Below are 57671 nucleotides of genomic sequence, written 5' to 3'. Positions count from 1 at the left end.
TGGGAAATGATGCCTAAACCGATCCAGACATGGAACTTGGCATGACTGGATGTCCTGGTGCGTCATTTGAGGCGTCTGGATGTGGAGACGCGGCATTTGGAACGCTTGGAAAGAACCGATCAGTCGTGCGCAGGATGGGCTCTGGCCCATGCCTCTGAATAGGCGGCGCACACCTTGCGGGCAATGGCGAGTTCGCCTTCACGAATGTGTTTGGCGCTGAAGCGGAGGTTGACAATCCCGGCGTGTACCAATGCCTCTCCGCGTTCGGCGTCGCGAGCGTATTGGTAATTATCCAACCGATGATGCTGGCCATCGTACTCGAAGCCTAGCCGCAGGCCCGGATAGTAGAGGTCGAGCCGAGCAACGAGCTCACCCGAGTTCGTCATAATCTCGAAGTTCAGCTCTGGCTCGGGCAGCCCAGCACGAAGCACGATCATCCTGAGCTTGGTCTCGCGTGCAGACTGAGATCTTGTGCGTATCAGCTCGGCCGCTTCACGAAGACGTTGCGCACCCCGACAACGCTGCTCAGCCGCAACACTCTGAAGTTCGGTCGGCTGGCAACTCGGCGCCCGGCGGTCTGAGCGCAGTGGCTGCGACAGTACGATGGCATCGCCAAGCGTGACCAAATCATCGAGGCTGAACTCCTTCATCTGCGTCACCGTGCAGAACGTCATTGATTCGGACAGCACCGCCACACCATGGCGCCAGACAGTCGCCCCCATCAGCTTTGCGTTGAGCTGGTGTCCGGTGACGCCGCGACCCCGAGGGCGATTACGTCGATTTGGCACTGAGACATGCAGATTGAGCGCTTCGGGTGCGCCCTGAATGGTCAGATAGTGGTCAGGGATTGGAAGTCCGTGAAGAATCGCCGCGGTGAGGTGGCTGAAGACTGCGTCCTTGCGCTCACGGCTGACATAGGCCTTGCACAGCGCAATGAGGCGTCTGCGAATCGTTGCGTATCGATCTTTCGCGTCAGCGATCGGCTGTGGACGGTCGGCGGGCATACGCACGCCATGGAACGGAGCCAGCAGGTCCACTGCGTCGACAACGGATCTTCGCACGCCGAGATTGATCGCCTCTGTTGTGCTGAACGCGCGGTTTCGAAGTTCCATCGGTAGCTTTGTGCCGCCGTGAGGTGTGTGAGCAGCTGCTCCGTCGTCGCTTCGCTTGGGTGGCCATGTCGACATACGCCCAGTCTCCGCCGAGATGGTCGTATGTGAACAGGGCAGCGAGCGCATTGTGCACGCACTTGGAGCATTCCGAGCGATGTGGACAGCCAAAAGCTCACGCAACGGGGCTCCGGCTTGATCCAGACATGGCAAATGCCCTGCCTAGGTATCGAGACATGGAACTTGGCATGTCTGGATGTCTTGGTGCGTCATTTGGGACGTCTGGATGTCTTGGTGCGTCATTTGGGACGTCTGGATGCCGTGGTGCGTCATTTGGCATGTCTGGATGCCGTGGTGCGTCATTTGGGACGACTGGATGTGGAGTGGGGTGGGACGGTCGCCACCATAATGCGACTGAATGCTGCCGAACACTACTGAATGCTGCTGTTCGGAGCAGCGACAGAGCTCAGCCGCCGAACCGATGCGAGTCGATGACTCGCTGAGCGCGCTCGGCGTCGTCGAAGCTCGTGAACACGACTGTGTAGAGCCGCTGATCGAAGGTCTGCATCTGCAGCGCGGCCACACCGCCGAGATTGAGCCGCACTCCGCGTGGATCGCGAGGCCGACCCATCACCACCCAGTCGAAGCCGGAGCGGCCGAGCGTCGCGTCGTCCACGACCGCCGTCTGTGCGATGTCGGCGATGTGCACCGACGCACGGTAGAACGGGGCTGCGAGCCGCACCTCATGCGGCTGGACGCGCACGCGGATCACCGTCCACCGCATCCACCACCAGGTGACCAGCCCCAGAGCGACGACGACCGCGACCGAGACCACGACGCCGATCACGCCGCCGTCGAGCGTCATGGCGATGATGACAAGCACTGCGGCCACGAAGATCAGGGGCGCGACTGCGATCCATCGGGCCCATGTCGGCGGCCGGATGGCGAACTCTGCGAGATGCTCACCGGTCGTGCTCATGCCTCCACCATAGGCGCATGCCGGCCGGCGGGGCAGCGATGCAATACGACGCGCGCCCACGGAGCCGTGACTCCGTGTCGGCGGCCAGCGGGTCAAAGACTGACGGCGGGTGCGCCCCGCAGCAGAGCGGCGACCGACGTCACTCCGGAATCTCGGTGACGAAGTCGATCAGCTGCTCGACCCGACCGGTGAGCGAGGGCTCGAGATCGCGGTAGCTGCGCACCGTACCGAGAATGCGCGACCATGCTTTGCCGACGTCGGCCCCCGTCTCGCCGGGCCAGCCGAGCGCTCGGCACATGCCCGACTTCCAGTCGATGCCGCGGGGGATGCTGGGCCAGGCCCGTATGCCGAGTCGCTCGGGCTTGACGGCCTGCCAGATGTCGATGAACGGATGCCCCACGACGAGCACGGCGTCTCGCGCCGGCCCGGCGGGCAGCGCGTCGACGATGTGGGACTCCTTCGAGCCCTTGACGAGGTGATCGACGAGCACCCCCATGCGACGGGTGGGGCCGGGCTCGAACTCGGCCATGACCTCGGCGAGATGGTCGACGCCGAGCAGCTGTTCGACGACCACGCCCGTCGCCTTCAGATCGTCGCCCCAGACCTTCACCACCAGCTCGGCGTCGTGCTTGCCCTCGACGAAGAGCCGACTGGCCCGAGCCACCCGGGCCCGCTGATTCGGATCGACCCGCATGCCGGAGGCCCCGATGCGCAGCGATTCCGCAGCGCGACCGGCCGATCCTGCCGCTCCGCGCGCCGCGGGCGACCCCGCCGTACCAGCGCGACCTGCGCCGCGCACACCGCGTGCGGCATCCCCCGGATGCACCAGATCGATCGGCTTGCCCTCAAGCAGCAGGCCGGGCCCCCACTGAAACGCGCGCACCGCACCATGCCGGTCTTCGAGCTCGACCACCTGCCGGTCGAAGCGCACCAGTGCTCCGCAGAATCCGCTGGCGACGTCTTCATAGACCTCGCCGAGCTGTGCGGCGACTCTCTTCGGTCCCACCGTGCGCCGCCACGACTGGTCGGCGAGCGGATCGATGTCATAGCGATCGTCAAACATGTGTTCTCTTTGGCTCCTACTTCGGCAGCTTCGCGAGCAGCTTCTTGAGTCGGGGAACGCTCGCCGCGCTGGCCGTGCCGAGCTCCTGCGCCCAGAGCCCGACCTGCAGCTCTTCGAGCATCCAGCGGGCTTCGTCGAGCACGCGGCTGCGCTCGTCGATCACCCCCAGCCACCAGTCGGGCGAGGGAATGCTGCCTCCTGCGCCCTCGAAGAGCCGCAGCGCAGTGTCGGCCTCGGCACGCCACGTGTTGTCGCGGCCGGGCTGCGCCTCGAGCTTGTGCAGCCGCAGCGCGAGGCCCTCGAGATAGCGGGCGATGTGCGGCAGGCGCGCGGTGCCGCAGGTGCGGATGAACCCTTCGTAGACGAGCTGTTCGATGTGCGCACGGATGCCGCTGGTCGCCCCAAGCAGCGCCATCGAGGTGACCTGCTTCAGCGCGCGCTCGGTGTCGCGCTGGGCTCCGAGCACCTTCGCCACCTGCGAGGTCGCCGCGAACAGGGCGTCGACGAGGTCGGCGCTGACTCGGTCGCAGAACTGTTCGAAGGCCTGCGGGTCGCGGGGCAGCGCCTCGGCGAGGTGCAGCAGCCGGGCGCGCTCACGGCTTCCTGCGGATGCCCCGCTCGCCCCCGCCTGCGGGTCTGCCTCCGACGTGTGGCCGGCGGCGTTCGGCAGCACCAGTTCGGCGAGGTGAGCGTCGATCACCGCCAGCGCCGCGTCCTCGATCGCGGCCCGCGGCGAGCGGTACGGCGATGAAGCCAGCGCGAGCTTCTCGGGGCCGGTCAGGTGTTTCAGCACGTACTCGGTCGGCATGGGCACGTTGAGCGCGACGAGGCGACGCACGCCGGCCCAGTGGCTGCGCAGCGCATCGCCCGGGGCGGCGAAGAGTCGCACCGCCACACTCCTGCCCTCGTCGACGAGGGCAGGGTAGCTGCGCACGACGTTGCCGCCGAGATCTTCGACGGTCTCGACGGGCAGCGCGCCGATGCCGCCGTCGGCGGCATCGGCGCCTGGCTTCGACGCCCACGAGGTGAGCCCGGTGCGCTCGCTGGCCGAGCTGCGCGCCGCCACGGCGACTCGTGCGCTGTCATGGTGCTCTCGCTGCAGGTCGAGCAGGTCGGTCGACTCGCTGATCGCGCGGCCCCGTTCGTCGAGCACGCGGAACGTGGCCCGCAGATGCGCGGGCACGCGCTCGACCTCCCACGCGTCGTCGGGAATCGGCACGCCGCTGAGCGAGCGCAGGGCTGCGCCCAAAGCGACGGCGAAGGGGCGGCCGTCAGGATGCTGCGGCAGCGTCTCGAGCGCGCGCCGCGCCCAGTCGGCTGCAGGCACCACGTTGCGACGGTGCACTTTCGGCAGCGAACGGATGAGAGCGACCGCAAGATCCTCACGCAGCCCGGGCACCAGCCAGTCGAAGCCCTCGGGTCGCAGCTGGGCCAGCAGGGCGAGCGGAACATCCACATTCACGCCGTCGGAGTCGCTGCCGGGGTCGAACCGGTAGCTCACGGCCAGCGTCAGGTCGCCCTGCCGCCAGGTGTTGGGGTAGTCGGTCTCGTCGACCGACTGGGCGCGATCGTCGGTCACGTCGTCGATGCTGAGCGTCAGCAGATCGGGCGTCTCGCGGCGCTGCTGCTTCCACCAGCGGTCGAAGGCGCGGCCGGTGTTGATCTCAGCGGGAATGCGGTGGTCGTAGAAGGCGAAGAGCGCCTCGTCGTCGATCGCGATGTCTCGTCGTCGACTGCGGTTCTCGAGGTCTTCGACGTGCGCGCGCAGACGCTGGTTCTCAGCGAAGAAGGCGTGCCGAGTGTGCCAGTCGCCCTCGACGAGCGCCTGCCGAATGAACAGCTCGCGGGCGACCTCTGCATCGACCCGGCCGTAGTTCGCGCGCCGGCCGGCCACGATGGGCACGCCGTAGAGCGTCACCCGCTCGGTCGCGACGACCTGTTCGCGCTTCGCCGACCAGCGCGGCTCGGCATAGCTGTGTTTGGCGAGGTCGCCGGCGAGCTCCTCGGCCCAGCCCAGATCGACTTTGGCGTTCACGCGCGCCCAGAGCCGCTCGGTCTCGACCAGCTCGGCGGTCATCACCTCGGTCGGCGGCTTCTTGAACAGCCCCGAACCGGGGAACACCCAGAAGCGCGTGCCACGGCTGCCCAGATAGTTGCGCTTCTTCTCGTCGTAGACGCCCAGCTGCGAGAGCAGTCCCGCCATGAGTGCGCGATGGATGCCGTCGGCAGCCTCGGTGGTCGCGTCATCGCCGCGTCGACGCCCGCTGCGCTGGTTGGAGCCGTGTCTGCTCTTCGTGTGACCGCGGTCGTTCGCGCGCTCGCCGACTGCTGCGGCACGCGTGGTGTCGTTCGCTGCGGCCGTGCTCTCAATGCGGAACGACGACGGGTCATCGGGCTGCATGCGCTCAAGCTGGCGCACCAGATCGATCCACTCGCGCACCCGCACATAGTTGATGAACTCTTTGTGGCACAGCCGACGGAATGCGCTCGACGAGAGATCGTGGCGCTGCTGCTCGAGGTACTTCCAGAGTTTGAGCGTGCCCAAGAAGTCGCTCGACGGGTCGACGAACCGCGCATGCTGCTGGTCGGCGGCCTGCTGCCGGTCGCGCGGGCGCTCGCGGGGATCCTGCACCGTGAGCGCTGCCACGATGACGGTCACCTCGTGTGCCACACCCAGACGCTGTGCTTCGACGATCATGCGCCCGAGCCTGGGGTCGATCGGCACCCTGGCCAGTCGCCGCCCGATGTCGGTGATGTGCATCTCGCCGTCACGACTGGCCTTGGGCGACTCGATCGCGCGCAGCTCGACCAAGGTGTCGATGCCGCTGGCGACCGCTCGTGAATCGGGCGGCTGCAGAAAGGGGAAGTCGTCGATGGCACCGACCTTGAGCGTGGCCATCTGCAGAATGACGCTGGCGAGATTGGTGCGCAGGATCTCGGGATCCGTATATTCCGGTCGAGACATATAGTCGTCTTCGCTGTACAGCCGGATACAGATGCCCTCGGCGACACGGCCGCATCGCCCTGCGCGCTGATTCGCACTCGCCTGCGAGATGGCCTCGATCGGAAGGCGCTGCACGCGCGACCGAGTCGAATACCGGGAGATGCGGGCGGTGCCGGTGTCGATCACGTAGCGGATGCCGGGCACGGTCAGCGAGGTCTCGGCGACGTTGGTCGACAGCACGATGCGTCGACGGATGCCCGGGTTGCGGCCCGTCTCGAAGACCTTGTGCTGGTCGGCGGCGCTGAGTCGGCCGAAGAGGGTGAGCACCTCGGTGAAACGGTGGCGACCGGCGAGTGCCTTGGCCGCTTCGCGGATGTCGGCCTCGGTGGGGAAGAACACCAGGATGTCACCGTCGGGCTCGAGCATGAGCTCGTCGGTGGCCGACAGCATCGCATCGAGGGTCTCTTCGTCCTTCTCTGGCGGACGATACCGAATCTCGACGGGAAAGGTGCGGCCGGACACCTCGATCACTGGAGCCTCGTCGAAGTGCTTCGAGAAGCGGTCGACGTCGATGGTCGCCGAGGTGATGATCAGTTTGAGGTCGCGGCGCTTCGGCAGCAGGCGTTTGAGGTAGCCGAGCAGAAAGTCGATGTTCAGGCTGCGCTCGTGCGCCTCGTCGATGATGATCGTGTCGTAGTTCATCAGGCGGCGGTCGCGGCGAATCTCGGCGAGCAGAATGCCGTCGGTCATCACCTTCACACGCGTCGAGGTGTCGGTGTGATCGGTGAATCGCACCTGATAGCCGATCTGCTCGCCAAGCTTGGTGTTCGTCTCGACTGCGAGGCGTTCGGCGATGGTTCGTGCCGCCAGACGGCGCGGCTGGGTGTGACCGATCTGTCGCGTGTAGGTGCGTTTTCTGCCGTCTTTCCCGGTTCGTTCGACGGGCAGGCCGCGACCGAGCTCCAGACACATCTTGGGAATCTGCGTGGTCTTGCCCGAGCCGGTCTCACCCGCGATGATGACGACCTGGTTCGCCTCGATCGCCGCCATGATCTCGTCGTGGCGATCGCTGACCGGCAGCTGCGGGGGATAGGTCAGGGTCAGATCGGTCATCTCATCCACTGTACTTCGTACCTGAACGGAGTCTGATCGTCTGTGCGCGTTTTCGCACGTCGACTCAGCGCGGGAGTGGCCGTTCAGCACACAGCGTCACAGCCAGCTGTGCGGGAGCCACGCGTGCAACGACCAGAACGTGCGCGAGACGTCCATCCCCGTCCAGAGCGGATAGAAGAATGCCGAGACGGCGACGACGAGAACGACGAACCCCGCCACGACGGGTCGTGCCCAGACCCGACGCGCCACTGCGGCGCCGGAGTCGTCCTGCGGGGGCGGCACCAGCATCCGCACGACGGCGACCACCGCGAGAATCAGGAACGGCTGCCACGCCACCGCATAGAAGAAGAACACCGTGCGGTGCAGGTACATCAGCCAGGGCAGGTAGCCTCCGGCGAAGCCGAACAGAATCGCGACGGCCTGCCAGGTGACATCGCTCGCGGGCGACATCACACGCCACCGCCGCCGCGCAGTGGAGCGACGCAGCACCCGAACGATCACGAAGACGATCAGCGTGAGCACTGCGAGGTGCGCGACCCACCAGAGCAGTGGGTTGGCGACCGATGAGATCGTGCTCACACACCCGGAGTCATGCAGGCAGCCGTTCTCACCCGGATCGTCGATGGTGCGCCAGAACAGCGTGGGCTTGAGCATGATCGGCCAGCTCAGCGGACTCGACGCCCAGGGGTGTGGGCTGTCGAGCCCCGTGTGGAATCGGTAGGCGACCGCGTGATATTGCCCGAACGACCGCAGCGCGTCGGGTACGACCGCGAGCCACCCCTCAGCCGGATTCGACTCGGCCCAGTGGCGTCCCCAGCCGTTTGAGGTGACGAACCAGCCCGTCCACGAGGCGAGATACACCAGTAAGACGGTGGGCAGCACGGTGACGAGGCCGACCCCGGCCTGAGCCAGCGACTGCAGCGGCCAGGCCCGCGCCCAGAATGTCTGCCGGTGCGCGTGATGCCCTGAGGTCGCCCTCATGGGGATGCTGCCCGCGGCCCGAGCGAGCCGCCGCCTGGCGAGCAGGTCGTCGACGACGGTGTAGAGGCCGAAGGCGACGGCGAAGTAGACGCCCGACCACTTCACGCTGGTCGCGCAGCCGAGGAACACTGCGGCTGCGAACAGCCAGGGGCGCCACCAGACCACCCCCATCGACCCGCGTTCGTGCAGCCGTTCGGCGAGCATCCGACGGTGCCGGCTGCGGTCGATGAGCAGCATCCAGAACGCGGCGAGCACGAACAGCCCGATGAACACATCGAGCAGTCCCGTGCGGCTCATCGTGATGGCGAGGCCGTCGATCGCGAGCAGGCCGCCAGCGAAGGTCGACAGTGCGGCGCTGTGGAACATCCGCTGAGCCACGACGCAGACCAGCAGCACCGTGAGGATGCCGGCGATCGCCGTCGACAGCCGCCATGCCCAGGCATGTTCGGGCCCCGCCAGCATGCCCAGCCACATCATCCACTTGCCGAGAGGCGGGTGCACCACGAAGGCGCCGTCGCCGCTGAGAAACGAGTTGACATCGCCTGATTCGAAAGCCGGATTCGGCGACTCAGGCCAACGCGCCTCATTGCCGCGCGCGCCGAGCGTCCAGGCGTCTTTGACGTAGTAGGTCTCGTCGAAGACGAGTGTGTTCGGCCAGCCGAGATTCCAGAGGCGCAGCACCGCGGCGAGCAGGGTGACTGCGGCCGGACCGAGCACTTTGAGACTCAGCCAGGTCGGCAGTGGGCTCTGTGTGCCGAACCAGTGGGCCACCGGCTCGTGCCAGGTGGCGTGACGCAGGGTGTGCTGCTGCCCTCGCTGAGCGTCGTGAGCAGGAGTGGTGGAGGGCACCACGCCATTCTACGTTCGGGACGGGACGGGGCGGGGTGGTCGGGACGGGGCGGGGTGGTCGAGACGGGGCGGGGTGGTCGAGACGGGGCGGGCAGAGCTGGTCAGGATGGCCGACCGTGATCGGGCTGGTCGGGACGGCTTCGAACGAGGCATGGCAAATGTCGTTCCAAACCATCGAGGCATGGAACTTGGCATGTCTGGATGGGGTTGGGCTGCATTTGGCATGTCTGGATGTCTGGATGTCTGGATGGGGGATGGAAGATGCCTCAAGTTCCGGAGGGCTGACACTCGGCACGGGGCATTTGGGGTTGGGCGCTGGGCACGGGGCACTTGGGGGTGGGTACTGGGTACTGGTTACTGGTTACTGAGCACTGAGCACTGAGCACTGGTCGCCAGGAGTCCGGAGGCTGTGGAGGCGCAGACCTCGGCGACGTCAGCCGATCAGTCGGCGAAGTAGATGTCGTGGTGGCGCGAGCACCGCGGGTTGAACGCCGCGCCGCAGACCGGGCAGCACGGCTCGATCGTCTCCATCGTCGCGAGGTAGGCCGAGGCGTTGAACTGGGAGCCGCATCCGCCGCAGCGCACGGCAGGCTGCGCGCGATCGACCGGCCACGGCAACGCCGCGTGATCGGCGAGCTGGGCGTGGCACTCTGTACACGCCCAGTAAGTGTCGCAGCAGGCGAAGCGCAGTGCCACGATGTCAAGTTCGGTGTGCCAGTGTGCGCAGCGCGACGCGGGGTCGAGGTCGACTCCGCGCACGGGCAGGCAGGCGTCAGACTCCAGAGCAGGCGCATGCCGTTCGCTCATTCGACGCCTCGTGCGGTCAGCGCGTCGGCGAGGTCGTCCGAGTATTTCAGCGTCATCACGAGCAGCGGCAGCACGTAGGCGCGGATGCTCGGCGGAGTGCCGCGTGCGATCTGGGCTTCGCGGATGCTGTGCGAGAGCCCCGAGACGACCGGTACGGCGCTGATCGCCAGCGAGAGCGTGAGCGCCACCCGCTCTGGGGCGATGCCGACGAACCGCAGCGGGCCCATGGCCCGAGTCAGCGCGTCGAGCATCGCGGTGGTCGTCGTGGTCAGGGTGATGAGTCCGGCGAGCACGATGAGCGTGACGAAGCGCGTGGTCTGCACCAGCGCGGGCATCGGCCCCTGAAAGATCAGAATCAGCAGGCCGAAGAGCACGATGACCCACTTGGTCATCCAGAACTGCCGCGGCAGCTCGCGCAGCGCCGGCCCGGCCAGCGCATAGAGCGCCGCAGTCACGACCAGCAGCCCGGCAGGCACCCACCACACTGCGGGCAGCAGCGACACGACGAGGGCGATCGCCATGAGCAGCAGCAGCTTGAGCCCGGCGGGCAGGCGGTGCATCGGGCTGTCGCCGGGAACGTACTGCGAGATCACGCGAACGCCCGCTCGTATTCGTCGACGACCTCGGCGGGGTCTCCCACACGGATGATGTGGCCGGCCTCAAAACGGATCGCCAGGTCGCAGCGGCGTGCGAGATCGAGATCGTGTGTGGCGATGACCACGGAGCCGGGCAGCTCGTCGACGAGCAGACGGCTGATGCGCCGGGCGTTGCCCAGGTCGAGCATCGTGGTCGGTTCGTCGGCGAGCACGAGATCAGGTTCGCGAATGAGCACGGCGGCGATCGCCAAGGTCTGCTTCTGCCCGCCCGAGAGGCTGTGCGCCGGCACGTCTGCGCGATCGAGCAGGCCGTAGCGGTCGAGCCAGGAGTCGACTCGTGCACGTACCTCGTCGCGCGGCAGTCTGAGCCCACGTAGTGAGAAGGCGAGGTCTTCGCGCACAGTGGGCATCACGATCTGCGTGTCGGGGTTGGTGAACACGAAGCCGACCCGACGTCGCAGCGCCTTCGCCTCGCGCACCGGGTCGAGGCCGAGCACGCGCACTGCGCCCGCGCTGGGGCGCATCAGCCCGTCGAGCACGCGCAGCAGCGTCGACTTGCCCGAGCCGTTGGCTCCGATCACCGCAAGCCGACGCGCTGCGACGTCGAGGCTCACCTCGTCGATGATGCGGGTGCCACCTGCGTCGACGCACAGCGCGTCGAGCCGAATCTCGGCAGCATCCATCAGTTCACCTCGGAGGTCATGGGTTCGAGCCTACTGGCCGGCCAGCTGCATACGCGCCGGGAAGGCCTGTGGGTAGGCCTTCCAGAGCCCCGCGGTGATCAGCGTGGCCAGTACGGCTTTGATCGCATCGCCCGGCAAAAACGCGAACGACGAGACAAGCGCCTGAGAGAGCGGCAGGCCGGCGACCATCGAAGTCACCGGAACGCCGAAGAGGTAGACGACGAGGATGCCTCCGACGACGGCACCGAGCAGGGTGCGCCACCAGACGATGCGACCGCCGGCATGGGTGATCGCGCCGGCGACGAAGGCCCCGGCGATCCACCCGAAGAGATAGCCGGCCGAGGGGCCCACGAACACCGCAGGGCCGCCGCGCCCGCCACTCAGCAGCGGCAGGCCGATCAGCACGAGCAACAGCAGTACGATCACGGCCAGCGCGCCGCGTCGGCCGCCCAGTACCGTGCCGGCGAGCATCACCCCCAGAGTCTGTGCAGTGATCGGCACCAACCCGGGCACCGGGATGGGCCCCATCAGCCCGAGGGCGGCGATGAGGGCCGCGAAGACCGCGATGCGGGCGATGTCGCGGTTGTCGAAGCCTCGGTGCGGCGTCGGGGTCTTCGTGGATGTGTCGCTGACGGCCGACGTGGTGCGCGTCGGCTGGGTGGGCGATGTGGACATCGTGTCTGCTCCTTCACTGAAACGACCCCGCCGAGTGTGGCAGAGCCAGCCGGCACACAGGTGACGACCGCACATCAGACTACCTGAACGCCGTTCACCTGAACACTGTTCGGTTGGTACGACGCCGCTACACTCGTTTTGTGGATGTCGACAACGAGGGCACAGGCGCCGAGCAGCGGGAGCGTCGTGGCGCACGTCACAGCCGTGACGACGTCATCGCTGCGGCAGTGCAGCTGCTCGATCACAGCGGGCTGCCCGATCTGACCATGCGACGACTGGCCACCACTCTGGGCGTGCAGCCCAGTGCCCTGTACTGGCACTTCGAGAACAAGCAGAGTCTGCTGGCCGCCGTCAGCGACTGGATCACTCGCGATCGCCCCGAACGCGACCAGCTGCGCACGGCGTTCGTGCAGGCTCGCCCCGGGTGGACGAGCGCCCTGCGCGCCGAGGCTCTCTGGCTGCGCTGCGCACTGCTCGATCACCGAGACGGCGCTGAGATCGTCGCGAGCACCGTCGCGCTGGGTCTCGGCCATGGCATCCCTATGCGCCACCTCGAGAAGAGCGTTCGCGACGGCGGCTTCGACGATCAGACCGCCCAGGCCAGCGCCGCGGCTCTGCTGCACTTCGTGCTCGGTTCGACCCAGCACGAACAGCAGCGCGATCAGGCAGGCGAGCTGGGCCTCGATGTGCCCGCAGCACCGCGTGTCGACCATCGCATCGGCGACGGCGCGTTCGCCGCAGCCGACCTGGACGCCTTCGGCGCGATGGTGGTCGACAGCGTGCCCGGCGACTTCGCGTTCGGCGTCGACCTGCTCGTCGACGGCCTCGCGGCTCGCCGCAGCGGTGCAGACCAAGAGTCGAGGCGCATCCGATGAGCTCTGTGCTGCAGCCGGGCCTCGCCGTGCTCGCCGTCGTGCTCGGCACGCTGGTCGCATTCGTGCTCTTCGTGCCCTTCGTCATCGTCAGCTACCGTCGTCGCGGCAGCGCTGACGGCTGGTGGGTCGGCGGGTGGCTGATCACCGCGGTGTACCTGGCCGCTCTGGTCTGTTACACGCTGCTGCCGCTGCCGTCGAGCGGGCAGTACGTGTGCCGCGGCGTGCAGCTGAGCCTCGGCCACGACCTGCGCCATCTGCTGGCGAGCGGGCCGTCGGTCGGCGGGCTGATGCGCAGCATGGTCGTCTGGCAGCTCGCCCTCAATGTGGCGCTCTTCGTGCCGCTCGGCGTGCTGCTGCGTGTGCGTCACCGTGCGGGCGTCGTCGTCGCAGCCATCGGCGGGCTCGGCGTCTCGCTGCTCATCGAACTCACCCAGCTCACGGGGGTCTGGGGGCTCTATCCGTGCGCCTATCGGGTCTTCGACGTCGACGACCTGACCACGAACACGCTGGGTGCGATCATCGGGTCGCTGGCGGCCATCCCCTTCATCAGTCGCGGAGCACAGTCAGACCGCACTGCGCCGACGCCGGTCACCGCACTTCGCCGCCTGACCGGCATGCTCTGCGATGCGACCCTGGTGTTTCTGGCGCCGCAGGGCCTGTCGCTGATGTTCTTCATGGTCGTCGCCGGCCTGTGGCCGGGCAGCGGTCGCGCCGAGGCGCTTGCGGCCGACCCACGTGTGACCTGGCTGATCTGGGGCGTTCCGTTGGCCGTGCAGCTCGTGTTCGTGCTCTGGCGCGGTCGCACGTTCGGCGAGTGGGCTGTGCTGTTACGCAGCCGACCGGCGGATGCGCGACCTGCATGGCTCGCGCGCAGCCTGCGATTTGTGGTGGGATCGGGCGGGTTCGGGCTGCTCGCCATGCTCGATGCGGCTTCGGTGTCGGGCACGATCAGCGGAGCGGCCGGTGAGAGCGCCGATGGCTGGAGGGCGTGGCTGCTGCCCGCGGCCTGGGTCTTTGCGATCGCGAGCCTGATCGGCGTCTGGGCGACGCGCGACCGCCGCGGTCTCGCCGCTGCCGTGGCGGGTCTGCGCATCGAAGACCAGCGTGCGTCGGTCACTGGCGAGCACGCCTCACGCCAGGGGGGCGACGCATCCGCATCCCGCGAACACACTGAGGAGACACGATGATCATCTTGGCCGGAACACCCATCGGCAACGCGGGCGACGCCTCGCCTCGACTCGTCGAGCTGCTCGAGAACGCCGAGATCGTCGCGGCCGAAGACACCCGGAACACGCTGCACCTCTTCGACGTGCTGGGCATCGAGAACCGTCCGCGCATGATCAGCATGCACGAGTACAACGAACGCGAGCGCATCGACGAGCTGCTCGACCTCGCCCGCGACCACGACGTGGTCGTGGTGACCGATGCCGGCATGCCGACGATCAGCGACCCCGGCTTTCAGCTGGGCGCCGCGGCCCGCGAGGCCGGTGTCACCGTGACGTCGGTGCCCGGGCCGACGGCGGTGCTCACAGCGCTCGCCGTCTCGGGGCTGCCCACCGATCGGTTCAGCTTCGAAGGCTTCGTGCCGCGTCGACCGGGCGAGCGCACCAGGCTGTGGCGGGCGCTCGCCGATGAGCAGCGCACCATGATCTTCTACGAGTCGCCGCACCGTGTGGCGGAGGCGCTGGCGAGCATGATCGAGGTCTTCGGCGCCGATCGGGCCGCGAGCGTGAGCCGCGAGCTGACCAAGCGCTTCGAGCACACCGAGCGCGGCTCGCTCGGGCATCTGGCCGAGTGGGCTGCCGAAGGCGTGCGCGGTGAGGTGGTCATCGTGATCGCCGGTGCGCCCGCTCGCATCGAGTCGCCCGACGATCATGTGGATGCCGTGCTCGCGCTGGTCGCCGCAGGGCGCCGGCTGAAAGAGGCGTCGGCCGAGGTGGCCGAACGCACCGGAGTGAGCCGCAAGGCTCTCTACGATCTCGCGCTGCAGCGCCGTGCCGAGCGCTGACGCTGGCGAGTTTGCGGGCTCTGGGACTCTGCACAGACTGAGCTGTGCACAGACTTATCCACAGGCATGCCGACGCCGTCGTCGGTGAGCTGAGACCCTCGTAACGTGCTGATCACGAACGACGTCACCCGGCGTCGGCACTGATCATCAGGAGGGTCATCATGGCAGGTTCGAGCATCTCGGTCTCATACGACGAGCTGCAGGGCGCGGCAGCGCGGCTGGAGTCGCAGAAGCAGACGATCATCGGCGAGCTCGACCGGGCACGGTCGCAGATCGCCGAGCTGGTCAGCGGAGGCTTCGTCACGCAGCATGCATCCGGCAAGTTCAACACGGCGACCGAGCAGTTCGTGACCGGGTCGCAGCGTGCGATGGAAGGTCTCGCCGATCTCGGCCAGTATCTGCGGCAGACGGCCTCAGCGCTGCAGCAGGTCGACCAAGAACTCGCCTCGCGCATCGGCTGAGCGACACAGGCGAGCGGCGAGGGGCGGGAGCGAGCATGTCGATGACACTCGAACTGAGTCATGAAGTGCTGCACGACGTCGGCAGCACGCTGAGCGGCGCGCAGGCGACGACTGCGCTCGAGAGCCTGAGCCGAGTGCAGACGGCAGAAGGGCTCGACTACGGCGATGCCGGTGTGCAGGCGGCCATGTCGCAGGTGGGCTGTGCTCTCGCAGCCGCGGCTCGGGTGCTCGTCGAGGGGTGCGAGCTCGGTGCTGCCGCGGCTCGCGCCATCTCGACATCGGTCACTGCAGCCGATCAGCAGCTCGGTCTCTCAGCCGATGCGCTGCGCGCCGGAGCGGGGGAGTGATGGCGAGCGTCGAGAGCGTGCTCACCGGCGATCATCCCGGACGAGGCGAGCCCGAGTCGATCCACGGACTCGGAACCCACCTCGCCCGGCAGACCGACGGCGTGCTGCAGGTGCATGCCGCGATCGTCCAGTCGCGCTCGGCTTTCGCAGGGCAGCAGGCGACGGCCTGCGAGCGAGCCGAGCAGCTGCTGGCACGACCTCAGCAGTTGGCGGTATCGCTCAGTGAGACGGCACAGCAGAGTTCCACCCAGCTGTACTGGTACGCCGGTGAGGTCTCTGAGCTCGATCTGCAGGCCGAGCGAGTACGCAGTGAGGCGGCAGATCTGCTGCAGCAGATTACACGGTGCCGCCGAGAGCTCATCGCGAGCGGCGGGTTCACCCAGATGGTGACGACCGACTGGCGGGCTCCTTCGGCGGCCGGCGTCGACCGACTGGCGCAGCCGGGCGCAGAGATGGCCGATGCGGAGCTGCAGCGTCGGGCGGGTCGGGCCGCAGAGGCCGAGCGAGTGCTGAGCCGCTGGCGAGCGCTGGAGGGCGAGGTCGACCGTCTGATCGCGGCGTGGCAGCGGCTGCAGAGCCGACGCAGCGAGGTGAACACCGAGATGTGCGCCCGAGCGAAGGGGCTGTCGCTGCCAGCGCAGTGCTCCGGCACCGGCTATGACGGTGCGCTGGTCGCCATGCGAGGTCTGCACGGCTGGGCGGCTGACCCGGCCTCGGCCCAGGCCTATCTGCAGCAGGTGCAGCACGACCCGGCCGCAGTCGGCGCGTTCTGGGTGCAGCTCGATGAGAGCACGCGTGCCGAGCTGATCACCGGTGCGTCGTGGTTCGTCGGCGGTCTGGCCGGCGTGCCGTTCGTCGATCGGATCGCGGCCAACCGCCGCAGTGCCGAAGACGTGCTGCACGATGCAGAGGAGTCGCACAGGCAGTGGGAACAGCGCTGCCCACAGGGCGAAGCGACCAATGGCGACTGCGCGATGATGCTGCCGCGCTCGCAGGAACAGCTCGACTATCTGCGCGGAATCGTCGCTGGGGAACGACAGTTGGTTGTCTTCGATCCGCGCAACGACAGGCTTGTCGAGGTCATCGGCGACATCAGCCGACCGGCCACTCACGTCATGACCTACCTGCCTGGCACCGGGGCCGATCTGCACGGCTTCTACCGCAACGAGACTCAGCAGGTGGCGAACTACCTCGTTCGAGATCTGAACGAGACGTCGGGCGGCAACGCCGTGGCGTTCGTGTACAAAGACGGTCCGTGGCCCAGCTGGGCAGGGGAGCGTGCCAATACCAATGAGCGCTATCTCTCAGATCTCGGCAGTCGGGTGGCGGAATTCGAACGGCAGATCGGTGCTCAGCCGAACCTCGCAGACGCCAGACGGGTGGGCATCGGTCACAGCGCTGGGCACACCATACAGCTGGCCGCCGAGACGCATGGGGCTCATCGCCATACCGTGTTGGGCATCGGCGGGGCCTACGCGCCGCAGTCGTGGACGGCGGCAGACGAGACGTTGTATTTCAGCTACAACTACGAGGGCGATGCGATCATGGTCATCGACCGAGTCAGCGACGCGAGCGAAAGCCTCTCGCCAAGCGGAGCGAGGCTGCCCTACCAGACGGCCAGTGCCTCGGATTTCTTCGCGCACCGGTTCTTCCCCGAGGTCGAGGGTGACTCAGCGATCGAACAGCACAATCGCATTGCCAAGGGGCCAGACGAGAACGAGAGGGCGCTGGGCGCGATGCGTGACGACATTCTCGGAAGAAGACCACAATGATGCGTGTATCGACGACGCCGAGCAATTTCGGAGGCAAACGGCGCCACGTGACGAGGCAGGTCCTGCCGAGGATGCTTCTGACGATGATGCTGACAGCCGGGCTGCTGCTGAGCGCCTGTGTCACCCCGAAGAAGCCCGCCGTTGAGGCGTTTCCCAATCTCGAAGCTGCGAAGACCAGTTTGTTCGATCACCGCAATGAGATTCTTGCGCTGCTTCCGGAGGGCTCGATCGTGGAGCACACCGGGTCGCCGGATCGTAAGCGAACGGTCTTCAAATGCAACGAAGAAGAGACCCTGTTCAGCTGGCCGAGCACGAGTGATACGAAGGTCACGCTAGAGACCGATCTGTGGGCACATGCGCACCAGGTCGAGCAGGAGTGGGGTGCGCGCCCCGAGTGGAGGCTGGAATGGGACGAGACTGCTGGCGGCACGACGAACCTTTACATGAAGCACGAGAATGGCATGTCGCTCAACATGTTCATCCACAATGACACTCATTGGCTGAGCATTGCAGGGTTCACCGCCTGCTTTCCGATCCCGGACTACAACCGATTCTCGGAGTACTGAGTTCGCTGGCGAAACCCGGCTGGCTCGACGACCTGCTCAGATCAGCGAGCCGTGCACCTGCTCGCCGTCGATGAGCGTGGCCACCACCTGGTAGCCGAATGTCACGCCCTGGAACGGAGTGTTGAGTCCCTTGGTGTGCTGCGAGGCACCGTCGACGGTCTGCTCCTGCTGCTCGTCGACGAACACCAGGGTTGCTGGGTCTCCGGCGCGCACAGCGCTGTTCGCAACCTCGGGCAGGCTGCCGATCGCAGCAGGCCGATCGTGCATGATGTGGGTGATCATGCGCCAGTCGACCACGCCGTCGACCGCGGTCACACTGGCCACCACGGGCAGCGCCGTCTCGAGCCCGGTCATGCCGAACGCCGCCTGCGACCATCCGCACGACTTGCTCGCCACCGTGTGCGGGGCATGGTCAGTGCCGATCGTCTCGATCACGCCGTCGGTCAGCGCCGCGCGCAGTGCGTGTACGTCGTCGGCCGAGCGCAGCGGCGGGTTCACCTTGAACGTCGGAGAAGCCAGTGCCGAGAGCTCGTCGGTCAGCAGCAGATGATGCGGAGTCACCTCGGTCGACACCGGCCAGCCGTTCGCCTTGGCCGCACGAACGACCTCGACCGTGCGTCGCGTCGACACATGGCACACATGCAGGTGGCCGCCGGTCTCAGCGGCGAGCACCGAATCGCGGGCGACGATCGCAGCCTCGCCGCTCACCGGCCACGGAGCGAGTCCGGTGCGCTCGGCGGCGAAGCCTGCGTTGAGCTGCCCTGAGCCGGCGAGAGCATGCGACTGCGCATGCTGCGCGACGGTCAGGCCCAAGGCACCCGTGCGCTGCAGAGCGTCCTGCATGAGACCGGCGTCGTCGACGCACTTGCCGTCGTCAGAGAACAGGGTGACCCCGGCATCCGCCAGCTCTTCAATGGGTGAGACGCGCTCGCCGGCCAGCCCGATCGTGATCGAGCCCACCGGATGCGCACGCACGCGCGACGTCTGCTCGGCTTGCTCGCGCATCCACTGCACCCGCTCGGGAGTGTCGGTGACGGGGTTGGTGTTCGCCATCGCGAAGACATCCGAGAACCCGCCGGCGGCAGCCGCAGCCAGACCGGTCGCGATCGTCTCTTGATCGCTGCCGCCCGGCTCACGCAGGTGCACATGCAGGTCGACGAACGCGGGCACCACGACGAGGCCGTGCCCCGCGATGACCCTTGCCGGCTGCGCATGCTGCAGCACGAGCGGGCGCAGGCGGGGGTCGAAGACGCCGGCGATGACCGGCCCGTCGATGAGCAGGTCACGCGGCTGCTCGCCGTACGGGCGCACGTCGGTGATCAGCACCGCAGGCGTGGTGCGGGGGATGCCCTGGTGCGACTCTGTGGAATCCTGCGTCATCGGGTGGTCTCTTCTCTATCTCGGGGTGCAGCGTCAGCTGTGGGTGACGAGTTCGTGTCTCGGGCGGTCAGTGCGTGCGCACGAGCGGCATCGAGCAGCAGGCGCACCGCGAAGACGATCACGACGATCAGGGCGGCGACCTGCAGGCACTCGAGTACGACGTAGGCGCTGTGCAGCAGGGAGGGGCCGGGATCGCCGCCGGCGACGATGACGTCGCTGCGGGCGTTGAGCAGTGGGCGCACCCAGACCACTTTGAGCAGGAGCACGCCTACGGTGGCGACCAGCGACCAGGTGAGCCCTCCGGCACGCGACTCATGGACCGCCGACGTGCGGCGGGCAATCAGCAGCGTGACGACCGTCGCGAGGGCGAGGGCGATCTCGACGATGTTCAGCGCGGTGAACACCAGACGCCCGATGCCCAGACCGAGCGGGATCGTGATACCCGGTGCCTGGAACTTCAGCGGAGCCTCGACGAACGAGATCGCCAAGATCATGCCGAGCCACAGCGTGGGGAGCCATGGCAGTACGGCCACCGCACGCAGGCCCGCGTGGCTGCGCACAACTTCCACCGAGACGGCGTCGGGCGAGTTGGTCATGCCTCCAGTCTACGAAACAGGGTGTCAAGCATGGTTCGCATGCGCGCACGTAGAATGGAGGTCATGGCCAAGCGCGACTCCTTCTTCATCACCACCCCCATCTTCTATGTGAACGACGTGCCCCACATCGGGCACGGCTACACCGAGGTGGTCTCAGACGTGCTGGCGCGCTGGCACCGGCAGCGTGGTGACGACACCTTTCTGCTGACCGGCACCGACGAGCACGGGCAGAAGATTCTGCGCACCGCCACGGCCAACGAGGTGACCCCGAAACAGTGGGCCGATCGCCTCGTGGAGTCTGCCTGGAAGCCGCTGCTGAAGACGCTCGACATCTCGAACGACGATTTCATCCGCACCACCGACCAGCGCCACGAAGACAACGTGAAGGTCTTCCTGCAGCGCCTCTACGACCGCGGATTCATCTACACCGGCGAGTTCGAGGGCTACTACTGCGTGGGCTGCGAAGAGTACAAGCAGGAGAGCGACCTGGTCGACGGCGTGGGGCAGTTCGCCGGTCAGAAAGTCTGCGCGATTCACTCGAAGCCGGTCGAGCTGCTCAAAGAGAAGAACTACTTCTTCAAGATGAGCGAGTTCACGAAGCCGCTGCTCGACCTCTACGAGCAGCATCCTGACTTCATCCAGCCGGCCAGTGCGCGCAACGAGGTCGTCTCGTTCGTGAAGCAGGGGCTGACCGATCTGTCGATCTCGCGTTCGAGCTTCGACTGGGGCATCAAACTGCCGTGGGACGAATCGCATGTGCTCTACGTGTGGATCGACGCGCTGCTGAACTATGCGACCGCGGTCGGCTATGGGCAGGACGACGAGGCGTTCGAGCGTCGCTGGCCTCCGCAGGTGCACATCGTCGGCAAAGACATCCTGCGCTTCCACGCCGTGATCTGGCCGGCGCTGCTGCTCGCGGCCGGGCTCGACCTGCCGCAGCACGTCTTCGGTCACGGCTGGCTGCTGGTCGGCGGCGAGAAGATGAGCAAGTCGAAGCTCACCGGCATCGCACCCACGCAGATCACCGACGTGTTCGGCTCAGACGCGTTCCGCTACTACTTCCTGCGCGCGATCACCTTCGGCCACGACGGATCGTTCTCGTGGGAGGACATCGCCGCGCGCTACGAGGCCGAGCTTGCCAACGGCTTCGGCAACCTGGCCTCGCGCACACTGGCGATGATCGCGAAGTACTTCGACGGCACCGTTCCCGAGGCCGGCGAGCTCACCGAGGCAGACCAGGCGATCGTCGATCTGGTTGCCGAGGTTCCGGCAAAGGCTGACACCGCAATCGCAGAGTTCCGCACCAACGATGCGATCAGCGAGATCTGGCGTCTGGTCGACGCACTCAACGGCTACATCACCGAGCAGACGCCGTGGGCCGTCGCCAAGCGCGGCGAGACCGAGCGGCTCGGCACGATTCTGCACACCGTGTGGTTCGGGTTGGGCGCGCTCGACGTGCTGCTCTCACCGGTGATCCCCGACGCCGCGGCGAAGCTCTGGGAGGTGCTCGGCACCGGTGCGATCACCGACGTGACCATCACCGAGGCCGACCAGTGGCAGCAGCATGCCGCACCGACGGTGCACGCGATCGAGGCGCTCTTCCCGCGCGTCGACTCGTCCGAGGTGCCCGAGACCCCCGTGCCCCAGCACCAGGCGTAGTCGATGGGCCACAAACACCGCGACCACAGCTACCCGCCGGCTCCCGAGCCGCTGCCCGCTCCCGTCTACGACAACCACACGCATACCGAACCGTGGCTCGAGGATGCGATCCTCACGCCCGCCCGAGAGGCTGCGGCCGCCGCGGCGCGCGACGCGAACGGTGATGCGGATGCCATCGCGGGCAACGCCGATCGCACCGACTTTCCGGGCACGGACGTCGAGAACGCGCCCGCCGACTGGGTCGAGCAGCTCGACAGGGCCCAGGCCGTCGGGGTGGCCGGCATCGTGCAGGCGGGCACGACCATGGCATCCTCACAATGGGCGGCCGAGCATGCGGCACAGGATCGCCGCATGCTCGCAGGCGTTGCGATTCACCCCAACGAGGTGCCAGCCTACGTTGACGCGGGCGTGCTCGACGATGCGCTCGTCGCGCTCGATCGTCTCGCGGCCGAAGACCGGGTGCGCGTCGTCGGAGAGACCGGGCTCGACTTCCACTACACCGAGCCAGAGCGCTTCGCCGACCAGATCGGGTCGTTCGAGCGTCACATCGAGCTTGCGAAGTCGCACGGGCTGGCGATGCAGATTCACGATCGTGACGCGCATCGCGAGGTCGTCGAGACGCTGCTGCGGGTCGGTGCGCCCGAGCGCACGGTCTTCCACTGCTTCAGCGGTGACGCCGAGCTGGCCGAGATCTGCGCCGAACACGGCTGGTACGCGTCGTTCTCGGGCACGGTGACCTTCAAGAACGCTGAGAACCTGCGCGACGGCCTGCGGCGCATGCCCCGCGATCACATCCTGGTCGAGACCGACGCGCCGTATCTGACGCCGATGCCGTACCGTGGCCGGCCGAATGCGCCGTATCTGCTGCCGAACACGCTGCGGTTCATGGCCGAGACGCTCGAGACGCCGGTCGCCGAGCTCGCCGAGCAGATCGCCGCGACCACGGTGCGCGTCTATGGGGAGTGGTGACGATGACGGTGCAGCTGTTGGGGCCCGCGCAGGTGCGCGCGCTCGCCGAGCGGCACGAGGTGACCCCGACGAAGCGGCTGGGGCAGAACTTCGTGATCGACGCCAACACGATTCGGCGCATCGTGGCCGCGGCCGGCGTGCGTGGCGACGACCGAGTGCTCGAGGTCGGGCCGGGGCTCGGGTCGCTGACGCTGGGGCTTCTTGAAGTCGCCGACGACGTGACGGTCGTCGAACTCGATCCCGGGCTGGCTGCGGCACTGCCGGGCACGATCGCCGAGCAGGCGCCCGGTCGCAGCGTGCGCGTGATTCAGGGCGACGCCGTCAAAGTCACCGCCGCCGACTGGGCCGCAGCTCGGGGCGGCGCATCCGGTGCGCCGGGCATGGACGCAGTCGCTCATGCCGCCGATTCTGCAGCGCTCACTGCCGTCGATGACGGGCCCACTGCGGTCGTCGCGAACCTGCCGTACAACGTCGCCGTGCCCATCATGCTGCATCTGCTCGAAACTTTTCCGAGCATCCGCCGCGTGCTGGTGATGGTGCAGTCCGAGGTGGCCGATCGCGTCGCGGCGGCACCAGGCAGCAAGATCTACGGCGTGCCAAGCGTGAAGGCGGCCTGGTACGGCCCGTGGCGGCTCGCCGGATCCGTCGGCAAACACGTATTCTGGCCCGCGCCGAACGTGACGTCCGGGCTGCTCGCCGGCGACATCCGTCCGGTCGCCGACCGCGCGGGTGACGAGGCGCTGCGGCTGTCGACCTTCCGCGCGGTGGATGCCGCCTTCGCGCAGCGTCGAAAGACCTTGCGTCAGTCTCTGGGCGCCATTGCCGGAGGGCCGAAATCGGCCGAGACCCTGCTGCGTGCGGCCGAGGTGGAGCCCGGTCTGCGCGCCGAGCAGCTGGGACTCGACGAGTTCGTCGCGATCGGTCGCGCGCTTGCGGCGCCAGAACGGCGCTGACCGCTTCTGGACGACTTTCACAAGGAGTGAACAGATGACTGTTCTGCAGGCTGTGCTCGGATTCGGCGCGATCGCCGCGGTACTGACGGTCATTCCCGGGCTCGACACGATGCTCGTGCTGCGCAGTTCGCTGGTGAACGGTCGCAGTCACGGCTTCGCGGCTGCGGTCGGGGTGAATCTCGGTGCGCTCACCTGGGGTGCCGCGGCCGCGCTCGGTGCGGCCGCCCTGGTCGCCGCTTCGAAGATCGCGTACTCGATCGTGACCTATGTCGGTGTCGCGTACATGGTCTATCTGGGCGCCTCGATGATCTGGAAGAGTTGTCGCAAGGTTCCGCAGCGCGCTGACGTGCTGATCGATGCGGCGCCGGCCCCGCTGTGGCGCAGCTTTGTCAACGGGTTCACCACGAATCTGCTGAACCCCAAGATCGGCATTTTCTACATCGCGACGATTCCTCAGTTCATTCCGTCTGGCGTGCCGAATCTGCCGATGGGACTGCTGCTCGCTGGTGTGCATGTCGTACTGGGCATGCTCTGGCTGGGTCTAGTGACCATGGGCGCGTCGATGGCGCGTCGATGGCTGTCGACTCCGTTCGCTCAGCGCATCGTCGACCGCGTGGCCGGTGTGGTGCTGATCGGCTTCGGGGCCGAGATCGCCTGGCGAACTGCTCGTGCCTGAGCTGCTGCCGCTCGTCCGGTCGCAGCCGGGCGCTTTGTATGGCGCCCGGCTCTGGGGCAGCCACTGAACTCACCGTGAACCGCTGTCTGGGGTCGCGTTTCCCCCAAATCGTACATGTATTGCGAGGGGTTATCAGTACGTGTACGATGAACAGTCGTCGGCAAACCTCAAAAGGTATTGCTTGTGATCGTCTGATGATGTGTGAATCTGGCTGCAGTCGACCACTCATGGTCCGAGCCGGGCAGTCCTCGCCAGTCGACACTGACATCCGAACACTGAAAGACGAGGCGTCATGCACGCGACCACATCCACCCCCCAGGCGAAATCGGCATCCGGTGCCGCAGCTCGAAAGCGGGGGCTCACCCCTCGTTCGCTGATCAACGTCGGCATCTATGCGGCGCTGTACTTCGTGATCGTCTTCGCCTGCGGCGTGATCGGCATGGTCAGCCCGCTGTTCAGCGTGGTCGGCTACGTGGTCGGCATTCTGGTAAACGGCACGGTCGTCATGCTCTTCATGGTCAAGACGCCGAACTTCGGCGCGATGACGCTGCTCTCCCTGATCACCTCATTGCTCATGGTGGCGACCGGTCACTTCTGGGGCACCATTCCGATCGCGGTCGCGTGCGGTCTGATCGCTGACTCTCTCATAAAGTCGGGAGGCTACCGGTCGAAGGGCCGCAACATCCTGGCCTACGGCATATTCCAGCTGTGGCTGATCGGCCCGTTCCTGCCGATGTTCTACGATCGCGCCGGCTATGCCGAGTACGTGGGGTCGTCAATGGGCGCCGAGTACGCAGAGGCCTGGATGCAGCTGTTCACCCCGCTGAACCTCGTGCTCATCCTGGCGCTGCTCTTCGTGGTCTCGCTGGTCGCCGCATGGATCGGTTCGCGCATTCTTGAGCGCAGCTTCGCGAAAGCCGGCATCCTGTGACCCAGCAGACGCTGTCTGCTGCGACCGTGCAGGTGCCGTCGGTCATGAGGTCGACGGCCCTGCTCGATCCACGTACCAAACTGCTTGCGCTGTTCCTGATCAACACGATCGCCTACGGCACGGGCTCACTGCTCGCACAGTTTCTCGCCGCTGTCGCTGTGGCGCTGTTGCTCGCCACCCTGCGCGACCGCAAGCCCTTGGCGATCTATGCGATCACCTATGCGGTGTCGACTGCGCTGTATCTTGCCCTGCCCCACCTGATCACGGGCTGGCTGCCTGCACTGCTGGTCGCCGTCGGCTTCTGGGTGGCCCGGTTTGCGATCACCATCGGCTACTTCGCCTACTTTCTGCTGTCGACGGGCCCCAGCGAGCTGACCGCCGCGCTGGCCACGCTGCGTGTGCCGCGACTGATCTCTGTGCCGCTCGCCGTCGTGCTGCGCTTCGTGCCGACCGTCATCGATGAGCTTCGCGCCATCGTGGATGCCATGCGGCTTCGAGGCCTCGCCTCGAGTGCCAGCGCGCTCGCGTTGCATCCGATCAGCACTACACAACATGTGCTGTTGCCACTGCTCGCCTCGACGTCGCGCATTGCCGACGAACTCAGCGCCTCGGCTCTGATTCGCGGGCTCGGCCGACCGGAGCGTCCCACCACGGTGGTGCGTCTGCGCTTCGGTCTTGCCGATGCCGGCATGCTGGTGTTCCTGGGCGTGCTGGTCGCCGTCTCTGTGATGAACGTAGGGGTCTCATGGTCGTTCCGATGATCCGCGTCGAAGATGTGCGCTTCAGCTACGCGCAGGGGCATGCCGACGCCTCGCCCTACGGACCGACGCTCGACGCAGATGCGGTCTCGAGTGCACCGGCTGTTCTCGTGCTTGACGATCTGTCGTTCGAAGTGCCAGCGGGCACACTGACCGTGCTGTGCGGCGCGAGCGGTTCGGGCAAGTCGTCGGCATTGCGTCTGCTGAACGGACTCGTGCCGAACTTTCATCACGGTGATCTGACCGGTGTGGTCGAGGTCGCCGGCGTCGATGTGCCCGCAACCGATCTGTTGGAGGCCGGCCGCACCACAGCGACCGTGTTCCAGAACCCGCGCACACAGTTCTTCACTGCTGATGTGCGCAGCGAGCTCGCTTTCCGAGACGAGAACTACGGGCTTGACCCGGCAGAGATCCAACGTCGCAGCGTGGCCGCGGCACGCCAGGTGGGCATCGAGAACCTGCTCGACCGTGGGCTGCGCCAGCTCTCTGGCGGAGAACTGCAGAAAGTGGCCTGTGCACAGGCGATCGCAGCCGGAACGAGCGTGCTGCTCTTCGACGAGCCCACCTCGAACCTTTCACCAGCCGCCATCGCCGAATTCGCCCAGCTGCTGGGCCGCCTCAAAGCTCAGGGCCACGCGATCGTGGTCGCCGAACATCGTCTCTACTTTCTGCGCGACCTCGCCGACCAGGTGCTGCAGCTCGACCACGGTCGGGTGCATGATCGCTGGTCTGGTGACGAGTTTCGCGCACTGAGCGAGAGCTCCGCGGTTGCGCTCGGGCTGCGCACGCTGCGTGCGCCGGCTGCGCTTGCGGCCCTGCTGGTCGCCGAGCATGCGGATGCCGTGGTCGCCGACCATGCCGGCTCAGGTCCGTCACGGCTCGCCGACGAACGAGGCGAACTCCCCCGTGAGATCGCGAGCCGAAGCAATCGAGCACAGGAGGAGCCTCGACAGCCAGGTGCGTCCACGCCCGAACACGGACTCGTGCTCGATACGGTGCGGTTTCGCTACGGAAGACACGGCGTGCTCGACATCCCGCACCTCGAGTTTCCCCGCGGGCAGGTCAGCGTGATCGTCGGGGCCAACGGCGTTGGCAAGACCACGCTCGCCCGTGTGATCTGCGGGCTGGCCGCCGAAGACCGAGGCAGCAGCGTGCGTCTCGACGGTGTGCGTGTCTTCCCGAAGGCTCGTATGGCTCGCAGCGGCATGGTCATGCAGGATGTGCACCGACAGCTCTTCTGCGACAGCGTGGCCGACGAGGTGCGGCTCGGGCTCGATGCGCAGGCACGAGACGAGGTCGACATCGATGCGCTGCTCCAGCGCTTCGATCTGGCTGACCTCGCCGAGCGACATCCGCTGTCGCTTTCCGGCGGGCAGAAGCAGCGCGTGGTCATCGCGGCGGCAGTGGCCAGACAACCGCAGATCTGCGTCTTTGACGAGCCGACCAGCGGAGTCGACCGTCGGCACCTGCGAGCCATCGCCGAGTGCCTGCGCGAGCTGGCCGAGGCTGGCACAGTCGTGATCGTGATCACTCATGACCCCGAACTCATCGACGCATGCGCCGATCGCATCGTCACCATCAGCCGTCTCGGTGACGAGCACCCAGACGGCCAGAGCATCCACATCACAGAAGTCTCGAGAAGCAGGTCAGAGCATGCAGGCTGAGCAGAGTGAACGGTCGCGACCACAGGGGCAGGAGGCGCCGAACCTCGCTGACCCCAGGCAGAAAGACAAGGCCGGCCGGGCCGCGCTGAAAGACATGATGAGGCCGGTCGCCGGGCGGCTACTGGTCGCGCGTGTGCTGGCGGGGCTCTCGGCGGTGCTCGCGATCTTCCCGTACATCTCGTTGGTGTGGCTGGGCGGGCTGCTGCTCGAAGGGTGGGCGCAGGGGCGGGCCCCGGATGCGCAGGCAGTGGGCGTCGCCCTCAATGTGCTGATCGGCACGTTCGTCGGGCGGCTCGTGCTCTACTTCGTCGCACTCGCAGTGACCCACTTCGCTGACATGAAACTCGGCGGGCTGTTGCGCGGGCGCATCATCGGCACTCTGGGGCGTGCGCCGCTGGCCTGGTTCACCTCGGCGACCTCGGGTCGCATCCGCAAGGCAGTGCAGGACGACACGCACACGCTGCACACGCTCGTCGCGCACGCGCCGGTCGAGACGACGTCGGCGATCGTAATGCCGATCGCGATGTTCGTCTATGCGCTCATCGTCGACTGGCGGCTCGGGCTGCTGACCATCGCGATCTTCCCCATCTACCTGGCACTGCAGCTGCTTGGCTACCGTGACATGGGCAAGAAGACCGCCGAGATGGACACGAAGCTGGGCAAGGTCTCGGCCACAATGGTCGAGTTCGTCAGCGGCATCACCGTGGTGAAGGCGTTCGGACAGGTCGGCCGTGCACACCGTAACTACGCACAGGCAGCAGATGAATTCAGCGAGTTCTATCTCAACTGGGTGCGTCCGATGCTCAAGACCTCGTCGCTGTCGATGGCGGTCGTCTCGCCAGCGGTGCTGCTGCTGATCAACCTCGGCGGAGGCGCTGCGATGGTCGGCGCCGGCTGGGTGACCCCGGTGCAGGTGCTCACCACGACGCTGATCGCTCTGGTGCTGCCCGCGTCGATCACGACGATCGGTACCAGCCAGTGGGCCTACCAGCTCGCTGGTGGGGCCGCGCTGCGCATCGAAGAGGTGCTGCACGTCGACGCGCTCGTCGACAGCGCCACGCCACAGCATCCGCAGGGGCACGCCGTGCGCTTGGACCACGTCAGCTACGGATACGGCGACCTGCTGGCCGTCGACGACGTCACGCTCGACCTCGCCGAGGGCAGCACCACCGCGCTGATCGGGCCGAGCGGGTCGGGCAAGTCGACGCTCGCGACTCTGGTGGCGCGATTCGACGACCCGTGCTCGGGCACGGTCACGATTGGTGGCGCCGACGTGCGGCACATTCCGCGTGACGAGCTCTATCGCACTGTCGCGTTCGTGCTGCAGGATCCGCAGCTGCTGCGCATGAGCGTGCGCGACAACATCGCGTTGGCTCGGCCGGATGCTTCGCTTGAGCGGGTACGAACGGCTGCCCGTGACGCACAGATCGATGACTTCATCATGACGTTGCCGAACGGCTACGACACGGTGCTCGGCGACGACACCGCACTGTCGGGCGGGCAGCAGCAGCGCATCGCGATCGCTCGGGCGCTCATCACCGATGCGCCGGTGCTGCTGCTCGACGAGGCCACCGCGTTCACCGACCCCGAGTCTGAGGCCGAGATTCAGAAGGCGTTGAACCGGCTCGTGCAGGGGCGCACCGTGCTGGTGATCGCGCATCGGCCGGCCTCGGTCGCCGGAGCCGATCGCATCGTGGTGCTCGACCGCGGCCGTGTGCTCGCACAGGGCACCCACGAAGAACTGGTCGACGAACCGCACTACGCAGCTCTTCGGCGGGCGACCGGCGAGCAGATGGCAGAGCTGGCGCACACCGCGACAGACGACTCAGCAGCTCAGCGACAGGAGGGCCAGGCATGAACATTTCAGCACAGCGTCCCAGCACACGTGGCGGCGCAGAGGTCGGCACGATTCCCGAAGACGAAATCGTGCACGCTCCCGAGATGATCGCGCGGTTCGCACGGCTGGTGTCGAAACCCGCCCGCGGTCAGCTGACGCTCACCCTCGTGCTTGCCATCGCATCCGGCGTGCTGCGCGGCATCGCGCTCGTCGCCCTGCTGCCTGCGGCTGTCGCGCTCGCGGCAGGGGGCACGATCTGGGGCCTGACCTTCACCGGATGGATGTGGGCCTTCGTCGCCCTGGCCGTGATCGGCATGATCGCCGAGTACTGGCTGGCGATCACGAACTACACAGTCGCCCTCGACCTGGTCAAGAACGTGCACCGTCGCATCGGTGATCGGTTGGCGCGTCTGCCGCTCGGGTGGTTCCGTGATTCGGCGGCCGGGCGCATGTCGCGACTGGTGTCGCGTGAGGTGCTGATGCTCGGTGAGTCGCTGGCGCACATGCTCGCCTCGATGGCGGCCAACGCGGCCACCGCCGTGGTGATGGTCATCGGCAGCTGGATCTGGGACTGGCGCCTCGGCCTGGTGCTGACCGTCGCGGTGCCGATCTATCTCGTGGCCCTCTGGCTCGGCCGCAGGGCGATCACTCGCGGCAAGCGCATCAGCGAACCGGCCGAAGAGGAACTCGGCGACCGCATCGTCGAATATGCGCGCTGCCAGGGCGCGCTGCGCTCGACCGGTCGTTCGGGCGACTTCGAGCCGTTGCGTGCAGCGAACGAGCGTTCGGTGGTCGCCGGTCGCATCGACCTCTGGTGGGGAACCCTCGCCAACATGCTGCACGGCCTCGTCGGTCAGCTCATCGTCGTCGCGATGATCACCATCGCGGTGCGTCTGGCGCTCGGCGAGGTGATGGGGCCGATCGAGACGATTGCGTTCATCGGGCTATCGCTGCGGTTCGTTCAGACGCTCGAAGACCTCGGCGGCATGGTGGTCGCCAACGAAGAACGCCACGTCATGGTCGAGCACGTCAATGAGATTCTGACGACGCAGGGGCTGCCCGAACCCGAGACCTCTGCGGTTTCGACTGTGCCCGGTCGCATCGAGATCGACCACGTCGACTTCGGCTACGACGCCGAGCATCCGGTGCTGCACGACGTCAGCTTCGAGGTGCCCGCGGGTACGATGTGTGCGCTGGTCGGGCCGTCGGGGTGTGGCAAGACGACCGTCGCGAAGCTCGTCGCGCGCTTCTACGACGTCGACCGCGGAGTCGTCCGTGTGGGAGGCGCAGACGTGCGCGACCAGACGACGGCCGATCTGATGGCTCAGCTTTCGATGGTGTTTCAAGACGTCTATCTCTTCGACGACACGCTCGAGGCGAACATCCGAGTGGGCGACGGCTCGGCGACGGATGCTGAGATCCATGCCGCCGGAGACCTCGCGGGCGTGACCGAGATCGTTCGTCGTCTGCCAGACGGCTGGCAGACCCGCGTCGGTGAGGGCGGGCACGCGCTGTCAGGTGGTGAGCGTCAGCGCGTGTCGATCGCTCGTGCACTGCTCAAACACGCTCCGATCGTGCTGCTTGACGAGGCGACCAGCGCACTCGACCCGGAGAACGAGGCGCATGTGATGGCGTCGATGCAGCACCTGCGAAAAGAGGCCACGCTGCTGGTCATCGCGCACAAACTCGACACGATTCGGTCGGCCGATCAGATCGTGGTGCTCGGAAACAACGGGTATGTCGTACAGCGTGGCACACACGATGAGCTGATCGCACAGCCCGGTCAGTACCGTTCGTTCTGTGAAGCTCGCGCTGCGGCCTCCGGCTGGCGGCTGGTCTGACTCGTCACTCCTGCGCAGCAGTGCTGCTGGTGGGCGCGCCGGCAGCGCGGTGCTGCAGCACCGTTCCGGTCACCAGCGCTCGTACGGACGTCTGCAGCGAGTACCCGGCAGAGAGCTCTCGCCAGTGCGGCAGCAGCCTGCTGACCTGTGTCAGGCCCTGCACACACTCGCTGTCGGTCGTCTCATACCAGGCACGTTCGTCGCTGCTGCGTTCGGCAGCCGCCGCCTGCATCTGCAGGTCGGCCGAGATGAGGTACCAGACTCCTCGCCAGAGGGCGAGCATCGCGGCGTCGTCGAGGCCGGCGTCAGCTGCGGCGGCGAAGAAGTGCTCAGTCGAGGCCAGTGCAGAAAGACCGATATTGGTGCCGCGCGACAGAATCGGCACGACCCAGGGCAGCCTGCTGAGGTTCTCATGCACCTCGACGCCCACTTCGACCATGCGCTCGACCGGTGTTCCGCTGGGAATGGCCCAGTCGATCTCTGCGGCGGCGTCAGACAGCGCGAGCGTGAGCAGCTCCGACTTATTGCGCACGTAGTGATAGAGACTCATCGGCCGTGAGCTGAGGCGTGCAGCGAGGGCACGCATCGTCAATGCGGAGTAGCCTCCGGTCTCGAGCAGCGCGCGGGCCTCCGTGACGATGCGCTCCAAAGTGAGCTGCTGAGCCGGATCAGCGCCATGAGCGTCATCAAGTCGGGCCATAGAGCCAGCCTAACGGCTGTCCATGTGTCCGAGACCGCGACTGGGCCGCGTGGTATCGTTATGAGAATGGCTCGCAATAATAGTCGCTCGCTGTCGCGCAGTGGAGACCCGCGCAAACGTGCGCAGCACCGTCGGCAGAATCAGCCTGTTGCGGTCACTGTGCTGAACGGCTTTCTCGGTGCGGGAAAGACCACTCTGCTGCAGAGCCTGCTGGTACAGGCCTGGCAGCGCACGCCGCACCTGCGGCCCGCGGTGATCGTCAATGACATGAGCTCGCTCGACGTTGACGGTCTGGTGGTCGAAGACACTGAAGTGGTCAGCCACGAGATGGGCAACTTCGCCAGCATCAAGGGCGGCAGCGTGCACAGCGCCGAGCTGCTGCCCAAGCTGATCGCCACTGCCGAGCAGATGCTCGACGGCTATCAGCCTGAGCACATCTTCATCGAGACCTCAGGCAGCACGCGACCTTGGCCGCTCGTGAAAGCCCTCACCCGGCATCCGCGCCTGCAGCTGCACGGGTTTCTCTCGCTCGTCGACGCGGCGATGCTGCGCGACGACTTCGCCTGCGGAGAGCTGATCGCCGATCAGGTGGCCCGTCAGCTCGGCGCTGGCACGCTCGGGGTCGAGTCGCTGATCGCCGAGCAGGTGATGTTCGCCTCAGAGGTCTATCTGACCAAGCTCGACAAGCTCGAGCCCGAGCAGGTCACACGCACCGCTGCCGCCCTGCACCGGCTCAACCCCTATGCGGGCATCACCGGTCTGCGCTTCGGCAACCTGCGGCTCGACGCAGTGCTCGCACAGCCGCGTCATCCTCGTGACCGAGTGGCGCAGCTGGGTCGCGAGACCGAGCAGCGTGACACAGAGCATCCAGAGACCGGTCGGCTGGTGTCGCTGGTGCTTGACGATGCGCGTCCGTTTCATCCTCGCAGGCTCTGGGAGGCATACACGACCGCACTGCCGCAGACGCTCTACCGCAGCAAGGGCATGACCTGGATTCCCACGCGCGACGACAAAGTGCTGCTCTGGAACCAGGCGGCCGGGGGCGTGAACCTTGAGTTCTTCGGCTACTGGAAGTCGGGTGTGCTCGACCGCGAGCAGCGCGCGGTCGCCGACGCGCAGACCTCCTCTCGCGAGGCAGAGCGGCGCAGACTGCTGCCGCGCGAAATCGAGCAGCTGCAGCGTGAGGTCGACGAGATCGACCCGGTCTTCGGCGACCGGCGCACGAGCATCACCCTCCTCGGCGAAGACTCCGACACCCGCGCGTTTCTCGCTCGGCTTGAGCAGTGCCTGTGCACTCCGGAAGAGGTCATGGCATGGCGCAGCGGCGAGGAGTTCGACGACCCATGGCCGCAGCAGACGGTGACGGTCGACCAGTTCGCCCGTACTACCGGTCTCGGCCGTCGGCGCATCTGAGCTTCGCCTCGTGCCGCAGCTGCGTTCGGCCCTCAGCGACGGCGGCTGCCCCACGACGTCCGTGCACTATCGGTGCAGAGTCGTCACCGCAGTGCCCACATCGCCACGGCACTCGATGCCGCGACGTTGAGCGAGTCGATGCCGTGAGCCATCGGAATCTCGACCAGTGTGTCTGCCGTGCGCAGACAGGCGTCTGAGACGCCGTAGCCCTCAGACCCGAGCACGAGCGCGAGGCGGGCGAAACGATAGGGCATCGAGCGCACCTGCTCGGCGAACTCGTCAAGTGTGACCGATCGCTCGTCGAGTGCGAGTGTCGCCACGTGATAGCCGGCGTCATGCAGCTGCGGGCCGAGTTCGCGCCATCCGCCGACATGCGCCCACGGCACCTGCAGCACCGTGCCCATGCTCATGCGCACCGCCCGGCGATACAGCGGGTCTGCAGTGCGGGGCGTGAGCAGAATGCCGTCGGCTCCGAGCGCTCCGGCCGACCGAAAGATCAGCCCCACATTCGTGGGATCGACCACGCCCTCGATCACGACGAGACGCCGTCTGTCGGTTCCGCCTGCAGCATCCGCCGCCGTGCGCCCGGCGATCACATCAGCCGCATCGAGCGGGGCGGGCCGATTCATGCACCCGATCACGCCATGATGCAGTTCGAAGCCGGTCAGTCGTTCGAGCACGGCGGCCTCGCCGGTGAACACCGGAACCGGCGGCAGCCCCACCTGCTCGCGTGCGGCATCCCCGAAACCGGCAGCGGTCAGCAGAAACCCGACCTCGGGCAGTGCGCTGCGCTCGGCCAGCACTGAACGCGGTTCGTGCCCGGCGGCCAGCGCGCGCTCGAACACGAACTTCGACTCGGCCAGGTAGAGCCCGCGCTCACTGTCGATGCGACGCCGCAGCGCCGAGTCGGTCAGCCGCGCGAAGTCGCTCAGGCGTGGGTCGTCGAGGTCATGCAGTTCGATGGTGGGCACGCAGTCAGGGTACCGTGCGCGGTGGTGCGATCGTCGAGCCCGCCGCGGCTAGACTTGGGGCCATGCATCCCGCATCGCCGCCGATCGTGACCCGCACGCCGGGCAAGATCAACCTGCTGCTTGCCGTGGGCGGGCAGTATGACGACGGGTACCACAAGATCGTCAACGTGTTTCAGGCGGTCGATCTCTATGAAGACATCTCAGTGCGCTGGGCCCCGGAATGGTCGCTGCACTTCACCGGCAGTCACTCTCTGCTCGTCGACGACGACAACCTCGTGCTGCGTGCCGGTCGGCTGCTTGCCTCGCGCGCCGCAGATCTGCGCACCGCATCGTCACCCGAGAACCTGGCCGCTGCGTGCATGGTGCGCAAGCGGGTGCCGATCGCGGGCGGCATGGCCGGCGGTTCGGCGGATGCCGCAGGCACGCTGGTCGCACTCGCCAAGCTGTGGCGGCTCGAGGTCGCGCGCGAGCAGCTCAGCGAGATGGCGGCGGAACTCGGTGCTGACGTGCCGTTCAGTCTGGTCGGTGGTACGGCGATCGGCACAGGGCGGGGCGACCGTCTGACGGCTGTGATCACGCGCGAGTCCTACCACTGGGTGCTGGTGACGCAGGCCGAGGGGCTGAGCACGGTCGACGTCTATCGCCGGTTTGACGAGCTGGTCGACGACGGCGAGATCGATGCGACGGGCAAGGCTCGGGCGCTCTCGGAGGCTGAATCCGTGGTCACTGCGCTGGCAACGGGTGATCCGGAGCAGCTGGGCAGGCACCTGCGCAATGACCTGCAGGCTGCGGCGATCAGTCTGCGCCCGAGCCTGCACCGCACGCTTGACGAGGCGCGTGACCTCGGTGCCGTCGCAGGCATCGTGTCAGGGTCGGGGCCGACGATCGCGCTCCTGGCCGGTGATGCGCATCATGCTGCGGCGCTCGCGCAGTCGCTGCTGGCTCGCGGACATCAGGCCAGTGTGGTCTCGAGCCCTGCGCGCGGTTCGCACGTGCTGTGAGGCTGCGGTCTCGCGCAGGCCCGCCTTTCCTGCGTTGGCCCAGACTCGGATGTGGTCAGATCAGCCCGAGTTCGAGAGCCTTGGTCACCGCGCGGGTGCGGTCGTTGACCTCCAGCTTCTGGTACGTGCGCAGCAGATGCGTCTTCACAGTGGGCTCAGAGATGTAGAGGCGCTCGGCGATCTGCGCATTGCGCATCCCCTGTGCGACCAGCCGCAGCACTTCGGTCTCTCGCGGAGACAAAGGGCTGATCCGTCGGGCATGAGTCCACCTGAGCGCATCCGCCGCGACTTCCACCACCTCATCGACTTCAGAAGCCTCTGGGAAATCGGCACCTGCGGTATCCGGCACAGCGCTGCGCTGCAGCCGTGACACCAGTGCAGTCGCCACCTGTGGAGACAGAGCGACCTCGCCCGCGACCACGGCACGCACTCCTGCGATGAGCTCATCCGCAGGTGCGGCCTTGATCAGGTAGCCTTTGGCCCCCGCAGCGATAGCTGCCACGATTGCCGCGTCATCCTCATACGTCGTCAGGATGATCACCCGTGTCTCTGGGGCCTGCTCTGAGACGACCCGCGTGACCTCGACCCCGTCACGTCCGGGCATGCGCAGATCGCACAGCAGCACATCGGGGTGCTCAGCCGTGACCAGCGCCACCGCCTCGTTGCCGTCGCTCGCCTCGCCGATCAGGTCGATGCCGGTCAGGTCGCCGAGCAGCGCGACGAGTCCGCTGCGCACGATGGGGTGGTCGTCGGCGATCGCCAGTCGAATCGTGCTCACAGGGTCGCCTCCAGAATCGTGCCGTGCGGCTGCCGAGAACGCAGGGTCAGGGCGCCGCCGGCCTGAGCGATGCGCTGTTCGAGACCGGGCAGACCGAACCCGTGGCTGCTCGCCACAGTGAACCCGGGCGGCAGGCCACGCCCGTCATCCGTCACGGTGAGAGTGACCGCATCGCCGGCGGATGCCCTGCGCAGCACCACCTGCACCACACCAGCACCAGCGTGCTTGCGTGCGTTCGCGAGCCCCTCCTGCGCAGCGCGGACGAGCAGCGTCTGTCGTCTTTGTGTCATCGACTGATCATCCACAGTGATGAAGTCGGTGCGCACATCGATGCCGGTCTCACGCGCGAAGCGCTCACAGGCCTGCGCGAGCGCGGGCGCCAGGCCGGTTGCCGAGCTGAGCCCCACAGTGCTGGTAGCGGCTACCAACGACCGGGCCTCGGTGAGCGCCTGATTGGCGCTCGACTCGATGACTGCGAACAGCTGGGCTGACCGCTCGGGGCTCTGCTCTCGTGCACCCTGCTGCGCGAGCATGACGATGCCGGCGATGCTCTGCGAGACGGTGTCGTGTAGATCGGCCGCCATGCGAGCGCGCTCGCGTTCGGCAGCCAGATCGGCTCGCTCTGCTGAGAGCTCTGCCTCCTGCCGGCGCAGCTGGTTGAGCAGCACCTCGCGCTCGTGTCCGCGAGTGAACGCCATCGTCAGCCAGACGCCCATCGCGGTGCTGAACAGCCAGGAGACGACGCCGATCGATCCGGCTCGCAGCAGCTCGGTCGGCAACGTGCCGTCGCCGGCATCGCTTGACGACAGGCCGGTCCAGCCGCTGTCACCCCATGCGCCGAGCAGAAGCCCCGCGGTGACGCTGACTGCGGTGATCAGATTCCAGATCAGCCCGCGTCGAAGCCCGCGCGCGAGCATCCACAGGCTCGGATAGAACACCGCCTGCAGCGTCGCCATCTGCGGGTCGCCGGTCAGGGCGAGCATCAGCCCGGGGATCGCGACGGCGAAGTACCGCATCACCTGTGCGGCGTGGCTGCGCATCGCGCGTGGCGGCACCGTGCGGCCGGCGACGAGCTGCCGATCGAGTCGTGCCGTCGAAGCCATCGCCCTGCGGCCGAAGACCAGCCAGGCGAACAGAAAGACGGCTGAGCCCGTCAATGACATCACCAAGGCGAGCGGCGAGGCTCGAAAGTCGTTGGCCCACTGCGAATCGGCGCCGACGCCAGTGCCTGTACCGCTTTCGGCGTACCACGACAGCACGGTCGAGGTGGCGAGAGCCACGGTCACCGCAATGAAGAGCAGGGACCACACCCAACGCCACGAGCGCTGGGCGTGCTCGTCGGTGGATGCCCGCGTGCGCCCGTCGACGGATGCGTCAGCGATGAGGTCGGGCATGTCCATCAGCCTAGCCGCACGTGTCCGCGGCCTGGCCTCTCGGGAGAGCTCGCCGGATTCGGCATCCGCAGACAGGGATCATCGGCGGTCACCGGGCACCCATCTGAACGTGAGCAGGGTCACGACCAAGCCAGAGACGAACCACACGGCCAAGACCGTCGCGACGAGACCCAGGTGCCAGGCCTCGCCACGCTCGAGCACCGCGAACTGGTCAGGCAGCAGGGCTGCGCGAAAGCCCTGGGCGATCCACTTGAGCGGAAACACCGAGGCGACATTCTGCAACCACTCGGGCAGTTGCGAGAACTGCAGGTAGACGCCCGAGACGAACTGCAGAATGAGCACCGGTGGCAGGATGACGGCTGTGGCACTCTTTGCGCTGCGCGGCAGATACGAGACGAGAAAGCCCAACACGACCGACGTGCCGAGCCCGAGCAGAAAGACCCAGATCAAGGTCGTCCAGGCTGACCAGGAATCGGGCAGAGGCACATCGAAGGCGAAACGGGCCACGGCGATGAGCAGCACCGCCTGCACCAAAGCGGTGATCAGCACGAGGCCGAGTTTGCCGAGCAGATAGGCGGCGACGGGCAGGGGAGTCAGGGCGAGGCGCCTGCGCGTGCCGTCATATCGTTCGACGGCGAGGTCGGAGCCGAGATTCTGAAAACCGCTGAGCAGCACACCGCTGGCGAGCATCGCGGGCAGGTAGTAGCCGGCGGCGGTCAGCCCGAGGTCGTCTGGGCCGAATGACAGGTTCGAGAAGGCCGTCGCGAAGATGCAGAGCATCATCACCGGGAACAGAAACGTGAAGAACACGGTGTCAGGCTGACGGCGGTAGCTGCGCAGCTCCACGCCGATGCGCGCAAGCGCCAGTGCTGCAAGAGACGGGCGGTGCGGTCGTCTGGCTTTCGGCGGCCGTGCCTTCCCCTGCTGCGGAGAGCGCTGCTGGATCATCGTCTGTGTGCTCATGCTGCGGGCCTTTCATCGGTGCTGCTTCTGGAGTTTTCGCCGATCAGGGCGAGGTAGGCGTCGGCCAGGGTGGGCCGGCGCACTTCGAGGTGCTCGGGCTCGCCCTGAAGCCGGGCAGTGAGCGAAACGATCAGTGCACCCGGCGTCGCGGTGGTCTCGGAGCGGTCTCGGCCGTCCTCGTGCCACTGCACAGTCGGCAAGTGCAGCTCGGGCCGATCGGCGAGGGTCGGCGTCTGGGCCAGGTCGCTGCCCAGCGCGACCAGACGGCCGTTGACCATGACGGCGACGCGGTCAGCGAGATGCGCGGCCTCTTCGAGGTAGTGCGTGGTGAGCACGATGGTGGTGCCACTGGCTTTGATCGAGTCGATCAGGTGCCAGAATGCGGTGCGCGCCTGCGGATCGAAGCCGGTGGTCGGCTCGTCGAGAAAGAGCACCTCGGGGTGTCCGACGACTCCCTGGGCGACGTCGAGACGTCGGCGCTGCCCACCTGACAGTGCTCGCACGCGTCGGTCGGCTGCGGCAGTGAGGCCGACGCTCGCAATCAGGTCGTCGACCGGCCACGGATCGTCGTACATACCGGCGAAGTGCGTGAGCTGCTCGCGAACGGTGAGCACGCCTGACTCCTGAGTCTCTTGCAGCACGACCCCGACGCGATTGCGCATGTCTCGGGTTGAGTGTCGCGGGTCGGATCCCACCAGTCGCACACTGCCTTGGTCGGGACGGCGAAAGCCGACGATCGTCTCGACCAAGGTGGTCTTGCCGGCGCCATTTGGCCCGAGCAGCGCGAGCGTCTCTCCGCTGCGCACCTCGAGGGTGATGTCGTCGAGCACCTTTCGGCCGCGATACGACTTTGAGAGACCGCGCACCGCGATCGGTGCGGGTGTGGGGGCTGCAGCTCGTGCAGGTTCAGGTGCGAGGGCCGGCATTGGCGCGAGTGCTGGTTCGCCTGCATGAACCGAGTTTGCGGGGTGTGTGGGATCGTCTGTTTGAGCCATGACCCAATATTCGCCGGATGCAGTGCTCGAGCACATCGACCGGCTGACTGAATGTGCGGGGGCTGGGGGCATCGCCGGTGTCATCCATTCGGTTGACACGTGCGGGATGCCGGTGCAGCTCATTACCCGACCCAGCATCCTCGTCTCGCCGAACCCCGCCGCACCGGCACACCGCCGCACCGCTGCACCGGCGCGGTACCCTTGTCGAATGGCACATCTTCTCGGCGCCGAACACATCAGCCTCAGTTACCCCACCAAAGACGTCTTCGACGACCTCTCGCTCGGCCTCGCCGAAGGGCAGCGCATTGGCATCGTCGGCCGCAATGGTGACGGCAAGACCACGCTGCTGCGACTGCTCGCCGGCGAGATGCAGCCCGACACCGGCCGGGTCACCCGTCGCGGCGGCATCACCGTCGGAGTGCTCGCCCAGACACCAGACCTCGACCCCGACGAGACGGTCGGCCACGCAGTGGTGGGCGATCTGCCTGAACACGAGTGGGCGTCGCAGCCGCGGGTGCGAGACGTGCTGCAGGGTCTGCTCGGCGACCTCGACTGGCACGCTACGACCGGTGCGCTCAGCGGAGGCCAGCGTCGTCGCGTCGCGCTCGCGGCCCTGCTGCGGCAAGACTGGGATGTGCTCTTTCTCGACGAGCCCACCAACCACCTCGATGTCGAGGGCATCACCTGGCTTGCTCGGCACCTCAAGCAGCGCTGGCCGAAGAACGCCGGCGGCCTCGTCATGGTTACGCACGATCGGTGGTTCCTCGACGCGGTCTGCACCGACACTTGGGAGGTGCACGACGGCACTGTCGAGCCCTTTGAAGGCGGGTACGCGGCCTACATTCTGCAGCGCGTCGAGCGCGACCGGCAGGCAGCGGCGGTCGAGGCCAAGCGTCAGAACCTGATGCGCAAAGAGCTGGCCTGGCTCGGCCGCGGTGCGCCGGCGCGCAGCTCGAAGCCGAAGTTCCGCATCGAGGCGGCCAACGAGCTGATCGCCGACGTGCCGCCCGTTCGCGACCGCGTGCGGCTGCAGTCGATGGCGACCTCTCGTCTGGGCAAAGACGTCATCGACGTGCTGGGCGTGACGGTGCAGTACGACGAGCATGTGCTCATGCACGACGTCGAGTGGCGAATCGGCCCCGGCGATCGACTCGGGCTGCTCGGTGCGAACGGCGCCGGCAAGTCGACACTGCTGAGCCTGATCAAAGAGGCCTCGGCCAAGGCCGGATCGACCCAGGCCGCCCAGCTCGACGCAGGCGACGGCACCGCGGTCACGGCCGGCCGCATCAAGGTCGGCAAGACCGTCAAGCTCACCGAGCTCACCCAGGAGCTGCACGAACTCGACGCGGTGAACGACGACCGCGTGCGCGAGGTCATCGGCCGAGTGCGCACGACCTACAAGGTCGGCGACGAAGACCTCAGCCCGTCGCAGATGCTCGAACGGCTCGGCTTCTCGAGCGTGCAGCTGTCGACCCCCGTGCGCGATCTCAGCGGAGGCCAGCGCCGCCGCCTGCAGCTGCTGCTCACCCTGCTCGACGAGCCGAACGTGCTCGTGCTCGACGAACCCACCAACGACCTCGACACCGACATGCTCGCCGCCATGGAAGACGTGCTCGACGCCTGGCCCGGCACGCTGATCGTCGTGTCGCACGATCGCTACTTCCTGGAGCGCGTGACCGACGACCAGTACGCCCTGATCGGCGGAACACTGCGGCACCTGCCCGGCGGGGTCGACGAATTCCTGCGGCTCGACGCTGCTGCGCATGAGGGCTCTTCGGCGGATGCCGACAAGACCCCGTCCTCATCTCGCGCCGCGAGCGGGGCCGGTCACGCAGCGGGCGCGGCTTCGGGGGCGGGGGCGAGCGGTGCATCCGCCGCGGGGCTGAGTGGTGCCGAGCGTCGGGCCGCCGAAAAGCGGCTTCAGGCGCTCGAGCGCAAGCTGGCCAAGGCGCGCGATGCGCTGACGAAGGTCGATGCCGATCTCGCCGCGGCCGACCAGAGCGACTTCGAGGGGCTCTCGAAGATCGATGCGCTGCGCAGGTCGACCAGCGGCGAAATCGATGAGCTTGAGGCCGAGTGGCTCGACCTCGCGGAGCAGCTCGAGGGATAGTCGCACGTTCTGCACTCTCGCTGGGCCCTGCTCTCTGGGCCCTGCTCTCTGGAACCCGCAGGTTCTGCGCTCGCTCAGGCCCTGCCTCTGAACCGGGCAGGTTCTGCGCTCGCTCAGGCCCTGCACCTGAACCGGGCAGATTCTGCGCTCTCGCCAAGGCCTGACCGCAGAAAAACACAGGTTCTGTGCTTTCGTTGGTTCAGACTGGTGCTTTTACTCGTTGAGTGTGCAGAATCCGTCATATGCGCGTCGAGAGTGTAGAAGGTGCGGGCTTCATCGGCTGATGCCCGCAGGTTCTGCACTTTCGCCGAGGTCTTGTCCGTGGAACCCGCAGATTCTGCGCTTGCACCTACGCCGCAGCCGCAGCGACCTCCCACTGCATGAGCGCGGCATTGACGGTGGCTTCGACGGTGGCATCAACCGTGGCTCCACTGCCTATTGAGACGGTATGTCGGCACGTTCGCGGCCGGATGCTCACGTTCTCGGCGGTCCACAGCAGCGGGCGGCTCGTGCGCCCATGGCGTCGGTCTGCAGAAGCGATCTCAACCCGAACGGTGCGTCGACATGGTCGAGTTTGATATCGGCGACGCACGCGTCCAGCGGATGCACGCGCGACTACACGAACAGGGCGTCGAACTCGAGCACTGACCCCACCGTTCGTCTCGAAGCCCCCGCGTTCACTCAGTCGGTGGTACAGCTCCCTGAGCTCACCGTCGCAGTGAGCCCGGGGGCTTTCTGCACCACGGGCTTGAGATCGCTGAGCGGAATCGCATAGCCCACGTTCGGCACCGACCTTTCTTTGGCGAAGACCATACCGGCAATCTCGCCGTCTGTGGTGATCAACGGGCCGCCCGAGTTGCCCGGCTGCACGTTCGCCGCCAAGGTGAGCACGTCGCGCGGGCCTGAGCCGCTGAAGTCAACAGTGCCGGCAGCCATGACGCTTGCCGGGCCCGAGGTGAACGGGCCGCCACCGGGGTAGCCCTGCACCGCGCCCTGTGTGCCGCGACCGATGGCTGCGGCGGATGCCAGCGGCAGCACGGGGGCCCCGAGCCCGTCGACGTCGATGACGGCGAGATCGGCCTTCGGGTCGAAATACGTGATGCGGCCGCTCTTCGCGGGCTTGCCGGGCACCTCGACGACCGGCTCTGAGACGCCGCTCACCACATGGGCGTTCGTGACGACTCGATCATCGCTGACCACGAACCCCGAGCCGGTCTGCTCCTGCCCGCATGCGTATGCGGGGCCGCTGATGCGCACGACCGACTTCGCCGCCTGGGTGAGCTGGGGTGTCTCCAGATCGACTTGAGGTAGCGATGGCTCTTGCGACACACCGCCCAGCGCCTCGACGACCCAAGGCAGGCCTTCGTCGATGGCGTTCTGGCCCCAAAGTGTGGCAGTCGATCGCAGGCTGCTCGGCATCAGTCCGTCGATCACGGTGACGACGCGAGACGAACTCAGCGCCTGAGTGAGCCACGGGGCACCGATTCCCGAGACCGCCGAAGAGACCAGCCCGATCATCAGGCTGCTTGCGAGCAGCCCGGCCACGGCGCCCAACAGCCTGTTCACGGCACCGAGCCGCACGCGTTCGAGCACACCGCCGATCGATCGGCCGATCGCTCCGCCGATGCTGCCGCCGATGACGACGAGCCCCAACCCCACGATCATGACCATCGCGATGCGGGTCGCACCGTTGCCTCCCAAAGTCACGACCCAAGGGATGGTGAGCCAGGCGGCGAAACCGCCCACCACCATGCCGGCAAGACGCAGCGCGACTCGCGCGAGACCGCGCCGCGCACCGCTGACGGTCTGCCACGTGATGATGCCCAGCAGCACGAGGTCGAGAGGCAGCGCGCCGAGTGTCAGATCCATGAATGACATCGTATGCACTGCCTGCGACATTGCGCAGAAGAAGCCGACGTGGAACCGGTCGGCAAGGTGCTGCGAAGCAGCTGGAGAGTGCGGGGTCTTCTGCAGCGAGGTGGCAGCAGACGATCAGCCACGAGTAAAGTGGTCTGCGGCAGTCTCGCTGCCGGTCCGCCTTGGTGTAACGGCAGCACGACAGCCTTTGGAGCTGTGAAGACCAGGTTCGAATCCTGGAGGCGGAGCGCAGTCGAACCGATGGGAGCTCAGGCAAATGGCTGACAGCAACTTGGCAGTGATCATTCTGGCGGCAGGGCAGGGAACCCGCATGAAGTCTGCGACGCCCAAAGTGCTGCACGCGCTTGCCGGTCGGCCGCTCATCGGGCACGTGCTCGCCGCAGCCGATGCGCTCGAACCAGAGCGTGTGGTTCTCGTCGTCCGTCATCAGCGTCAGCGCGTCGAAGAGGCCGCCCGCACACTGCTGCGCCGCGTCGAGATCGCCGAGCAGGGAGAGATCCCCGGCACCGGTGCCGCTGCCGAAGCGGGTCTCGACGTGCTCGACGAGGGGTTCGTCGGCGATGTGCTGATCACGAGCGGTGACGTGCCGTTGCTGGGCGAGGATGCCTTGGCCGAGTTCATCACCGCGCACCGTGCCAGCGGGGCGGCTGCAAGCGTGCTGACTGCACGAATCGCAGACCCGACGGGTTATGGCCGGGTCGTACGCACGGCATCCGGCGACCTTGAGGCGATCGTCGAACAGCGTGACGCGACCGAGCAGCAGCTGCTCATCGACGAGGTCAACTCCGGCACCTATCTCTTCCAGGCCAACGACCTGCGCCGCTCGCTCGCCCAGGTGGGCGTCGACAATGCGCAGAACGAGAAGTACCTCACCGACGCCGTCGGCGTGCTGGTGCGCGAAGGGCGACCCGTCGCCGCCCACGTCATCGACGACCCGATGCTCGTGCAGGGCATCAACGATCGAGAGCAGCTGGCCGAGGTCGCCACCGAGCTCAATCGACGCATCATCCGACGCTGGCGCCTGGCCGGCGTCACCATTCAGGACGCCGCGAGCACCTGGGTCGACGTGACCGTCGAACTGGGGCAGGACGTCACGCTGCTGCCCGGAACCCAGCTGCGCGGCACGACCGTCGTGCAGGACGAAGCCGTGATCGGCCCGGACACCACACTGGTCGATACCGAGGTCGGCTTCGGCGCCGAGGTCTGCCGCACCCACTCGCTCTCTGCCCGCATCGGCGAGAACGCGCACGTCGGGCCGTTCTCGTACCTGCGTCCGGGCACCGTTCTGGGCAACGAGGGCAAGATCGGCACGTTCGTCGAGACGAAGAACGTCACCATCGGCCACGGTGCCAAGCTGCCGCATCTCAGCTATGCGGGCGACGCCGAGATCGGCGAGGGCTCGAACATCGGTGCGGGCACGATCTTCGCGAACTACGACGGCGTGCACAAGCACCGCTCGACGGTCGGCCCACAGGTGCGCACCGGTGCGCATAACGTGTTCGTCGCCCCTGTGCACATCGGCGCCGGCGTCTACTCGGGCGGCGGCACCATCATTCGCAAAGACGTCCCGGCGGGTTCGCTCGTGATCACCCAGGCCCCTCAGGTCAACAAAGAGGGCTGGGTTATCGAGCATCGCGCCGGAACGGCCGCGGCGGAGGCAGCCGAGGCCGCTCTGAACGGCGATCAGAACGCCGAGCAGAGCAACAGCCGCACCAGCGGCAACGAGTAGTCAACAACGAGCAGCAGTCGGCGACAGGCGACAGAAGGGCATCCCGTGTCGGGAATTAATGCGGACAACCATAAGCGACTCGTTCTGGTCAGCGGCAGGGCACACCCTGCACTGGCCCGAGAGATCGCGAAGAACCTCGGCACTGAACTGGTGCCGACCAAAGCGCTGAACTTCGCCAACGGCGAGATCTACGTTCGATACGACGAGAGCATCCGCGGGTCTGACGCCTTCGTGATTCAGTCGCACACCTCGCCGATCAACGAGTGGCTCATGGAGTCGCTCATCATGGTCGATGCGCTCAAGCGCGCCTCGGCCAAGCGCATCACTGTCGTGGCCCCCTGCTATCCGTACGCTCGCCAGGACAAAAAGCACCGAGGTCGCGAGCCCATCTCGGCGCGCCTCGTCGCCGATCTGTTCAAGGCCGCAGGCGCCGACCGCATCATGTCGGTCGACCTGCACTCGCCGCAGATTCAGGGTTTCTTCGACGGCCCCGTCGACCACCTCTTCGCGCAGCCGATTCTGCTCGAGCACTTCCGTGAGACCCTCGGGCATGACGATCTGACCATCGTCTCGCCCGACATGGGCCGCGTGAAGGTCGCCGACACCTGGAGCGACAAGCTGGGTGCGCCGCTGGCCATCATCCACAAACGTCGCGATCCGCTGGTGCCGAACCAGGCGACTGCGCACGAGATCGTTGGCAACGTGCAGGGGCGCACCTGCCTCGTGGTCGACGACCTGATCGACACCGGCGGCACGATTCTCGCCGCTGCCCGTGCCCTCAAGGCGCATGGAGCCGCGAAGGTCGTCGTCGGCGCCACGCACGCCGTGTTCTCAGACCCGGCTGTCGAGCGGCTGACCAGCCCCGAGATCGACCGCGTCGTGGTGACGAACACGCTGCCGCTGCCGGCCGAGAAGATCTTCCCGACGCTCACCGTGCTGTCGATCGCGCCGCTGATCTCCAAGGCGATTCACGAGGTCTTCGCCGACGGTTCGGTGACGTCGATGTTCGACGGCGCGGCCTGAGCCGTCTTCGAGCGAGTGCGTCTCACACTGGTGCACACCGGCGGCACAATCGGCATGTCCGAGAGCGCCGCCGGTCTTGTTCCCGACCCTGATTTCGTCGGTCGCCTGCTCGCCGAGGGGGCGCTGCCCGAGGGCACAGACGTCGTCGAGCTCGCTCCGCTGCTCGACAGTGCCAATGTGGGGCCGGTCGAGTGGCAGCTGATCGTCGACGCAGTGGTCGCCGCGATCGAACGTGGTGCGGATGCCGTGGTCGTGCTGCATGGCACCGACACGTTGGCCTTCACTGCGGCTGCGCTCTCACTCGCGGTGCCGATCGTGCTGCGGGAGGTCGACCGACCGGCACGGGTGGTGCTGACCGGTGCGCAGCATCCGCTGTACGGGGCCGACGGCACGCACGATGCCGACGCCGAGGCCAACCTGCGCGATGCGCTTGCTGCAGCCCAGGCGCTTGCGGCGGCCCCGACCCAGGCGCTTGCGGCGGCCCCGCCCCAGACGTCTGCGGCGAGGTCTGCGCAGGCACCCGAGGTCGGCACCGCGGGCGCGGTCGGCGTGTTCGTGCAGTTCGGCGGCCGTCTGCTGCCCGGTCTGCATGTCTCCAAGATTTCGTCGGTCTCGGCGCAGGGCTTCGTCGCGACGAACGGCCGCCGCGACTCGTTCGCCGCTGCGGGTGCTGTCGACGGCGCATCAGGAGGCCGGCTGGAGTTCGGGGCGTTCGCTCCGCACGAGATCGGGGTCGCCATGGTGTATCCAGGGGTGACCGCCGCGCAGCTCGATGCGGCGCTCGGCAACGGGCCGGCCGCTGTGCTGTGCTGCTTCGGCTCGGGCGCGGTGCCGTCTGGGACTCCCGGAGTCGAAGACGTGCTGCGTCAGCACGCGCGCCGACAGACCGTCGTCGCCATCAGTCAGAGCGGGCACGGCGGTGTGCATCTGGGGGCCTACGCCGCAGCGGCCCCGCTGCAGACCGCTGGAGTCGTCGACGGCCGCGATCTCACCCTCGAAGCGGCGCTGGCGGCACTGCACGTCGCCCTTGCCTGCGGCCTCTGTGGCGCGGGCGCCGCCGACTTCGTCGCTGCGGTGGCTGGTCAGAGCGCGAGTTGACGGCCGGGTCGGCCCTGATCGCCTCGCAGCGTTTCACGACCTGCTGAGGTCTGACCACACGGGCGACTCGATCTGAGCGCCGCCACCACACAGACATCCATGACAACAGCATCCATCACAAGGCAACCTTGAGAGCAGAGCAGTATGAGCGAGCATGACGACGTCTGGTCGCCAGCCGAGAAGCGCGCCGGACGCATCGGCACCGAAGAGCAGACCGGATTCAAGAAAGGGCTGAAGCCCCGGCAGGTGCAGATGATCGGCTTCGGCGGGGCCATCGGCACCGGGCTCTTCCTCGGCTCCGGCGGGCGACTCGAACAGGCCGGCCCTGCCCTGCTGATCGACTATGCCGTCTGCGGAATATTCGCCTTCCTCATTCTGCGCGCGCTCGGCGAGCTGGTCGTGCATCGCCCGTCGTCGGGGTCGTTCGTCTCGTACGCCCGCGAGTTCTACGGCGAGAAGATGGCCTTCTTCAGCGGGTGGATGTATTGGGTGAACTGGGCCACGACATCGATCGTCGACGTCACCGCGGTCGCGATCTATGTGAAGTGGTTCGGCGACGTGGGCATGCTGCCCTGGCTGCAGGGCGTGCCGCAGTGGTCGATCGCACTCATCGCACTCGTCGTCGTGCTGGGCATGAACATGATCTCGGTGAAGGTGTTCGGCGAGCTGGAGTTCTGGGCGGCGCTCATCAAAGTCGTCGCGCTGGTGGCGTTCTTGGTGGTCGGGTCGCTGTTCCTGATCTTCGGCATGCCCGACGGGTCACCCCGCGGGCCGACGCTGATCTTCGAGAACGGCGGCATGTTCCCGAACGGCGTGATGCCTGCGCTGGTGATTCTGCAGGGCGTGGTGTTCGCCTACGCCAGCATCGAGCTGGTCGGCACCACCGCAGGAGAGACCGAGAACCCGCGCAAAGTGATTCCCAAGGCGATCAACACCGTCGTGATGCGCATCGCTCTGTTCTATGTGGGATCGGTTCTGCTGCTCGTGCTGCTGCTGCCGTACACAGCCTTCCACGCGGGCGAGAGCCCGTTCGTCACCCTGTTCCGCGGGGTCGGCTTCGAGGCTGCTGCCCCGATCATGGAACTGGTCGTCCTCACCGCCGCCCTTTCGTCGCTGAACGCCGGCTTGTATTCGACCGGGCGCATCCTGCACTCGATGGCTAAGGGCGGAACCGCACCCGCCTTCGCCGGGCGCCTGTCGAAGGCGGGCGTGCCCTACGGCGGCATCCTGCTGACATCGGTCGTGACCCTCGCTGGCGTCGTGCTGAACATGGTCGTGCCCGACCAGGCCTTCGAGATCGTGCTGAACCTCGCGGCCTTCGGCATCATCTCTGCCTGGGGAACCATCACGCTCACGAACATGCGCTTCGTCAAGCTGTCGAAGCTTGGTCTCTATGAGCGCCCTGAATATCGCATGCCCGGTGCGCCTTACACGAACTGGATCACGCTGGTGTTCCTGGCTGCGGTCGTGGTGCTGATCGGCTTCGACTATCCGACCGGAACCTTCACGATGCTCTCGATGGTCGTGGTGGCTGCCGCGCTCGTTGCCGGCTGGTTTGCCTGCCGCGGTCGGGTGCGTGCGATCGCCGAGCAGCGCCTTGGTGAGACGGGGATGTTCCCGGTCGTCGCGAACCTGCCTCACGAACCCGGCGAGGTCGGGCTTCGTCGCCGGGTAGAGGGACGCGTGACCCATGACGATGAGGCTGAAGGCTGACCCGAGCTGAGCCTCGCGCGCAGCAGGCGGCACGCAGCACGCATCAGGCAGCACTCTGCACGCAACACGCTGCACGCTGCACCACTTGACCTTGCCCCAGCTCAGCCATCTCTCCGTCGAGACGAGCACGGTTCCGCCCAGATGTACATGGTTCCGCTCAAACTTGGCCAATCTCGACGGAACCGTGCCCGTCTCGACGGAACCGTGCCGTTCTTGACGAAGCCGTGCGCAACCCCCTGTGGGCAGAGTCGCCCAGCCGCACATATGTGACAGCAGCCCGTCGATCTGTCGATGCGTCTCTTGCAAAGAGAATCGCCCTGCCCCTCATTTGCGAGGACGCAGGGCGATTTGTCAGGGCAGCCGCAGTCTGTCTCAGTGTCCAGAATCAGCGGCATGCCGTGCTCACTCTTGAGAATCAGCGGCAGGCCGTGCTCAGTCGTTGACGCGGTGAATGAGCTTCACGAAGGCGTCGACGATGCTCGTCACGAACTTCGTGGTGCTCTCGCTGGCGAACTCGCCGGCCTCGTTGAGCAGCTCCGGCGTGAACTGGATGAAGCCCTCGGGCTGACCCAGCTGAATGGTGTTGAGGAATGAGAGGATCGAGCGCAGGTGCTGCTGTCCTGCGGCGGTTCCTACTGCACCAGGGGAGGTACCGACGACTGCGACGACCTTCTCGTTGAACGAGTTGGTGCCCCAAGGGCGGCTCGACCAGTCGATGGCGTTCTTCAGAGGCGCGGGAATCGAGCGGTTGTACTCCGGGGTGACGATGAGGATGCCGTCTGCACCCTCGATCGCTGCCTTGAGCTCCTTGCCTTCGGCAGGGTAGTCCGCATCGTAGTCGTAGCTGTACAGCGGCAAGTTCTTGATCGGAATCTCGAAGAACTCGACGTCGGCGACGTCGAGCTTCGTGATGGCCTCGGCAAGCTTGCGGTTGATTGACTGGCTGGCGATGCTGCCGACGATGTAGCCGATCTTGAGAGTCATTCGGGTCTCTTTCTGCTTTCGAATTGATGAATGGTCAAACGTGGCACATGAGCGTGCAGTGTCGGCTGGGCGTCGGCATGCACTGCGCTAAACGCAAATCTATAACTATTGTCTCATCAACTAAAAGAGCGAGGCGCCTCCGGCGTGTCGGTCTGACCACAGGACAGTCGTACCTGCGGCACCCGCCACGGGTCGTTCACTTTCCCGTTGTCGGCATCCATTAGGATGTGCGAACCGTTCGACCGCGCCGGCCGTCAGGCTTGCCAGTGTCAGACCGGGGGAGAGGGTCGTACTCGATGAAGAAGAAGCTCGGCGCGATACTGTTGGTGGTCGCTGTGGTGGTCATCGCGTTGGGCATCTGGCGCCCTTGGGAAGGGCACGGCACGTCAGGCGATCCGTACGCAGGCAAGAGCCTCACCACGGTGCGCGGCGTGATCGGCTCCGAGAAGCGCGACTTCTTCAACGACTCGCGCGTGCAGCAGGTCTTCGCCGATCATGGACTCAAGGTCGACGTCTCGACCGCGGGCTCGCGCGAGATCGCGACGACGACCGACCTGTCGGAGCTCGACTTCGCGTTCCCATCATCAGCCCCTGCTGCGCAGAAGATCATCGAGAAGACCGGCGCGCACAACACCTACGACCCGTTCTCGTCTCCGATGGTGGTATTCACATGGAAACCGGTCGCCGACCTGCTGCAGCGCAACGGCGTGATGAGCACTGCATCTGACGGGTCGCTGCAGCTTGACGTCGAGGCCTACCTCGGCCTCGTCGCGAAAGACGCCCGCTGGCGCGACCTCGATGGTGCCGCAGAGCTCTACAACTCGCCGCGCAGCGTGATGATCGGTTCGACTGATATTCGCACCTCGAACTCCGCCGCAATGTACATGGACATCGTGAGCTACCAGCTGAACGGCGCAAGCGTCGTCACTGCAGACGACCAGCTGACGAAGATCACACCGACGCTCAGACGTCTCTTCGTGGGGCAGGGGTACTCGGCCTCGTCGTCAGATGAGCCTTTCAAAGACTATTTGACGCAGGGCGTCGGCTCGAAGCCGATGGTCGTCGGCTACGAAGCGCAGTACGTCGGCACGCGCGTCAACACCCCCGATGCGGTGCCGCAGGAGGCCGTGATGGCGTATCTCTCCCCGACCGTCTACTCCAAGCACGTCGTCGTCCCACTCACCGATGAGGGCGACCAGATCGGTCGTCTGCTGGCCGAAGACGGCACGTTGCGTTCGCTGGCAGTCGAGCACGGCTTTCGCACCGACGGCTCGGGTCTTGCCGACCTCGCGCGCGACCGAGGCATCCCCGGGGTGCAGCGAGACATCATCAACGTCGCCGACACTCCGTCGTTCGACATGACCGAGCGCATGATCGCCGCAATCGAGGAGGGGTACAAATGATCCGAGGCTCGAAGTCCCGCGCGTCACGTCGTGGCCGCCTGGGCCGCGCCGTCATCGCGAGCGCGGCAGCGTTCACGGTGGCGCTCGCGGTGGCGGCGTGCACTCCGTCGAGCAGTGGTGGGCGAGGCTCGGCGGATGAGTCCAAGACGCTGCATGTCGTGGCCGGCAGCGAGGTGAAAGATCTCGAGCCGCTGCTCGACGACCTGCAGAAAGACACCGGAGTGCAGCTTGACCTGACTTACATGGGCACGCTAGAAGGCGCCGAGAAAGTGGCTCAGGGCGGGCTCGTGGGGCAGGCTGACGCAACGTGGTTCCCATCGAACAAGTATCTGGCCCTCCTCGACGGCGCCACCGCACAGGTCGACCGCGAGACCAAGATCATGTACTCGCCGGTGGTGCTCGGCGTGAAACAGACGAAAGCGCAGCAGCTCGGATGGGATCAGCACTCACCCACCTGGCAGCAGATCGTCGACGCGGTCGACCGCGGCGAGCTGCGCTACGGCATGACTTCGCCGGTTTCGTCGAACAGTGGCTTCTCGACGCTGATCGAGGCGGCGACCGCGCTCTCCGGCACCGGCGACGCGTTGACGAACGAGAGCATCGCGCAGGCAAAGCCCGGGCTGGTGACGCTGTCGAAGGGCCAGTCGATCACCTCGGGATCGTCCGGCTGGCTGGCCGACAAATTCACCGAGCAGCCCGCCGACGCCGACGCGATCTTCAACTACGAGTCGGTGCTGCGCGGTATGCAGGTCGATGGCGCCCCGCTGAGCATCGTGGTGCCTTCTGACGGCGTCATCACCGCTGACTACCCGTTCACGCTGCTGACCGGCGCGAGTGACGAGAAGCGCGACCTGTACGATAAGGCGACCACTTGGCTGCAGAGCGACGAGGTGCAGCGTCGCATCGCCGAGAGCACTCACCGGAACACCTCGACCAACCCGGTGAACTCGCAGCAGGTGTTCGAGCTGCCCTTCCCCAACCGGCTCGACACCGTGCAGACGCTGATCAGCACGTATCTGACCGACATTAAGAAGCCCTCGCAGATGGTCTTCACCATCGACGTCTCAGGCTCGATGGCCGGGTCCAGACTCGACGAGCTCAAGCGCGCGCTGAAGACGATGACCAGCGAAGATCCGAACAACTCGTTCATGTCGTTCCGCAACCGTGAGTCGGTGCAGTACCTCACCTTCTCGAGCGGCGTCGACGACCCGGTGACCTTCGAGTTCACCGACCAGAATCGTTCCAGCGAGCTGCAGCGTGCTGCGCAGACCATCGACGCGTTGCGCGCACAGGGCGGCACCGCGATCTACAGTGCACTCGAAGAGAGCTACCGACTGGCCATGCAGACGCAGTCGCGCAACCCGGAGAGCTTCACCTCGGTGGTGCTCTTCACCGACGGAGCCAACAACGGCCAGGTCACCGTCGATCAGTTTGAGCAGTGGTATCAGCAGCAGCGCGGCGCCGACTCCGGCATTCAGACGATTCCCACCTTCGTCGTGCTCTTCGGCGAAGCCGACCAGAACGAGATGAAGCAGGTCGCCGACCTCACCGGCGGTCGTGTCTTCGACGGCGGCGAGGGCCTGACCCAGGCCTTCAGCGAGATCCGCGGGTACCAGTGATGCGCATCCTCGACTATCTGGGCACCCCGGCGCACCTCATCGGTGTGTCGTCGGCGATCGTGCTCGGTGGCGGAGCGGCGCTCGCGGGAGCCGGCCCCATTGCGTCGATCGCTGGCGCCGTGATCGCCTACGCTGGCGGCATACTGGTCTCGACGCCGAAGCAGCGCGAGATCAGCGTGAGCATCGGCGGCGATGATCAGGATGCCGTGCAGCGCGGAGTGCAGGCGCTCGGCGCCGAGCTGGGGCGCCAGCGTTCTGCGCTGCCGCCGGAGATCTTCGATCGGGCGCAGGCGATCCTGGCCGCGATCACCGAGCTGGTGCCTCGGTGGGAGACCGACATGCGCGGACTCATCGATGAGAAGACGGTGATCCGCAATGTGCTCGCCGACTACCTGCCGACTTCAGTGAACACCTATCTGTCGCTGCCGAACAGCTATCTGACTCGCACGAAGGCTCACGCGGCGCAGACCACCGTCGAACAGCTCGACCTGCTGATGCAGTCGGTGCAGGTGATTCAGGATGAGGTCTTCGGCGGCGTTGAGCAGCGCATCAGCGCGCAGCTGCAGTTTCTGCGCGACAAGTTCTCGACCGGCGGCGAGCTGAAGCTCTGATGCCTGACGCCGCACCAGCCCCAGCCGAACGACATCCAGGAGGAACACCATGACCGACCAGTCCGATGCCACCACTCAGCCTGCCACACCCGAGAACGGCGACGTCCAGCCTGAGGCACACCCGGCAGCCGCGGCGCATGTGCAGCAGCCGACCCTGCTGCTCGCGCCCGAAGACGAGCCCGAACCGCTGAAGCTCGAAGCCGCACCGGCGGTCAAGGCCGTCGAGCAGAGCTCCGCGTCGAGCTTTCTGCCGCAGATCAGCGACGATCGCCGGCTCGAGATCGGCACGCAGGCCACAGGGTTCGTCACCGATCTCGCCACGTTCAACGTGAACTCGCCCGAGTTCGTGCAGAAGCTCAGCGACGTGCAGAACCTGGCGAAGGCCGAGATTGTGCGCTCGGGCACGGGCACCAACCGGCTGCTGCAGGAGCGCACCTCGTCGGTGTCCGGCTCGAAGGGCACCTCGACCGACGCGACCACACAGGTGGCCAAAGCCCTGACCGATCTGCGTTCGACCGTCGAAGAGCTCACGCCGCGCGGTGCCGACCAGAGCACGTTCACCAAGGTGCTCAGCAAGCTGCCGTTCGGCAAAAGTATCCGGCGCTATTTCCACCGCTTCGAGACCGCACAGGCGCAGCTCGACGCCATCGTGAAGTCGCTGACCGCAGGTCAAGACGAACTGCTCAAAGACAACGCCTCGCTGCAGCAGGAGAAGCGCGATCTGTGGACGGTGATGCAGCGCCTCAACGAATACGCCTACCTCGCATCGCAGCTCGACGAGCAGGTCACCACCGAGGCCGCACGGCTCAAGACGGCCGGCAATGTCGAAGCGGCGACCACGCTCGAGAACGACCTGCTCTTCGAGATCCGCCAGCGGCGCCAAGACATCCTCACCCAGCTCGCCGTCGCCGTGCAGGGCTACATGGCAATGGAGCTCGTGCGCAAGAACAACAACGAGCTGGTCAAGGGCGTCGACCGGGCGAAGACCACGACGATCTTCGCGCTGAAGACCGCGGTGATCGTGTCGCAGGCGCTCGACACCCAGAAACTGGTGCTCGATCAGATCGACGCGGTGAACGAGACCACCAATCGAACCATCGAGCAGACCTCGCAGCTGCTGCGCCAGCAGACCGCGCGGGTGCACGAGCAGGCGGCGTCGAGCACGGTCGCCGTCGCCACCCTCGAACGCGCCTTCGACAACATCTTCGCCACGCTCGACGAGATCGAGACGTTCAAGCAGCGCGCCAACGAGTCGATGGCCGAGACCATCACGAGCCTCGAACACCAGCTGGCCGATGCGAAGCCCCGGCTTGATCGCGTGCGTGCACAAGAGGTGAACCAGACCGGCAAATAGCCTGATCGAGATGCGCGTGCCGTGCAGTCGCACCAGCCTCGCCCAATAGAATGACCGCATGACTACCGCTGCTGAGATCAACGCCACTCGTGCTTGGAACCGCTTCTATGCAGACGGCACGCCGAAAGACATCGATCTGCCCGCAGGATCGCTCTACGACATGCTCGAAGGCAGCGCCAACCGTTTCGGCGATCGCGTGGCCATCGAGTTCTTCGGGCAGGAGCTCACCTTTGCCGAACTGCGCTCCCAGGTCGACGCGGTGGCTGAGGGGCTCCGGCTCGAAGGCGTTGCCGCAGGCACCCGCGTCGCACTGATCATGCCGAACTGCCCGCAGCACGTGATCGCGTTCTATGCGGTGCTGCGGCTCGGCGCGATCGTGGTCGAGCACAACCCTCTCTACACCGCCAGCGAGCACGAGAAGCAGTTTCTCGATCATGAGGCCGACATCGTCATCGCCTGGACCAAAGTGGTCGGTGCCCTGCGCAGCATGAGCGACGCCGCCGTGCCCAGTCGCGTCATCTCCGTTGATATCACCCGGGCAATGCCACTCAAACTGCGGCTCGCACTGCGGCTGCCAGTTGCGAAGGCCCGCGAGAAGCGTGCGGCGCTGGTCGGCCCGGCGGCCGAGACCAAGCGTTTCGAACAGCTCGCCAAATACGGCCCGATCGACCCGTCGTACCCGCGGCCGACGAACGAGTCGCTTGCGGTGCTGCAGTACACCAGCGGCACGACCGGCGACCCCAAGGGTGCGAAGATCACGCATGGCAACCTCTGGGCCAATGCCAGGCAGGGTGCCGCCTGGATGCCGCGTTTCACTCCGGGTGCTGAGACGATCTACGGCCTGCTGCCGATGTTCCACGCGTTCGGACTGCTGCTCTCGGTGATCTATGCCGTGCACGTTGCCGCACGGGCGACGCTCTTTCCCACCTTCGATCCGGCGCTCGTCGTCGAGGCGTCGAAGAAGCATCCGGCCACGTTCATACCGGCCGTGCCCCCGATGTATGACCGGCTTGCGCGAGTGGCGCGCGACGGCAAGCTCGATCTCAGCGGCGTGATCTACGCGATCTCGGGAGCGATGACTCTGAACGACGCCATCGTCGAACGCTGGGAGGCGGTCGCGGGCGGTCGCCTCGTCGAAGGCTACGGGCTCACTGAATGCAGCCCGGTCGCGCTCGGCAACCCGTTCTCAGACGAACGCAAGACCGGTACGATCGGCATCCCGTTCCCGTCGACCGACATCAAGGTGGTCGACCCGAACGATGTGAAGCGCGAAGTCGACACCGGTGAGATCGGCGAGCTGTTGATCCATGGCCCACAGGTGTTCCAGGGGTACTGGAACCGCCGCGAAGAGACCGAGGCCGTCCTGCTCGACGGCGGGTGGCTGCGCACCGGCGACCTGGTCACGCAAGATGCCGACGGCTTCGTCACTGTCGTCGACCGCAAGAAAGAGCTCATCATCACTGGCGGCTTCAATGTGTCGCCCAGCGAGGTCGAAGCGGTGATCTCGAAGGTGCCGGGTGTCGCAGAGTGCGCAGTGGTCGGCGTTCGGCGGGGCACGTCGCAGGCAGAGAGCGTCACGGCCGTGATCGTGCCCGAGTACGCGGATGCCGGCGCGACCCCGTCCCCAGCAGAAGCCCCAGGCTCCACCGGCACAGCGTCCACCGACGCGGCATCCGCAGCGAAGCCGGCTGCGCTGCTCGACGACTCACCCAAGCGGTTCGACGAGCAGGCGGCGCGCGAGTACGCCCGAGAGCACCTTGCCGAATACAAGGTTCCGCGATCGTACGTCATCTGGGATGAGCTGCCGAAGTCGCTGATCGGCAAGGTGCTGCGCAAAGAGGTGCGTGAGCGTCTTGAGAACGACCGCAGCTCGGGTCAGCAGACGAAGTAGCCAGCATCGGCAGCAGACGGCCCGCAGCCGGCAGTCCGAACACCCACTGGCGGGAAGTCAGAACTCAGTGCTGGGCCGTAGCCGAGGCCACGTAAGTGGCCGTGGATGAGACAGAGGGCGCACGCCAGGCAGATGCCGGCGTGCGCCCTCTGTGCGTGCGCTTGCGATGCGGCGAGCGTCAGTCGTCGGTCGCGGTGACGTTCACGGGGATGTTGCCTCGCGTCGCGTTGCTGTACGGGCAGACCTGGTGGGCCTTCTCGACCAGCGCCTGAGCTTCGTCGTGGGGCAGACCGGGGATGTTCACCTCGAGGTCGACGGCAAGAGCGAAGCCGCCTTCACCATTGGGGCCGATGTGCACGCGTGCGCCGACCGAGGTGTCATGGATGGCGATGCCCTCGCTCTTGGCGACGAGCTGCAGTGCGCCGTGGAAGCAGGCGGCGTAGCCCGAGGCGAAGAGCAGTTCGGGATTCACTTTGCCGCCGGCTCCGCCCATCTCAACGGGAACGGCCAAGTCGAGATCGATCTGACCGTCGGTGGTGTGCACGTGGCCGTTGCGTCCGTCTCCGGTGGCGAGAGCCTCGGCAGTGTAGAGAGTCTTAGTGATGGGCATTGGTGTTCCTTCCCTCGGCATCGAGACGACGCCAGGTCTTGGGGACGATGGGCAGACCCCATCGCGTATGCCGTCATTGTCTCGCACGAGGCCGGGTGCGGCCAGAGTGACGAGTGAACGAATAGGAAACACTCAGTTGGATGCTCATGCACATGCTCATGCACATGCTCATGCTCATGCTCATGCTCATGCCTGTGCGTGTGCGTGTGCGTGTGGTTGGTGGTGTTCGACACGCCCGGGTGGTTGGTGTGGTTTTGGGTGGTTGGTGGGGTGTGGGTATTGTTTCTTCTTGTCACCCCAAAGGTGCTGGGATCTGTAGGGTTCTGGGCCTCAAGCGGGGG

Annotated in this window: 49 protein-coding genes and 1 tRNA gene; 30 read left to right on the top strand and 20 right to left on the bottom strand. The window is 66.5% G+C overall.

The features are described from left to right. Positions 1 to 119: 119 nt before the first annotated feature. From F8O08_RS08860 to F8O08_RS08820, 9 genes are all read right to left on the bottom strand, one after another. On the bottom strand, positions 120 to 1112 hold the full coding sequence (locus tag F8O08_RS08860) for a hypothetical protein (protein ID WP_158043065.1): 993 nt from the start codon (positions 1110 to 1112) through the stop codon (positions 120 to 122). Positions 1113 to 1575: 463 nt separating this feature from the next. After that, the gene (locus tag F8O08_RS08855; protein WP_158043064.1) at positions 1576 to 2088 is read right to left on the bottom strand and encodes a hypothetical protein; all 513 of its coding nucleotides are present in this window, start codon (positions 2086 to 2088) and stop codon (positions 1576 to 1578) included. A gap of 139 nt (positions 2089 to 2227) precedes the next feature. Further along, positions 2228 to 3151: a DUF3097 family protein gene (locus F8O08_RS08850; RefSeq protein WP_158043063.1), complete on the bottom strand. Its 924-nt coding sequence runs from the start codon at positions 3149 to 3151 to the stop codon at positions 2228 to 2230. 16 nt (positions 3152 to 3167) lie between these two features. Further along, complete coding sequence (gene hrpA, locus F8O08_RS08845) at positions 3168 to 7208, bottom strand: ATP-dependent RNA helicase HrpA (protein ID WP_158043062.1); 4041 nt, start codon at positions 7206 to 7208, stop codon at positions 3168 to 3170. A 96-nt stretch (positions 7209 to 7304) separates the two neighbouring features. Then, complete coding sequence (locus F8O08_RS08840; RefSeq protein WP_192497746.1) at positions 7305 to 9038, bottom strand: dolichyl-phosphate-mannose--protein mannosyltransferase; 1734 nt, start codon at positions 9036 to 9038, stop codon at positions 7305 to 7307. 441 nt (positions 9039 to 9479) lie between these two features. Then, complete coding sequence (locus tag F8O08_RS08835) at positions 9480 to 9845, bottom strand: CHY zinc finger protein (RefSeq protein WP_225733624.1); 366 nt, start codon at positions 9843 to 9845, stop codon at positions 9480 to 9482. Further along, the gene (locus tag F8O08_RS08830) at positions 9842 to 10438 is read right to left on the bottom strand and encodes an energy-coupling factor transporter transmembrane component T family protein (protein WP_158043060.1); all 597 of its coding nucleotides are present in this window, start codon (positions 10436 to 10438) and stop codon (positions 9842 to 9844) included. The genes F8O08_RS08835 and F8O08_RS08830 overlap by 4 nt, the downstream gene beginning before the upstream one ends. Further along, on the bottom strand, positions 10435 to 11124 hold the full coding sequence (locus F8O08_RS08825) for an energy-coupling factor ABC transporter ATP-binding protein (RefSeq protein ID WP_158043059.1): 690 nt from the start codon (positions 11122 to 11124) through the stop codon (positions 10435 to 10437). Before F8O08_RS08825 ends, F8O08_RS08830 begins: the two co-directional genes overlap by 4 nt. A gap of 30 nt (positions 11125 to 11154) precedes the next feature. After that, entirely contained in the window at positions 11155 to 11799 is a 645-nt protein-coding gene (locus tag F8O08_RS08820; RefSeq protein WP_158043058.1) for a biotin transporter BioY, read from the bottom strand. Positions 11800 to 11939: 140 nt separating this feature from the next. On the opposite strand from F8O08_RS08820, the gene F8O08_RS08815 reads away from it, so the two are divergent. From F8O08_RS08815 to F8O08_RS08785, 7 genes are all read left to right on the top strand, one after another. Continuing rightward, on the top strand, positions 11940 to 12674 hold the full coding sequence (locus tag F8O08_RS08815) for a TetR family transcriptional regulator (protein WP_225733623.1): 735 nt from the start codon (positions 11940 to 11942) through the stop codon (positions 12672 to 12674). Next, a complete protein-coding gene (locus F8O08_RS08810) occupies positions 12671 to 13861 on the top strand; it encodes a VanZ family protein (RefSeq protein WP_158043057.1) in 1191 nt (396 codons plus the stop codon). Before F8O08_RS08815 ends, F8O08_RS08810 begins: the two co-directional genes overlap by 4 nt. Continuing rightward, a complete protein-coding gene (gene rsmI / locus F8O08_RS08805) occupies positions 13858 to 14682 on the top strand; it encodes a 16S rRNA (cytidine(1402)-2'-O)-methyltransferase (protein ID WP_158043056.1) in 825 nt (274 codons plus the stop codon). Before F8O08_RS08810 ends, rsmI begins: the two co-directional genes overlap by 4 nt. A gap of 161 nt (positions 14683 to 14843) precedes the next feature. Next, complete coding sequence (locus F8O08_RS08800) at positions 14844 to 15143, top strand: WXG100 family type VII secretion target (protein WP_158030179.1); 300 nt, start codon at positions 14844 to 14846, stop codon at positions 15141 to 15143. Positions 15144 to 15178: 35 nt separating this feature from the next. Beyond that, a complete protein-coding gene (locus F8O08_RS08795; RefSeq protein ID WP_158043055.1) occupies positions 15179 to 15490 on the top strand; it encodes a hypothetical protein in 312 nt (103 codons plus the stop codon). Then, a complete protein-coding gene (locus F8O08_RS08790; protein ID WP_158043054.1) occupies positions 15490 to 17262 on the top strand; it encodes a hypothetical protein in 1773 nt (590 codons plus the stop codon). Before F8O08_RS08795 ends, F8O08_RS08790 begins: the two co-directional genes overlap by 1 nt. Before the next feature lie 83 nt (positions 17263 to 17345). Next, positions 17346 to 17828 (top strand): hypothetical protein, encoded by a 483-nt coding sequence (locus tag F8O08_RS08785; protein ID WP_158043053.1) that lies wholly within the window; start codon positions 17346 to 17348, stop codon positions 17826 to 17828. A gap of 36 nt (positions 17829 to 17864) precedes the next feature. On the opposite strand, the gene F8O08_RS08780 is transcribed toward F8O08_RS08785, so the two are convergent. Together F8O08_RS08780 and F8O08_RS11005 are read right to left on the bottom strand one after the other, a co-directional pair. Continuing rightward, entirely contained in the window at positions 17865 to 19208 is a 1344-nt protein-coding gene (locus F8O08_RS08780) for a dihydroorotase (RefSeq protein WP_158043052.1), read from the bottom strand. Then, complete coding sequence (locus F8O08_RS11005; RefSeq protein WP_225733622.1) at positions 19205 to 19804, bottom strand: hypothetical protein; 600 nt, start codon at positions 19802 to 19804, stop codon at positions 19205 to 19207. The genes F8O08_RS08780 and F8O08_RS11005 overlap by 4 nt, the downstream gene beginning before the upstream one ends. A gap of 63 nt (positions 19805 to 19867) precedes the next feature. On the opposite strand from F8O08_RS11005, the gene metG reads away from it, so the two are divergent. The 9 genes from metG to F8O08_RS08730 all read left to right on the top strand — a co-directional run bounded on the left by metG (position 19868) and on the right by F8O08_RS08730 (position 31092). After that, the gene (metG, locus tag F8O08_RS08770; protein WP_158043051.1) at positions 19868 to 21463 is read left to right on the top strand and encodes a methionine--tRNA ligase; all 1596 of its coding nucleotides are present in this window, start codon (positions 19868 to 19870) and stop codon (positions 21461 to 21463) included. 3 nt (positions 21464 to 21466) lie between these two features. Beyond that, entirely contained in the window at positions 21467 to 22432 is a 966-nt protein-coding gene (locus F8O08_RS08765; RefSeq protein WP_158043050.1) for a TatD family hydrolase, read from the top strand. 2 nt (positions 22433 to 22434) lie between these two features. Continuing rightward, positions 22435 to 23385: a 16S rRNA (adenine(1518)-N(6)/adenine(1519)-N(6))-dimethyltransferase RsmA gene (rsmA, locus tag F8O08_RS08760; protein WP_158043049.1), complete on the top strand. Its 951-nt coding sequence runs from the start codon at positions 22435 to 22437 to the stop codon at positions 23383 to 23385. A gap of 34 nt (positions 23386 to 23419) precedes the next feature. After that, on the top strand, positions 23420 to 24061 hold the full coding sequence (locus tag F8O08_RS08755) for a LysE family translocator (RefSeq protein ID WP_158037204.1): 642 nt from the start codon (positions 23420 to 23422) through the stop codon (positions 24059 to 24061). Positions 24062 to 24353: 292 nt separating this feature from the next. Then, positions 24354 to 24992, top strand: coding sequence for an MptD family putative ECF transporter S component (locus F8O08_RS08750; RefSeq protein WP_158043048.1), 639 nt, complete (start codon positions 24354 to 24356; stop codon positions 24990 to 24992). After that, a complete protein-coding gene (locus F8O08_RS08745; protein ID WP_158043047.1) occupies positions 24989 to 25753 on the top strand; it encodes an energy-coupling factor transporter transmembrane component T in 765 nt (254 codons plus the stop codon). The genes F8O08_RS08750 and F8O08_RS08745 overlap by 4 nt, the downstream gene beginning before the upstream one ends. Then, the gene (locus F8O08_RS08740; protein ID WP_225733621.1) at positions 25738 to 27414 is read left to right on the top strand and encodes an ABC transporter ATP-binding protein; all 1677 of its coding nucleotides are present in this window, start codon (positions 25738 to 25740) and stop codon (positions 27412 to 27414) included. Before F8O08_RS08745 ends, F8O08_RS08740 begins: the two co-directional genes overlap by 16 nt. Then, positions 27404 to 29272, top strand: coding sequence for an ABC transporter ATP-binding protein (locus tag F8O08_RS08735; RefSeq protein ID WP_158043046.1), 1869 nt, complete (start codon positions 27404 to 27406; stop codon positions 29270 to 29272). Before F8O08_RS08740 ends, F8O08_RS08735 begins: the two co-directional genes overlap by 11 nt. Next, entirely contained in the window at positions 29269 to 31092 is a 1824-nt protein-coding gene (locus F8O08_RS08730; RefSeq protein WP_225733620.1) for an ABC transporter ATP-binding protein, read from the top strand. Before F8O08_RS08735 ends, F8O08_RS08730 begins: the two co-directional genes overlap by 4 nt. Positions 31093 to 31096: 4 nt before the next feature. On the opposite strand, the gene F8O08_RS08725 is transcribed toward F8O08_RS08730, so the two are convergent. After that, positions 31097 to 31792, bottom strand: a complete 696-nt coding sequence (locus tag F8O08_RS08725; protein WP_158043045.1) for a TetR/AcrR family transcriptional regulator — start codon at positions 31790 to 31792, stop codon at positions 31097 to 31099. A gap of 66 nt (positions 31793 to 31858) precedes the next feature. On the opposite strand from F8O08_RS08725, the gene F8O08_RS08720 reads away from it, so the two are divergent. Continuing rightward, positions 31859 to 33205, top strand: coding sequence for a CobW family GTP-binding protein (locus F8O08_RS08720; RefSeq protein ID WP_192497745.1), 1347 nt, complete (start codon positions 31859 to 31861; stop codon positions 33203 to 33205). Positions 33206 to 33288: 83 nt separating this feature from the next. Here the strand turns inward: F8O08_RS08720 and F8O08_RS08715 are convergent, their stop codons facing one another. After that, positions 33289 to 34176 carry a TrmH family RNA methyltransferase gene (locus tag F8O08_RS08715; RefSeq protein WP_158043043.1) on the bottom strand — a complete coding sequence of 296 codons (888 nt, stop codon included), beginning with the start codon at positions 34174 to 34176 and terminating at the stop codon, positions 33289 to 33291. Positions 34177 to 34238: 62 nt separating this feature from the next. Between F8O08_RS08715 and F8O08_RS08710 the strand changes: the two genes are divergently transcribed. Then, positions 34239 to 35177, top strand: a complete 939-nt coding sequence (locus F8O08_RS08710; RefSeq protein WP_158043042.1) for a 4-(cytidine 5'-diphospho)-2-C-methyl-D-erythritol kinase — start codon at positions 34239 to 34241, stop codon at positions 35175 to 35177. 55 nt (positions 35178 to 35232) lie between these two features. On the opposite strand, the gene F8O08_RS08705 is transcribed toward F8O08_RS08710, so the two are convergent. The 4 genes from F8O08_RS08705 to F8O08_RS08690 form a co-directional block, all read right to left on the bottom strand. After that, positions 35233 to 35955 carry a response regulator gene (locus F8O08_RS08705; RefSeq protein ID WP_158043041.1) on the bottom strand — a complete coding sequence of 241 codons (723 nt, stop codon included), beginning with the start codon at positions 35953 to 35955 and terminating at the stop codon, positions 35233 to 35235. Next, positions 35952 to 37349: a sensor histidine kinase gene (locus F8O08_RS08700; protein WP_192497744.1), complete on the bottom strand. Its 1398-nt coding sequence runs from the start codon at positions 37347 to 37349 to the stop codon at positions 35952 to 35954. The genes F8O08_RS08705 and F8O08_RS08700 overlap by 4 nt, the downstream gene beginning before the upstream one ends. Before the next feature lie 78 nt (positions 37350 to 37427). Next, positions 37428 to 38312 carry an ABC transporter permease gene (locus F8O08_RS08695; RefSeq protein ID WP_225733619.1) on the bottom strand — a complete coding sequence of 295 codons (885 nt, stop codon included), beginning with the start codon at positions 38310 to 38312 and terminating at the stop codon, positions 37428 to 37430. Continuing rightward, positions 38309 to 39307 (bottom strand): ABC transporter ATP-binding protein, encoded by a 999-nt coding sequence (locus tag F8O08_RS08690; protein ID WP_225733618.1) that lies wholly within the window; start codon positions 39305 to 39307, stop codon positions 38309 to 38311. The genes F8O08_RS08695 and F8O08_RS08690 overlap by 4 nt, the downstream gene beginning before the upstream one ends. Before the next feature lie 208 nt (positions 39308 to 39515). On the opposite strand from F8O08_RS08690, the gene F8O08_RS08685 reads away from it, so the two are divergent. Beyond that, the gene (locus tag F8O08_RS08685) at positions 39516 to 41417 is read left to right on the top strand and encodes an ABC-F family ATP-binding cassette domain-containing protein (protein ID WP_158043039.1); all 1902 of its coding nucleotides are present in this window, start codon (positions 39516 to 39518) and stop codon (positions 41415 to 41417) included. Positions 41418 to 42098: 681 nt separating this feature from the next. Here F8O08_RS08685 and F8O08_RS08680 read toward each other — a convergent pair. Further along, entirely contained in the window at positions 42099 to 43286 is a 1188-nt protein-coding gene (locus F8O08_RS08680) for a MarP family serine protease (RefSeq protein ID WP_192497743.1), read from the bottom strand. A gap of 164 nt (positions 43287 to 43450) precedes the next feature. Between F8O08_RS08680 and F8O08_RS08675 the strand changes: the two genes are divergently transcribed. From F8O08_RS08675 to F8O08_RS08655, 5 genes are all read left to right on the top strand, one after another. Beyond that, positions 43451 to 43522: transfer RNA gene (locus F8O08_RS08675), tRNA-Gln, on the top strand. A gap of 29 nt (positions 43523 to 43551) precedes the next feature. Then, positions 43552 to 45024, top strand: coding sequence for a bifunctional UDP-N-acetylglucosamine diphosphorylase/glucosamine-1-phosphate N-acetyltransferase GlmU (gene glmU, locus F8O08_RS08670; protein WP_158043037.1), 1473 nt, complete (start codon positions 43552 to 43554; stop codon positions 45022 to 45024). Positions 45025 to 45069: 45 nt separating this feature from the next. Continuing rightward, complete coding sequence (locus F8O08_RS08665) at positions 45070 to 46047, top strand: ribose-phosphate diphosphokinase (RefSeq protein ID WP_158030155.1); 978 nt, start codon at positions 45070 to 45072, stop codon at positions 46045 to 46047. Positions 46048 to 46062: 15 nt separating this feature from the next. Continuing rightward, the gene (locus F8O08_RS08660; RefSeq protein WP_225733617.1) at positions 46063 to 47145 is read left to right on the top strand and encodes an asparaginase domain-containing protein; all 1083 of its coding nucleotides are present in this window, start codon (positions 46063 to 46065) and stop codon (positions 47143 to 47145) included. Between the two features lie 144 nt (positions 47146 to 47289). After that, positions 47290 to 48858, top strand: a complete 1569-nt coding sequence (locus F8O08_RS08655; RefSeq protein WP_158037218.1) for an amino acid permease — start codon at positions 47290 to 47292, stop codon at positions 48856 to 48858. Positions 48859 to 49290: 432 nt separating this feature from the next. Here F8O08_RS08655 and F8O08_RS08650 read toward each other — a convergent pair whose 3' ends face one another. Beyond that, on the bottom strand, positions 49291 to 49842 hold the full coding sequence (locus F8O08_RS08650) for an NADPH-dependent FMN reductase (protein ID WP_158037219.1): 552 nt from the start codon (positions 49840 to 49842) through the stop codon (positions 49291 to 49293). Between the two features lie 296 nt (positions 49843 to 50138). Here F8O08_RS08650 and F8O08_RS08645 point away from each other — a divergent pair, with 296 nt between their 5' ends. The 5 genes from F8O08_RS08645 to F8O08_RS08625 are packed head-to-tail and all read left to right on the top strand — an operon-like array spanning position 50139 to position 56720. After that, positions 50139 to 51245, top strand: a complete 1107-nt coding sequence (locus F8O08_RS08645) for a hypothetical protein (RefSeq protein WP_158043035.1) — start codon at positions 50139 to 50141, stop codon at positions 51243 to 51245. Beyond that, complete coding sequence (locus tag F8O08_RS08640) at positions 51242 to 52864, top strand: substrate-binding and vWA domain-containing protein (protein ID WP_158043034.1); 1623 nt, start codon at positions 51242 to 51244, stop codon at positions 52862 to 52864. The genes F8O08_RS08645 and F8O08_RS08640 overlap by 4 nt, the downstream gene beginning before the upstream one ends. After that, entirely contained in the window at positions 52864 to 53475 is a 612-nt protein-coding gene (locus F8O08_RS08635) for a hypothetical protein (protein ID WP_192497742.1), read from the top strand. Before F8O08_RS08640 ends, F8O08_RS08635 begins: the two co-directional genes overlap by 1 nt. Positions 53476 to 53524: 49 nt before the next feature. Continuing rightward, on the top strand, positions 53525 to 54829 hold the full coding sequence (locus F8O08_RS08630; protein WP_158043032.1) for a toxic anion resistance protein: 1305 nt from the start codon (positions 53525 to 53527) through the stop codon (positions 54827 to 54829). Between the two features lie 58 nt (positions 54830 to 54887). Continuing rightward, the gene (locus F8O08_RS08625) at positions 54888 to 56720 is read left to right on the top strand and encodes an AMP-binding protein (RefSeq protein WP_158043031.1); all 1833 of its coding nucleotides are present in this window, start codon (positions 54888 to 54890) and stop codon (positions 56718 to 56720) included. Between the two features lie 178 nt (positions 56721 to 56898). On the opposite strand, the gene F8O08_RS08620 is transcribed toward F8O08_RS08625, so the two are convergent. Then, entirely contained in the window at positions 56899 to 57330 is a 432-nt protein-coding gene (locus F8O08_RS08620; RefSeq protein ID WP_158037221.1) for an organic hydroperoxide resistance protein, read from the bottom strand. A gap of 140 nt (positions 57331 to 57470) precedes the next feature. On the opposite strand from F8O08_RS08620, the gene F8O08_RS11000 reads away from it, so the two are divergent. Next, positions 57471 to 57671 (top strand): hypothetical protein (locus F8O08_RS11000; RefSeq protein WP_225733616.1); only part of this gene is annotated, 201 nt, incomplete at its 3' end.

It is taken from the genome of Pseudoclavibacter sp. CFCC 13611, assembly GCF_008831225.1.
Classification (GTDB): Bacteria; Actinomycetota; Actinomycetes; order Actinomycetales; family Microbacteriaceae; genus Pseudoclavibacter_A.
This window is presented reverse-complemented; position numbering and strand designations above follow the sequence as displayed.

Excerpts from the sequence above, each read along its gene's own strand:
- F8O08_RS08710 (WP_158043042.1), top strand. The coding sequence starts at position 34,239 with ATGCATCCCGCATCGCCGCCGATCGTGACCCGCACGCCGGGCAAGATC.
- F8O08_RS08635 (WP_192497742.1), top strand. The coding sequence starts at position 52,864 with ATGCGCATCCTCGACTATCTGGGCACCCCGGCGCACCTCATCGGTGTG.
- F8O08_RS08735 (WP_158043046.1), top strand. The coding sequence starts at position 27,404 with ATGCAGGCTGAGCAGAGTGAACGGTCGCGACCACAGGGGCAGGAGGCG.
- rsmA (WP_158043049.1), top strand. The coding sequence starts at position 22,435 with ATGACGGTGCAGCTGTTGGGGCCCGCGCAGGTGCGCGCGCTCGCCGAG.
- F8O08_RS08810 (WP_158043057.1), top strand. The coding sequence starts at position 12,671 with ATGAGCTCTGTGCTGCAGCCGGGCCTCGCCGTGCTCGCCGTCGTGCTC.
- F8O08_RS08860 (WP_158043065.1), bottom strand. The coding sequence starts at position 1,112 with ATGGAACTTCGAAACCGCGCGTTCAGCACAACAGAGGCGATCAATCTC.
- F8O08_RS08765 (WP_158043050.1), top strand. The coding sequence starts at position 21,467 with ATGGGCCACAAACACCGCGACCACAGCTACCCGCCGGCTCCCGAGCCG.
- F8O08_RS08685 (WP_158043039.1), top strand. The coding sequence starts at position 39,516 with ATGGCACATCTTCTCGGCGCCGAACACATCAGCCTCAGTTACCCCACC.
- F8O08_RS08825 (WP_158043059.1), bottom strand. The coding sequence starts at position 11,124 with ATGGATGCTGCCGAGATTCGGCTCGACGCGCTGTGCGTCGACGCAGGT.
- F8O08_RS08795 (WP_158043055.1), top strand. The coding sequence starts at position 15,179 with ATGTCGATGACACTCGAACTGAGTCATGAAGTGCTGCACGACGTCGGC.
- glmU (WP_158043037.1), top strand. The coding sequence starts at position 43,552 with ATGGCTGACAGCAACTTGGCAGTGATCATTCTGGCGGCAGGGCAGGGA.
- hrpA (WP_158043062.1), bottom strand. The coding sequence starts at position 7,208 with ATGACCGATCTGACCCTGACCTATCCCCCGCAGCTGCCGGTCAGCGAT.
- F8O08_RS08630 (WP_158043032.1), top strand. The coding sequence starts at position 53,525 with ATGACCGACCAGTCCGATGCCACCACTCAGCCTGCCACACCCGAGAAC.
- metG (WP_158043051.1), top strand. The coding sequence starts at position 19,868 with ATGGCCAAGCGCGACTCCTTCTTCATCACCACCCCCATCTTCTATGTG.
- F8O08_RS08785 (WP_158043053.1), top strand. The coding sequence starts at position 17,346 with ATGATGCTGACAGCCGGGCTGCTGCTGAGCGCCTGTGTCACCCCGAAG.
- F8O08_RS08820 (WP_158043058.1), bottom strand. The coding sequence starts at position 11,799 with ATGTCCACATCGCCCACCCAGCCGACGCGCACCACGTCGGCCGTCAGC.
- F8O08_RS08655 (WP_158037218.1), top strand. The coding sequence starts at position 47,290 with ATGAGCGAGCATGACGACGTCTGGTCGCCAGCCGAGAAGCGCGCCGGA.
- F8O08_RS08620 (WP_158037221.1), bottom strand. The coding sequence starts at position 57,330 with ATGCCCATCACTAAGACTCTCTACACTGCCGAGGCTCTCGCCACCGGA.
- F8O08_RS08730 (WP_225733620.1), top strand. The coding sequence starts at position 29,269 with ATGAACATTTCAGCACAGCGTCCCAGCACACGTGGCGGCGCAGAGGTC.
- F8O08_RS08640 (WP_158043034.1), top strand. The coding sequence starts at position 51,242 with ATGATCCGAGGCTCGAAGTCCCGCGCGTCACGTCGTGGCCGCCTGGGC.
- F8O08_RS08625 (WP_158043031.1), top strand. The coding sequence starts at position 54,888 with ATGACTACCGCTGCTGAGATCAACGCCACTCGTGCTTGGAACCGCTTC.
- F8O08_RS08720 (WP_192497745.1), top strand. The coding sequence starts at position 31,859 with ATGGCTCGCAATAATAGTCGCTCGCTGTCGCGCAGTGGAGACCCGCGC.
- F8O08_RS08755 (WP_158037204.1), top strand. The coding sequence starts at position 23,420 with ATGACTGTTCTGCAGGCTGTGCTCGGATTCGGCGCGATCGCCGCGGTA.
- F8O08_RS08790 (WP_158043054.1), top strand. The coding sequence starts at position 15,490 with ATGGCGAGCGTCGAGAGCGTGCTCACCGGCGATCATCCCGGACGAGGC.
- F8O08_RS08645 (WP_158043035.1), top strand. The coding sequence starts at position 50,139 with ATGAAGAAGAAGCTCGGCGCGATACTGTTGGTGGTCGCTGTGGTGGTC.
- F8O08_RS08800 (WP_158030179.1), top strand. The coding sequence starts at position 14,844 with ATGGCAGGTTCGAGCATCTCGGTCTCATACGACGAGCTGCAGGGCGCG.
- F8O08_RS08690 (WP_225733618.1), bottom strand. The coding sequence starts at position 39,307 with ATGGCTCAAACAGACGATCCCACACACCCCGCAAACTCGGTTCATGCA.
- F8O08_RS08780 (WP_158043052.1), bottom strand. The coding sequence starts at position 19,208 with ATGACGCAGGATTCCACAGAGTCGCACCAGGGCATCCCCCGCACCACG.
- F8O08_RS08725 (WP_158043045.1), bottom strand. The coding sequence starts at position 31,792 with ATGGCCCGACTTGATGACGCTCATGGCGCTGATCCGGCTCAGCAGCTC.
- F8O08_RS08850 (WP_158043063.1), bottom strand. The coding sequence starts at position 3,151 with ATGTTTGACGATCGCTATGACATCGATCCGCTCGCCGACCAGTCGTGG.
- F8O08_RS08695 (WP_225733619.1), bottom strand. The coding sequence starts at position 38,312 with ATGAGCACACAGACGATGATCCAGCAGCGCTCTCCGCAGCAGGGGAAG.
- F8O08_RS08740 (WP_225733621.1), top strand. The coding sequence starts at position 25,738 with ATGGTCGTTCCGATGATCCGCGTCGAAGATGTGCGCTTCAGCTACGCG.
- F8O08_RS11005 (WP_225733622.1), bottom strand. The coding sequence starts at position 19,804 with ATGACCAACTCGCCCGACGCCGTCTCGGTGGAAGTTGTGCGCAGCCAC.
- F8O08_RS08680 (WP_192497743.1), bottom strand. The coding sequence starts at position 43,286 with ATGGATCTGACACTCGGCGCGCTGCCTCTCGACCTCGTGCTGCTGGGC.
- F8O08_RS08700 (WP_192497744.1), bottom strand. The coding sequence starts at position 37,349 with ATGCCCGACCTCATCGCTGACGCATCCGTCGACGGGCGCACGCGGGCA.
- F8O08_RS08855 (WP_158043064.1), bottom strand. The coding sequence starts at position 2,088 with ATGAGCACGACCGGTGAGCATCTCGCAGAGTTCGCCATCCGGCCGCCG.
- F8O08_RS08650 (WP_158037219.1), bottom strand. The coding sequence starts at position 49,842 with ATGACTCTCAAGATCGGCTACATCGTCGGCAGCATCGCCAGCCAGTCA.
- F8O08_RS08750 (WP_158043048.1), top strand. The coding sequence starts at position 24,354 with ATGCACGCGACCACATCCACCCCCCAGGCGAAATCGGCATCCGGTGCC.
- F8O08_RS08835 (WP_225733624.1), bottom strand. The coding sequence starts at position 9,845 with ATGAGCGAACGGCATGCGCCTGCTCTGGAGTCTGACGCCTGCCTGCCC.
- rsmI (WP_158043056.1), top strand. The coding sequence starts at position 13,858 with ATGATCATCTTGGCCGGAACACCCATCGGCAACGCGGGCGACGCCTCG.